52 protein-coding genes, 1 rRNA gene, 2 riboswitches and 1 other annotated feature (1 of these 56 running past the window's edge) are annotated in these 57,671 nt (G+C 38.4%); of the genes, 37 read left to right on the forward strand and 16 right to left on the reverse strand.

Going from position 1 to position 57,671, the window contains the following annotated elements:
• Positions 1-262 precede the first annotated feature (262 nt).
• The 15 genes from rrf to KVT27_RS17205 all read left to right on the forward strand — a co-directional run bounded on the left by rrf (position 263) and on the right by KVT27_RS17205 (position 15,272).
• Positions 263-378 (forward strand): 5S ribosomal RNA (gene rrf, locus KVT27_RS17135).
• Positions 379-1,094: 716 nt separating this feature from the next.
• On the forward strand, positions 1,095-1,712 hold the full coding sequence (locus KVT27_RS17140) for a TetR/AcrR family transcriptional regulator (protein WP_036122802.1): 618 nt from the start codon (positions 1,095-1,097) through the stop codon (positions 1,710-1,712).
• A gap of 120 nt (positions 1,713-1,832) precedes the next feature.
• Positions 1,833-2,975, forward strand: a complete 1,143-nt coding sequence (locus KVT27_RS17145; RefSeq protein WP_036122805.1) for an acyl-CoA dehydrogenase — start codon at positions 1,833-1,835, stop codon at positions 2,973-2,975.
• 147 nt (positions 2,976-3,122) lie between these two features.
• Positions 3,123-4,757, forward strand: a complete 1,635-nt coding sequence (locus KVT27_RS17150) for an AMP-binding protein (protein ID WP_217581662.1) — start codon at positions 3,123-3,125, stop codon at positions 4,755-4,757.
• A 15-nt stretch (positions 4,758-4,772) separates the two neighbouring features.
• On the forward strand, positions 4,773-6,131 hold the full coding sequence (locus KVT27_RS17155) for an acetyl-CoA carboxylase biotin carboxylase subunit (protein ID WP_036222443.1): 1,359 nt from the start codon (positions 4,773-4,775) through the stop codon (positions 6,129-6,131).
• Between the two features lie 71 nt (positions 6,132-6,202).
• A complete protein-coding gene (locus KVT27_RS17160) occupies positions 6,203-6,415 on the forward strand; it encodes an acetyl-CoA carboxylase biotin carboxyl carrier protein subunit (protein ID WP_031418413.1) in 213 nt (70 codons plus the stop codon).
• A gap of 14 nt (positions 6,416-6,429) precedes the next feature.
• Entirely contained in the window at positions 6,430-7,347 is a 918-nt protein-coding gene (locus KVT27_RS17165) for a hydroxymethylglutaryl-CoA lyase (RefSeq protein ID WP_217581663.1), read from the forward strand.
• Positions 7,344-8,126 carry an enoyl-CoA hydratase gene (locus tag KVT27_RS17170; RefSeq protein ID WP_036145176.1) on the forward strand — a complete coding sequence of 261 codons (783 nt, stop codon included), beginning with the start codon at positions 7,344-7,346 and terminating at the stop codon, positions 8,124-8,126. The genes KVT27_RS17165 and KVT27_RS17170 overlap by 4 nt, the downstream gene beginning before the upstream one ends.
• 141 nt (positions 8,127-8,267) lie before the next feature.
• Complete coding sequence (locus KVT27_RS17175) at positions 8,268-9,806, forward strand: acyl-CoA carboxylase subunit beta (RefSeq protein WP_217581664.1); 1,539 nt, start codon at positions 8,268-8,270, stop codon at positions 9,804-9,806.
• 130 nt (positions 9,807-9,936) lie between these two features.
• Positions 9,937-10,503, forward strand: coding sequence for a VanZ family protein (locus tag KVT27_RS17180; RefSeq protein ID WP_233301819.1), 567 nt, complete (start codon positions 9,937-9,939; stop codon positions 10,501-10,503).
• 324 nt (positions 10,504-10,827) lie between these two features.
• Positions 10,828-11,553, forward strand: coding sequence for a hypothetical protein (locus KVT27_RS17185; protein WP_036122821.1), 726 nt, complete (start codon positions 10,828-10,830; stop codon positions 11,551-11,553).
• Positions 11,554-11,577: 24 nt separating this feature from the next.
• The gene (gene ybaK, locus KVT27_RS17190) at positions 11,578-12,069 is read left to right on the forward strand and encodes a Cys-tRNA(Pro) deacylase (protein WP_036145180.1); all 492 of its coding nucleotides are present in this window, start codon (positions 11,578-11,580) and stop codon (positions 12,067-12,069) included.
• Positions 12,070-12,200: 131 nt separating this feature from the next.
• Positions 12,201-12,836, forward strand: coding sequence for a YczE/YyaS/YitT family protein (locus KVT27_RS17195; RefSeq protein WP_036122828.1), 636 nt, complete (start codon positions 12,201-12,203; stop codon positions 12,834-12,836).
• A gap of 101 nt (positions 12,837-12,937) precedes the next feature.
• Positions 12,938-14,014, forward strand: coding sequence for a nucleotide kinase (locus KVT27_RS17200; protein ID WP_036122830.1), 1,077 nt, complete (start codon positions 12,938-12,940; stop codon positions 14,012-14,014).
• 58 nt (positions 14,015-14,072) lie between these two features.
• Complete coding sequence (locus tag KVT27_RS17205) at positions 14,073-15,272, forward strand: glycine C-acetyltransferase (RefSeq protein WP_217581665.1); 1,200 nt, start codon at positions 14,073-14,075, stop codon at positions 15,270-15,272.
• A gap of 158 nt (positions 15,273-15,430) precedes the next feature.
• Here KVT27_RS17205 and KVT27_RS17210 read toward each other — a convergent pair whose 3' ends face one another.
• From KVT27_RS17210 to KVT27_RS17235, 6 genes are all read right to left on the reverse strand, one after another.
• Positions 15,431-16,627: a CaiB/BaiF CoA transferase family protein gene (locus KVT27_RS17210; RefSeq protein WP_036122836.1), complete on the reverse strand. Its 1,197-nt coding sequence runs from the start codon at positions 16,625-16,627 to the stop codon at positions 15,431-15,433.
• Complete coding sequence (locus KVT27_RS17215) at positions 16,624-17,784, reverse strand: alpha-hydroxy acid oxidase (protein WP_036145183.1); 1,161 nt, start codon at positions 17,782-17,784, stop codon at positions 16,624-16,626. The genes KVT27_RS17210 and KVT27_RS17215 overlap by 4 nt, the downstream gene beginning before the upstream one ends.
• A 14-nt stretch (positions 17,785-17,798) precedes the next feature.
• Positions 17,799-18,578, reverse strand: coding sequence for an enoyl-CoA hydratase/isomerase family protein (locus KVT27_RS17220; RefSeq protein ID WP_036122842.1), 780 nt, complete (start codon positions 18,576-18,578; stop codon positions 17,799-17,801).
• Positions 18,579-18,591: 13 nt separating this feature from the next.
• The gene (locus tag KVT27_RS17225) at positions 18,592-19,254 is read right to left on the reverse strand and encodes a methionine ABC transporter permease (RefSeq protein WP_036122845.1); all 663 of its coding nucleotides are present in this window, start codon (positions 19,252-19,254) and stop codon (positions 18,592-18,594) included.
• Positions 19,247-20,272, reverse strand: coding sequence for a methionine ABC transporter ATP-binding protein (locus tag KVT27_RS17230; protein ID WP_036122847.1), 1,026 nt, complete (start codon positions 20,270-20,272; stop codon positions 19,247-19,249). The genes KVT27_RS17225 and KVT27_RS17230 overlap by 8 nt, the downstream gene beginning before the upstream one ends.
• Positions 20,273-20,366: 94 nt before the next feature.
• Positions 20,367-21,197 carry a MetQ/NlpA family ABC transporter substrate-binding protein gene (locus KVT27_RS17235; protein ID WP_217581666.1) on the reverse strand — a complete coding sequence of 277 codons (831 nt, stop codon included), beginning with the start codon at positions 21,195-21,197 and terminating at the stop codon, positions 20,367-20,369.
• Between the two features lie 88 nt (positions 21,198-21,285).
• Positions 21,286-21,391: riboswitch (SAM riboswitch) on the reverse strand.
• 122 nt (positions 21,392-21,513) lie between these two features.
• Between KVT27_RS17235 and KVT27_RS17240 the strand changes: the two genes are divergently transcribed.
• Complete coding sequence (locus tag KVT27_RS17240) at positions 21,514-22,017, forward strand: PPC domain-containing DNA-binding protein (protein ID WP_217581667.1); 504 nt, start codon at positions 21,514-21,516, stop codon at positions 22,015-22,017.
• A 47-nt stretch (positions 22,018-22,064) separates the two neighbouring features.
• Here the strand turns inward: KVT27_RS17240 and KVT27_RS17245 are convergent, their stop codons facing one another.
• Entirely contained in the window at positions 22,065-23,228 is a 1,164-nt protein-coding gene (locus KVT27_RS17245) for a pyridoxal phosphate-dependent aminotransferase (RefSeq protein WP_217581668.1), read from the reverse strand.
• Between the two features lie 96 nt (positions 23,229-23,324).
• Between KVT27_RS17245 and KVT27_RS17250 the strand changes: the two genes are divergently transcribed.
• The gene (locus tag KVT27_RS17250; RefSeq protein WP_217581669.1) at positions 23,325-24,119 is read left to right on the forward strand and encodes a carbon-nitrogen family hydrolase; all 795 of its coding nucleotides are present in this window, start codon (positions 23,325-23,327) and stop codon (positions 24,117-24,119) included.
• Between the two features lie 46 nt (positions 24,120-24,165).
• Here the strand turns inward: KVT27_RS17250 and KVT27_RS17255 are convergent, their stop codons facing one another.
• Positions 24,166-25,734, reverse strand: coding sequence for a PucR family transcriptional regulator (locus KVT27_RS17255; protein WP_217581670.1), 1,569 nt, complete (start codon positions 25,732-25,734; stop codon positions 24,166-24,168).
• 233 nt (positions 25,735-25,967) lie between these two features.
• On the opposite strand from KVT27_RS17255, the gene KVT27_RS17260 reads away from it, so the two are divergent.
• From KVT27_RS17260 to KVT27_RS17325, 14 genes are all read left to right on the forward strand, one after another.
• Entirely contained in the window at positions 25,968-27,380 is a 1,413-nt protein-coding gene (locus KVT27_RS17260) for an amino acid permease (protein WP_217581671.1), read from the forward strand.
• Between the two features lie 24 nt (positions 27,381-27,404).
• Positions 27,405-28,934, forward strand: a complete 1,530-nt coding sequence (locus tag KVT27_RS17265) for a CoA-acylating methylmalonate-semialdehyde dehydrogenase (protein ID WP_217581672.1) — start codon at positions 27,405-27,407, stop codon at positions 28,932-28,934.
• A 33-nt stretch (positions 28,935-28,967) separates the two neighbouring features.
• Positions 28,968-30,320 (forward strand): aspartate aminotransferase family protein, encoded by a 1,353-nt coding sequence (locus tag KVT27_RS17270; RefSeq protein WP_217581673.1) that lies wholly within the window; start codon positions 28,968-28,970, stop codon positions 30,318-30,320.
• 464 nt (positions 30,321-30,784) lie between these two features.
• A complete protein-coding gene (locus tag KVT27_RS17275; protein ID WP_217581674.1) occupies positions 30,785-32,368 on the forward strand; it encodes a glutathione ABC transporter substrate-binding protein in 1,584 nt (527 codons plus the stop codon).
• A gap of 68 nt (positions 32,369-32,436) precedes the next feature.
• On the forward strand, positions 32,437-33,360 hold the full coding sequence (gene nikB, locus KVT27_RS17280; RefSeq protein ID WP_036145195.1) for a nickel ABC transporter permease: 924 nt from the start codon (positions 32,437-32,439) through the stop codon (positions 33,358-33,360).
• A 13-nt stretch (positions 33,361-33,373) separates the two neighbouring features.
• Positions 33,374-34,270, forward strand: coding sequence for an ABC transporter permease (locus KVT27_RS17285; RefSeq protein ID WP_008176071.1), 897 nt, complete (start codon positions 33,374-33,376; stop codon positions 34,268-34,270).
• Positions 34,271-34,281: 11 nt separating this feature from the next.
• Positions 34,282-35,274: an ABC transporter ATP-binding protein gene (locus KVT27_RS17290; RefSeq protein WP_036145197.1), complete on the forward strand. Its 993-nt coding sequence runs from the start codon at positions 34,282-34,284 to the stop codon at positions 35,272-35,274.
• Positions 35,267-36,232 (forward strand): ABC transporter ATP-binding protein, encoded by a 966-nt coding sequence (locus tag KVT27_RS17295; protein WP_217581675.1) that lies wholly within the window; start codon positions 35,267-35,269, stop codon positions 36,230-36,232. The genes KVT27_RS17290 and KVT27_RS17295 overlap by 8 nt, the downstream gene beginning before the upstream one ends.
• Before the next feature lie 18 nt (positions 36,233-36,250).
• Positions 36,251-37,129 (forward strand): sugar phosphate isomerase/epimerase family protein, encoded by an 879-nt coding sequence (locus tag KVT27_RS17300; RefSeq protein WP_036122882.1) that lies wholly within the window; start codon positions 36,251-36,253, stop codon positions 37,127-37,129.
• A gap of 12 nt (positions 37,130-37,141) precedes the next feature.
• On the forward strand, positions 37,142-38,200 hold the full coding sequence (locus tag KVT27_RS17305; protein ID WP_036145200.1) for a Gfo/Idh/MocA family protein: 1,059 nt from the start codon (positions 37,142-37,144) through the stop codon (positions 38,198-38,200).
• Position 38,201: 1 nt separating this feature from the next.
• Complete coding sequence (locus KVT27_RS17310; RefSeq protein WP_036145202.1) at positions 38,202-39,083, forward strand: sugar phosphate isomerase/epimerase family protein; 882 nt, start codon at positions 38,202-38,204, stop codon at positions 39,081-39,083.
• A gap of 14 nt (positions 39,084-39,097) precedes the next feature.
• The gene (locus KVT27_RS17315) at positions 39,098-40,249 is read left to right on the forward strand and encodes an ROK family transcriptional regulator (RefSeq protein ID WP_036145204.1); all 1,152 of its coding nucleotides are present in this window, start codon (positions 39,098-39,100) and stop codon (positions 40,247-40,249) included.
• Positions 40,250-40,267: 18 nt separating this feature from the next.
• Positions 40,268-41,269 carry an asparaginase gene (locus KVT27_RS17320; protein ID WP_217581676.1) on the forward strand — a complete coding sequence of 334 codons (1,002 nt, stop codon included), beginning with the start codon at positions 40,268-40,270 and terminating at the stop codon, positions 41,267-41,269.
• A gap of 12 nt (positions 41,270-41,281) precedes the next feature.
• On the forward strand, positions 41,282-42,259 hold the full coding sequence (locus tag KVT27_RS17325; RefSeq protein WP_217581677.1) for an N-acetylglucosamine kinase: 978 nt from the start codon (positions 41,282-41,284) through the stop codon (positions 42,257-42,259).
• A gap of 48 nt (positions 42,260-42,307) precedes the next feature.
• On the opposite strand, the gene KVT27_RS17330 is transcribed toward KVT27_RS17325, so the two are convergent.
• Positions 42,308-43,474 (reverse strand): FtsW/RodA/SpoVE family cell cycle protein, encoded by a 1,167-nt coding sequence (locus tag KVT27_RS17330; RefSeq protein WP_036122900.1) that lies wholly within the window; start codon positions 43,472-43,474, stop codon positions 42,308-42,310.
• Positions 43,475-43,718: 244 nt separating this feature from the next.
• Here KVT27_RS17330 and KVT27_RS17335 point away from each other — a divergent pair, with 244 nt between their 5' ends.
• Together KVT27_RS17335 and KVT27_RS17340 are read left to right on the forward strand one after the other, a co-directional pair.
• Positions 43,719-45,389, forward strand: coding sequence for a HAMP domain-containing methyl-accepting chemotaxis protein (locus tag KVT27_RS17335; protein ID WP_217581678.1), 1,671 nt, complete (start codon positions 43,719-43,721; stop codon positions 45,387-45,389).
• Positions 45,390-45,737: 348 nt separating this feature from the next.
• A complete protein-coding gene (locus KVT27_RS17340; RefSeq protein WP_217581679.1) occupies positions 45,738-46,691 on the forward strand; it encodes an L-threonine 3-dehydrogenase in 954 nt (317 codons plus the stop codon).
• 181 nt (positions 46,692-46,872) lie between these two features.
• On the opposite strand, the gene trpB is transcribed toward KVT27_RS17340, so the two are convergent.
• Together trpB and KVT27_RS17350 are read right to left on the reverse strand one after the other, a co-directional pair.
• Positions 46,873-48,036, reverse strand: coding sequence for a tryptophan synthase subunit beta (trpB, locus tag KVT27_RS17345; RefSeq protein WP_036122907.1), 1,164 nt, complete (start codon positions 48,034-48,036; stop codon positions 46,873-46,875).
• A gap of 58 nt (positions 48,037-48,094) precedes the next feature.
• Positions 48,095-48,295 (reverse strand) — a binding site (T-box leader).
• A gap of 66 nt (positions 48,296-48,361) precedes the next feature.
• On the reverse strand, positions 48,362-48,847 hold the full coding sequence (locus KVT27_RS17350) for a QueT transporter family protein (protein WP_025115449.1): 486 nt from the start codon (positions 48,845-48,847) through the stop codon (positions 48,362-48,364).
• 6 nt (positions 48,848-48,853) lie between these two features.
• Positions 48,854-48,898: riboswitch (PreQ1 riboswitch) on the reverse strand.
• A gap of 321 nt (positions 48,899-49,219) precedes the next feature.
• On the opposite strand from KVT27_RS17350, the gene KVT27_RS17355 reads away from it, so the two are divergent.
• From KVT27_RS17355 to KVT27_RS17365, 3 genes are all read left to right on the forward strand, one after another.
• A complete protein-coding gene (locus tag KVT27_RS17355; RefSeq protein ID WP_036222663.1) occupies positions 49,220-50,242 on the forward strand; it encodes an ABC transporter substrate-binding protein in 1,023 nt (340 codons plus the stop codon).
• An 82-nt stretch (positions 50,243-50,324) separates the two neighbouring features.
• Positions 50,325-51,353: an ABC transporter permease gene (locus tag KVT27_RS17360; RefSeq protein WP_036122914.1), complete on the forward strand. Its 1,029-nt coding sequence runs from the start codon at positions 50,325-50,327 to the stop codon at positions 51,351-51,353.
• The gene (locus KVT27_RS17365) at positions 51,346-52,140 is read left to right on the forward strand and encodes an ABC transporter ATP-binding protein (protein WP_008176041.1); all 795 of its coding nucleotides are present in this window, start codon (positions 51,346-51,348) and stop codon (positions 52,138-52,140) included. The genes KVT27_RS17360 and KVT27_RS17365 overlap by 8 nt, the downstream gene beginning before the upstream one ends.
• Before the next feature lie 216 nt (positions 52,141-52,356).
• On the opposite strand, the gene ilvA is transcribed toward KVT27_RS17365, so the two are convergent.
• Complete coding sequence (gene ilvA / locus KVT27_RS17370) at positions 52,357-53,619, reverse strand: threonine ammonia-lyase IlvA (protein ID WP_217581680.1); 1,263 nt, start codon at positions 53,617-53,619, stop codon at positions 52,357-52,359.
• A 347-nt stretch (positions 53,620-53,966) separates the two neighbouring features.
• Here ilvA and KVT27_RS17375 point away from each other — a divergent pair, with 347 nt between their 5' ends.
• Positions 53,967-54,710, forward strand: coding sequence for a TerC family protein (locus tag KVT27_RS17375; protein WP_025115444.1), 744 nt, complete (start codon positions 53,967-53,969; stop codon positions 54,708-54,710).
• A gap of 47 nt (positions 54,711-54,757) precedes the next feature.
• Here the strand turns inward: KVT27_RS17375 and bshB2 are convergent, their stop codons facing one another.
• The 4 genes from bshB2 to thiD form a co-directional block, all read right to left on the reverse strand.
• Positions 54,758-55,447, reverse strand: coding sequence for a bacillithiol biosynthesis deacetylase BshB2 (gene bshB2 / locus KVT27_RS17380; protein ID WP_008176035.1), 690 nt, complete (start codon positions 55,445-55,447; stop codon positions 54,758-54,760).
• A gap of 13 nt (positions 55,448-55,460) precedes the next feature.
• Positions 55,461-55,811: a YojF family protein gene (locus KVT27_RS17385; protein WP_008176033.1), complete on the reverse strand. Its 351-nt coding sequence runs from the start codon at positions 55,809-55,811 to the stop codon at positions 55,461-55,463.
• A gap of 625 nt (positions 55,812-56,436) precedes the next feature.
• A complete protein-coding gene (locus KVT27_RS17390) occupies positions 56,437-56,718 on the reverse strand; it encodes a hypothetical protein (protein ID WP_036122919.1) in 282 nt (93 codons plus the stop codon).
• A 365-nt stretch (positions 56,719-57,083) separates the two neighbouring features.
• Positions 57,084-57,671, reverse strand: the 3' portion of a protein-coding gene (gene thiD, locus KVT27_RS17395) for a bifunctional hydroxymethylpyrimidine kinase/phosphomethylpyrimidine kinase (RefSeq protein WP_217581681.1). It continues 243 nt past the right edge of the window; only the last 588 of its 831 coding nucleotides appear in the window; its start codon lies off the right edge, out of view; the stop codon is at positions 57,084-57,086.

The raw sequence follows: 57,671 nt of genomic DNA on the forward strand, positions 1-57,671 counted from the left end.
AGGTAGATAGGTTCGAGGTGGAAGTGTGGTGACACATGGAGCTGACGAATACTAATCGATCGAGGACTTAACCAAAAATGTTTGGAACCTTCAATGAACCGTTTATCCAGTTTTGAAAGAATAATTTCTTTTATAAAGGGTTTCAAGATACGAGTAGTTCGAGAAAGCAATGGAGAGAGGGAAGGAGCGTACTCAAGTACGTGACTGACTGAACGACAGAAGCTGACGAAGAAATGCGATGTATATTGGAAACCAAAAATAGTCTAGTGATGATGGCAAAGAGGTCACACCCGTTCCCATACCGAACACGGAAGTTAAGCTCTTTAGCGCCGATGGTAGTTGGGGGCTTCCCCCTGTGAGAGTAGGACGTCGCTAGGCAACAAAAACAGTCAGCTGTGTGCTGACTGTTTTTTTATTGCAACTATTAGTAAGGAAACACCCAAACATAGAAACTTTTTCTATGTATAGGTCCTATCATTCAGATTCTTTTTAGCACAATTAAGGAGGCGGGGACTAGTAAAGGTTATTTCGGGTAGTTAAAATTTGCTTCTGAATCCATCCTTCTGGATTTGTAACAATGATTTTATAAAAAATCCAATTGAGTGTATTCTTTTCCTTACAATACTTCTTGTCCTTTTTTTAAAACGATAGGGTTAGGGTAATTAAAATGTGTTCGTTAATTACAGTGTATCTTTGCAAATTTAAATCTCTTCTTTCGTATAATTTAAGAATAAACAGTAAGTTAAGGGTATTGCCATTTAATTTGAGATTATAAGTGGTTTCTTGAACAGCAGTGAAAAATGGTTTGATGATGTAAAGAGAAAAGCAAAGTTTAAAAAATGTCATGAAGACGAGTGGCATAACATAAGGTATGTATGTGTTTGTGATTCTTTAAATTCTGTTTAATGTTATTTTTATGCTCGTATTAAAAGGAAAAATCTATTTGTTGCTAGACACCAAATTTTGAGAATGCTATATTTATATTGTCATAGTATTTTTATAATTAGGAAAAAATAGAATGCTTTTATAAAAGAAGTTTTTCCTGATTATAAGGAGTGATGGAGTATAGAGCTAGATGAAGGATGATAGGGCCTATGGTAAAGAAAACATTAAAGCAAAGAATTGTAGACGCTTCAGTTGAGCTGTTTCAGCAGGATGGTTATCACAATGTAACTGTTGATCGTATCGTTGAATATATAGGGGCATCAAAGGGTGGATTTTATCATAATTTTAAATCAAAAGATGAATTGCTGTATGAAATTCATGATGTCTTTATTTCGTATGTTATTCAACAATCACAGGATGCATATGACAAATACGACACGCCCATTCCACGGTTATGTGCGATGCTACAAACGCTGACACAAGTATTTGATATGTATCAAGCACATATTACAATTTTTTATGAAGAAAGTCGTTCACTCTCAGAGGAGTATAGTGAAATCATTCATAAAAAACGAGATCATTATCGGGACATCTTACAAAAAGTGATAGCAGAAGGCCAAGAAACGAAGGTTTTTCGTACAGAATTGCCTTGTACCATTGTTACGATGGCGATTGTGGGGATGATTAACTGGACATATAAATGGTTTAAGCAATCTGGGCCATTAACAATGGAGCAAATTACAGATGTTTTTACCGACATGGTATTGCGTGCGATTGTGACAGAACAAGCAATGGATGAAGCAAAGCAATTTATGATAAAGGGGTAGCCAGTAGAAAACACTGGTTTTATTATTTGCTTTTACAAACCGACTAGTCGGTATTTACTTGAAGTAAATTATCTTTGAGCTAAATCTACTATGGCAAATTTGACATTAGGGGGATTAGAGATGAATTTTGAATTAACAAAAGAGCAAGTGATGATTCGAGACATGGTACGTGATTTTGCTGAGAAAGAGATTAAACCGTATGCTCGTGAGGTTGATGAGACATCGACGATGAGAATAGAGAGCTTTAAAAAGATGGCAGAACTAGGCTTGTTGGGTATCCCATTTCCTGAAGAATATGGTGGGTCAGGTGGTGATACGGTGTCCTACGCTTTAGCTGTAGAGGAAATTGGCCGTGCATGTGGGGGCACAGGCTTAAGTTATGCAGCTGCTGTTAGCTTAGGAGCTTCGCCAATTTACAACTTTGGTACGGAGGAGCAAAAGCAAGAATTTCTTGTTCCATTGGCAAAGGGTGAGACATTAGGATCATTCGGTTTAACAGAGCCTAATGCAGGTTCAGATGCAGGCGGTACACGCACTACGGCAGTCATTGATGGAGATGATTACGTTATTAATGGAGAAAAATGCTGGATTACCAATGCAGGATACGCTCGACAAATTATTGTAACTGCTGTAACGGGTAAACGTGAGGATGGTAAAAAGATTATTTCTTCTATTATTGTGCCAACGAATACTCCAGGTGTAACGATTAATTGTAACTATGACAAAATGGGTGTCCGAGGTTCTAATACATGTGAGATTGTTTTACAAAATGTTCGCGTTCCTCGATCCAATCTATTAGGCGATGAAAAGCGAGGCTTTAGCCAGTTTTTAAACACTTTAGATGGCGGTCGTATTTCAATTGCAGCTCTTTCTGTCGGTATTGCACAGGCCGCTTATGAGAAGGCACTGAAGTTCGCAAAAGAACGCGAGCAATTTGGTGCACCTATTTCGAAGCTACAGGCGATCCAATTTAAATTAGCAGATATGGCGATGGAAATAGAGCTTGCTCGTACGCTTGTACATAAAGCAGCATGGCTAAAAGATCAAAAGAAACCATTTGGTAAAGAAGCGGCAATGGCTAAATTATTTGCTTCTGAAATGGGCTTCCGTACATGTAATCAAGCCATTCAAATTCATGGAGGTTCTGGATATATGAAAGAATACGATGTAGAACGTCATTTACGTGATATTAAATTAATGGAAATTGGTGAAGGAACATCTGAAATTCAGCGTCTTGTTATTTCTCGTTTAATTGGCTGTTAATGATTTTCAACACATTGTGTCCGGGAGCAGCTTTGTGCTGTATAGAGCACTTCTTTCTGATACCGAGACACCTGCTGAAAAGTAGCTTAAATCCGCATTCATCTCATTGCTGAAAGAAGTTTAATAGCATAAACAAGGGGGATCTTCATGGCAGAACTTGTGTATCAAACAATTGGTCAATTGCTAGATGAACAATCTAAAAAGTACCCGCAGAACGAGGCTTTGGTCTATGCTGATAGAAATTTACGAATGACTTATGAGCAACTAAATTGTCAAGCGCGATTGGTAGCAAGGGGCTTAATGGCTTTAGGAATTGAAAAAGGAGACCATATTGCTGTATGGACGACCAATGTTCCTGAGTGGGTACAGCTTCAATTTGGTACAGGGAAAATGGGAGCTCCAATCGTTACGGTAAACACTAATTATCGAGCTAGTGAATTGGAGTATCTATTAAAGCAGTCTGATGCCAAAACGATATTTTTAATTGAAAATTATCGAGACCATTCTTTTATCCATACACTTCAAGAGTTATGTCCGGAGCTTGAACATTGTGAACCAGGTAATTTGCAATCAAAGCGACTACCTTTATTAAAAAATGTTATTTTAATCGGCGAGACTAAGTATCCCGGTGTATTAAATTGGTCCGATGTAGTAGCAGCGTCTGATCAGGTGACCGAGGAACAATTAGAACAAAGAGAGCAATCTCTTCATTATGATGATGTGATTAATATTCAATATACGTCTGGTACAACAGGTTTTCCTAAAGGTGTGATGCTTACACATTTTAACTTAGTGAACAATGCGGTCAACATTGCAGAGTGTATGCGGTTAACAGCAGAGGATCGCCTCTGCATACCTGTTCCATTTTTCCATTGTTTTGGCTGTGTTATCGGAACATTAGCAATTACAACTAGTGGTGGAACGATGGTGCCAGTACAAGAATTTTCACCTGAAGAGGTGCTAAGGACGGTTCAGCAAGAAAAGTGCACAGCATTACATGGCGTACCAACGATGTTCATTAGTGAACTTAATTTACCGAATTTTGAGTCTTTCAATCTTTCAACTCTACGGACAGGAGTCATGGCGGGCTCTAATTGTCCGATAGAGGTAATGAAAGCAGTCATTGAGAAAATGGGTATGACAGATATTACGATTTGCTATGGTCAAACAGAATCATCCCCAGTTATTACGCAAACGAGAACTGATGACCCGTTAGCGTTAAAGGTGGAGACGGTTGGCCGTGCCTTACCAAACTTAGAGGCGAAAATTGTAGTTCCTGGGACAAACGAGGAAGCACCTACAAATGAACAAGGCGAGCTATGTACAAGAGGCTACCATGTAATGAAAGGCTACTATAAAAACCAAGAAGAAACCGATCTTGCCATTGATCAAGATGGCTGGCTGCATACGGGTGATTTGGCAACGATGGATGAAGCGGGCTATGTCCGTGTAACGGGTCGTTTAAAAGATATGATTATTCGCGGTGGTGAAAATTTATATCCTCGTGAAATGGAAGAGTTTCTTTATACACATCCGAAGATATCAGATGTTCAGGTTGCTGGGGTTCCTGATCCTGTGTATGGGGAGGAAGCGGCAGCTTGGATTATATTAAGAGAAGGTGAGCAGGCAACAGAAGAGGAGATTCGAGAATATTGTCGGGATAAAATCTCTAGACATAAAATCCCAAAACATATTTTCTTTATCGATCATTATCCAATGACTGCTTCAGGGAAGGTTCAAAAATATAAATTACGAGAAGATTTTGTCATGACCGTCAGATAAGGAGGGGCAGTAAATATGTTCAATAAAGTATTAATTGCAAATCGTGGGGAGATTGCTAGACGTATTATCAGAACATGCAGGCGCCTAAATATTCATACGGTTGCTATTTATTCTGAGGCAGATGCTGAAAGCTTACATGTGAAGGATGCAGATGAGGCGTATTGTGTAGGGAAACCACCTGTAGCACAAAGCTATTTAAATATAGAACGTATTCTAGAAATTGCACTAGAAAATGGCGTCGAGGCTGTTCATCCTGGCTATGGACTACTATCAGAACATGCAGAGTTTGCAAAGCGCTGTGAAGAGGAAGGTTTAATTTTTATTGGACCAAGTGCTGATGTTATTGCATCAATGGGAAGTAAATTAGAGGCACGTAAAACAATGAAAGCTGCAGGTGTTCCCATTGTAGAGGGTGTAGAGACACCTGTAAAGGATGCAGAAGAAGCTACTGAAATCGCTGAACGTTTAGGCTATCCAATTATGTTAAAGGCATCGGCAGGCGGTGGCGGTATCGGTATGCAACTTGTTGAAAATGCAGAGGAACTAGCAAAAGCATTTGAGGGAAATCAAAAACGTGCACAGTCATTTTTCGGGGATGGCACGATGTACATGGAGAGATTTATTGCTAACCCTCACCATGTTGAAGTACAAATTATTGCCGATCATCAAGGCAATGTGGTTCCGTTATTTGAACGTGAATGTTCGATCCAACGAAGAAATCAAAAAGTAGTAGAAGAAGCACCATCACCATTCATTTCACAGGAGACAAGAGATAAGATGCTAGAAGCGTCAGTGAAAGCGGCGAAGCATATTGGCTATATCAATGCTGGAACGATTGAGTATTTGGTAGATGAGGATCAAAACTTTTATTTCTTAGAAATGAATACAAGATTACAAGTAGAGCATCCTGTGACAGAGGAAATTACGAAACTTGATTTAGTAGAGGAGCAATTAAAAATCGCTGCACAGCAACCCCTTTCATTTACAAAAGAAAGTATTACGAAACAGGGTCATGCGATTGAAGTGCGTATATACGCTGAAAACCCTTCTACATTTTTCCCGTCTCCTGGTACGATAACAGCTCTAGAATTACCAACAGGCGAAGGAGTTCGACATGAGTGTGGTGTAGAGGCAGGTTCAGCAGTTACACCATTTTATGATCCAATGATCAGTAAATTAGTAGTGTGGGGAGAAACAAGGGACATTGCCTGTGAAAGATTAATCCAAGCACTGAAAGCATATAAAGTGGAGGGTATTCAAACGAATATTCCGATGCTGCTAAAAACTGTTACACATGAACAGTTTTTAAAAGGCTATACGACTACAAAATTTGTCGAACAATTTTATTTACCACAATTGGCAGAGTCAAAGTAAGTATTGAAGAGCATTCGCGCTTCATAGAGAGGGCGAATGCATAATTAATTTAAAAGTAGGAGTGACTGATTATGGCAACAGTAAAAGCAAGCATGGCAGGTACAGTATGGAAAATCGTCGTAGCAGAAGGTGAGAAAGTAACGGCAGGTCAAGATGTAGCTATTTTAGAATCAATGAAAATGGAAATTCCGATTGCAGCAGAGGAAGATGGTGTGGTAACAAAAATTATCGCCAATGAAGGAGATTTCATTAACGTTGATGATGATATTTTAGAAATTGAATAAGAGGAGGCCTCTTAATGCAGCTACCTAAGCATGTCGTAATGAAAGAAGTCGGTCCCCGTGATGGTTTACAAAATGAAAAAACACATATTACAACAGCAGATAAAATACAATTAGTGAATTTGTTAAGCCAAACTGGATTAAATTACATCGAGGTGACTTCATTTGTACATCCGAAATGGATTCCACAGTTGGCGGATGCGGTTGAGGTTCTTCAAGCCATTAAAAGGAACAAGGATATTACTTATGCAGCACTTGTACCTAATATGCGTGGCCTAGAAAGGGCGTTACAGGCTGGAGTAGATGAAGTAAGTATATTTATGTCTGCTAGTGAAAGTCATAACCAAAGTAATATTAACAAAACCATAGACGAAACATTTCCTATTTTAGAGGAAGTAGTATTAGGAGCTAAGGCGTCAAAGAAAAAGGTTCGAGGCTATATCTCCACAGTTCTTGGCTGTCCCTATGAAGGATATATACATCCTGATAAAGTACTGGGTGTTACAGATAAATTATTGGAAATAGGTGTAACAGAGATCTCACTTGGTGACACGATTGGCGTGGGTGTACCAACTCAAGTTGAGCTTCTTTTAGAGGAACTATTAAAAAGATATTCCGCAAATAATTTTGCTATGCATTTCCATGATACACGTGGCACGGCGCTGGCTAACATTATGAAATCTTTAGAGATGGGTTTAACCAAATTTGATAGTGCGCTTGGTGGTTTAGGGGGCTGTCCATATGCTAAAGGGGCTTCAGGTAATGTAGCTACCGAAGATTTATTATATTTATTTGATGAAATGGGCATTCAAACTGGTGTAGATCGACAAAAAATAGTAGAGGCTGCACTCTTTATTGAACAGAAATTAGGCAAAGCTGTAGCTTCAAAACAAATGGCGATTGTCCGTAATGAAAGGAGTGCGAATCCATTATGACTCAACTTGTTCGCTTTGAATTACTAGAGGGAAGTATTGGACTTATTACCCTTTTAAGACCAGAGGCTGCGAACGCGATGTCTGTACAGTTACTGCGAGAGTTATCTGATACGCTGGATCAAATCAACGGAGATCCGACAGTGCGAGTAGTCTTACTAACAGGTGCTGGAGAAAAAGCATTCTGTGCTGGTGCTGATTTAAAAGAACGTAAAGGTATGTCCGATCGACAAGTGAAGCAAATCGTGCAGTTGATTGGTGCCACAGTGGCAAAAGTGGAGACACTCGCTCAACCTGTCATTGCTGTGCTAAATGGAGTAGCCTTTGGTGGCGGTCTAGAATTAGCTTTAGCTTGCGATTTACGTGTCGCAGCAGCACATGTTAAGTTAGGTCTCACTGAAACCTCTCTCGGCATTATTCCAGGGGCAGGAGGAACGCAACGACTTCCGCGACTAATTGGTCTTGGGAAGGCAAAGGAATTAATTTATACAGCGCGTCGCTTAAATGCTGAGGAGGCTAAAAATTATGGCATCGTTGAATATATTCATGAGACACATGAGGTAATGGAAAGGGCACAGCAGCTTGCTCTAGAAATGGCAAAAAATGCACCATTATCGTTAGTACAGGCTAAAGTGGCTATGAATCAGGGTGTTGAGGTAGATTTAGCTACCGGTTTAAAAATTGAATCACTTGCATATAGTGCACTGATCCCTACAGAGGACCGATTAGAGGGACTACTAGCCTTCCAAGAGAAGCGAGCACCACATTATTCAGGAAAATAAAGAAGAGAATCCAATCAGATTAATCACACTGACGGAAATCTAAGCGCATTCTCATTGATTTTTTGGCGCATTGGCAAAGGGGAATAGGGGCGCTAAAAAAATAATTTGGCGTAATTGAATGGGCAAAGGGAGGAATAAAACATGAGCAATATTTCAACAGAAAACACGCCACCTACAATGAAAGATAAAATTCTTTCTGGTGGTTTACCAAAATATCATGACAAAAATGCACAGCAAGGGAAGCTATTTGTACGTGAACGTCTTGAATTATTATTAGATGATGGTCTTCAATCAGAGGATGGCCTTTATGCAAACTGTTTGGCAGGCGATTTACCTGCTGATGGTGTTGTTACAGGGATTGGTAAAATTCATGGTCGTACCGTTTGTGTTTTAGCGAATGACTCAACGATTAAAGCAGGGTCATGGGGAAAACGTACGGTTGAAAAGATGATTCGTATTCAAGAAACTGCAGAAAAACTTAACTGTCCGTTACTATATTTAGTTGATTCAGCAGGTGCACGTATTACAGATCAGCTAGAAATGTTCCCAGGTAGAAGAGGAGCGGGTCGCATTTTCTACAATCAAGTCAAGTTATCAGGTAAAGTACCACAAATTTGTCTACTATTCGGACCGTCTGCGGCAGGTGGTGCCTACATCCCTGCATTTTGTGATATCGTTGTCATGGTTGAAGGGAACGCATCTATGTATTTAGGATCTCCTCGTATGGCTGAAATGGTTATTGGAGAGAAAGTAGATTTAGAAACAATGGGTGGCGCAAAAATGCACTGTTCAGTTTCCGGCTGTGGAGATGTGCTAGCCAAAACAGAACAAGAGGCCATTGCCTATGCTCGTAAATATTTAGGCTATTTCCCTAATAACTATGCAGAACGTAGCAAAGTAGAGGCACCTAAACCACCAGCTACATTCGATAAATCGATTGAGGAATTGATACCACAAAACCAAAACGTTCCTTTTGATATGTATAAGTTAATTGAACGTATTATTGATGAAGATTCGTTTTGTGAAGTGAAGAAATTATTTGCACCGGAATTAATTACTGGTCTTGTACGTATTAAGGGGCAATCAGTAGGGATTATCGCGAATCAACCGCGCGTTAAGGGAGGCGTATTATTCCACGATTCTGCAGATAAAGCGGCCAAGTTCATCTCTCTTTGTGATGCTTTCAATATACCGCTTCTATTCTTGGCGGACGTCCCAGGCTTTATGATCGGCACACAGGTCGAAAAAGCTGGTATTATCCGTCATGGCGCAAAAATGATCTTTGCTATGAGTGAAGCAACTGTTCCAAAGCTAACGGTTATTGTTCGTAAAGCATATGGTGCTGGCTTATATGCCATGGCTGGTCCTGCCTTTGAGCCAGACTGCTGTATCGCATTATCAAATGCTCAAATTGCAGTAATGGGTCCAGAAGCTGCAGTCAATGCAGTTTATGCAAATAAAATTGCCGAGCTTCCGAAAGAGGAGCAAGCAAGCTTTATAGCTGAAAAACGAAAAGAGTACCAAGAAGAGATTGATGTGTATCGATTAGCATCAGAATTAATTATAGATGATGTCATTGAGCCAAATGATTTACGGAAGGTGCTTGAAAATCGTTTAGAGCTTTACATGTCAAAATACTTACTTTTCTCACAACGTAAGCATGGGGTAAATCCAGTATAAATACTTATGGGAAGGCTGTCTCTCTGTCAGGAGGCAGTCTTTTTAGTCGATAAATAGTTAACAGCTACTTGCATGGTCTTAAGGAGCATATTAAAATATGGGAAGGAATAAAGGGAAGCGGGTGTTTAGCATGTCAAAAAACAACATAACGGATGTTCAAGGTAATGCCAAGCTCCCATTACCATACCGAGATGTTATTGATACATATTATTTACCAATAAAAATAGTGGGTTGGACGTTATTTAGCATCTATTCTTGCTTGGCTTTTTATAAATTGGTCATCGATCGTTTAGTTAATGTAGTCGTTGTGTTATGGGAAGGTGATTATTCCGTCGGTGACTTAGGGCTGTTTGATTACAGTAGTTGGCGATTAACTACTAATTTTATCCCCTTTGAAACGATTTTCCGTTATATAAACTACTCTCAATATTTTAATTGGGATACGATAATTATTAACTTACTTGGTAATTTATTAATTTTCACCCCTATGGGCTTTTTACTGCCATTACTATCGAAGAAATTCCGCAAAGCAGGCGTTATACTTTGCTTAGGCTTTTTTGCCAGCCTTAGTGTGGAAACGATCCAATTTATTTTTACAGTAGGATCTGCGGATATTGATGATTTAATTTTAAATACTATTGGTGCATGGCTCGGTTATTTAGCTTATAAGTGCCTATTGATTACACCGAAAAAATAAGAAAGCAGCCGGTTTATATAGAGGCTGTTTTTTTATTTATTAACACTATTTATTTCGTGCGAATGGTAGTAATTTTTATTGAAATCGAAATGAAAGTACTAAAGGACTGAGGCATATATTCTTTGGGATTAGGTATTTATATCTAAAAATGATATTAATCTCTACCCCTTTAGGTGGTTAGTAGTCATTTATGCTTGAATTTAATAATGAAAATTCCGATAATAAGAGTACAGAAGCTGTTTCGAAGGAATAGATATAGTGATAAAAAATGTTCATATCTAGTAACAAAATAGCATATGAACATAGAAGGATGAGGTGAAAACTATGAAAATATATAATTCAATGGAGCAAGAGAGATTATCATCACCATTTAATCGAAAAAAGTTCTTGCAGCGTAAAGAAGCGGGAGATGCATATCGAAAAAATGCAATGTATTTTCAACCAAAAAAAAATCCTTTATTGCTTGAGCTTGAAAATCTACTATTAGGACGCACAGATCAAGATTTATATGAGCAACAACAGGAAGATGCGGAAGTAGTAACACCCCAACAGCAGGCCATTATGGAAGATTTACAGCAAACTTCAAAGAATGTTCATGCACATGAGCAAGCTTATAAATGGGCAAGTGGTCATCATGACGGATCACCTGTTGTAAATAATCCAGATATGAATGACACATTACAGGTTTTAGAGCAGGTGCGAAATGCAGCATTATCACCGTCAAAGCCTTCTGCTCAAGATATACGTTTAGCAGAAAACGTGGATGCTCAAATTCAGCATATTTTACATGAAGCCAACTCTACCGTTGAGGCAATAGATGAGCAGAACCAACCTTTTGACAATGAGGTGACTACAGTAAAGGTTCCTGAACGTTTCTCGAAGGAATTGAAATTGGACCCATTTGCAGATACAATTTTCGGTAAGAGCCATGATGCTGCTTTCAAATTGAGAGCCTTCAAACAGGCAACTGAAAAGTATGCAGCACATGTTCAAATGACGAAAAATGGCTATCATCCAGGTAATGATTCTATGTTCTCTTTGATAGCCTAATGTTGTAGATAGGAGATTACGGTTATGGCGAAGGCAAAGCATGCCAAAACAAATGCGATAAGATTATTAGAGCAGCAAAAAATCCAATTCGATGTGATTGAGTATGAAATTGGCGACGGTCAAGTGGATGGTGTGTCTGTTGCCGAAAAAATTGGTCAGCCGGTTGCTCGTGTTTTTAAAACATTAGTAGCAAAGGCAAGTGCCCAAAAGCTCTTTGTATTTGTTATTCCAGTGGCTGAGGAGCTGGATTTAAAGGCTGCCGCAAAGGTAGTTGGAGAAAAGAAGATTGATATGCTACCTGTAAAAGATTTACTTAGTTATACAGGATATGTCCGTGGTGGATGCTCGCCAGTAGGCATGAAAAAATTATATCCTACGGTCATCGATGAAACTGCTCAAGAACAAGGCAGTATTATTGTAAGTGCAGGGAAAATAGGCATGCAAATTCATGTTCAACTTAATGATTTGAAGAATATTACAAAGGCCCAGCTTGCGCCAATTACAACTACCCATTAGTAAAATCGGGTAGTTTTTTATTTTCACAGAATACGGTCATTTATCATTCCATTCATAAGCACGTTTTCACGTTATTTGCAGAAAATATGATACAGTAAGAGCATTATCAAACATAAAGAGAGGGATAGGGAATGCGCAAAATAATGGGGTGGCGCTGGACATTTTTTATTGGTGGCTTGATTGTGATGTCACTGGGTATTACGATGTCCATTAAAGGGAAAATAGTTGGAACAAGTCCTTGGGATGTCTTGCATGTAGGATTATTTCAAAACTTCGGATTAACGATTGGTACATGGTCTATATTAACAGGTCTTTTTATTGTCGCATCAACATCGATTGTTTTACAAACATGGCCCAAAATTGGTACATGGCTGAACATGCTACTAATCGGTTCATTCATCGATGTATTTAACTGGTTATTGCCTTCAACAGATGTATATGGTCTACAAATTACATATTTTATTATTGGTTTATTTGTTTTAAGCTTTGGCTGTGGTATGTATATTGCTCCAAATATGGGAGCAGGCCCTCGTGATACATTAATGATGATACTCGTCGAAAAATTTGGCGGATCTATTAAAACTGCCAGAATGGGTATTGAAGTTCTAGTGACCATTGTAGGGTGGCTACTAGGTGGGCCAGTTGGAGTGGGAACAGTATTAATTGCATTAACTTCAGGATATATTGTGCAATATTCATTACCTTATTGCCGCAAAGTATTAATGAAATGTATTGGCCATATAGAAGACATGAAGCCTTTTTATTAAACTATAAAGCTACTTTTATCTGTTAAGGATAGGGGTAGCTTTTCATCTTTTTTAGTGTTCCTTCATATAATGCAAGGCAGAAACAAAAGGAGGAACGACATTTGAACGGAAATGTGACGTATTATTTTGGACACGCATTGACTGGGCAAGGTGTGAAACATTTATATAAAGAAATGATGGAGGAAGCGGAGTTAGTTTATTTTTTACAAGGTGCCTCTACATCTAAAGGATCAGAGCTGTTGAAGGAGCTGGGTTATTTTTATGTTAAACAAGGCTTTGCTGTCGAATGGTTTAAGCACGCATTATTAGAGGAAGTAGTCGAGGCTGTTTATGTAAAGGGTTGTAATAGACTGTATGTCTGGGCATCAGAATGGGATATTGAGCCAACATTGCTTGGGACGAAACATCGTGTTATGTCTTTTTATGATTGCTTGGAGGATGCCCAGCTTGAGAAAATTGGAGAGCAACTGGCAAATGCAGTACAGGAACGTACAGCTTGGCGTGATAAATGTATTGCCAAGCTAAATCATGCTATCAAACTCCACGATGATTGGGAGGTTGTGACGCAAAGCTGCATGAATTGGCAGGCATTAAATGAACAGGTGGAAAATTTAAAATTGGAAGTCTTCCAATCTATAGTTTTAAATAAAACGGGTGAACGAACACATCGTTTACTTGGAACGTTAACGCCTAGAGGGGCAGAAAATACAGTTGAAAGCATCACAAAAAATATATCGACAAGATTAATGATTAAAGGCAAACCGGGTACGGGCAAATCCTCCTTGATGAAAGGCTTAGCAGATGAGGCGAATGCAAGAGGATTGGATGCCCAAATTGTATGGTGTGGCTTAGATGCAGGATCTGTCGATATGGTCATTATCCCAGAACTAAATTTCTGTATTTTTGATAGTACGGAACCTCATATTTTTGATCCACAGGATGGTCGATTAGGCGATAAGATATTTGATATTGGGCAACATTGTGCGCTTACGGAAGAGGCGGAATTAGCAATAGCGGAAGTACGAGCGCGCTATAAAGAAGCCATGCAAGATGCGATGGGCTATTCAAAGCGTTATGCAGAAGCAGAATATACAGTGCGACGTTTATTGGATCATTGCCTATCCGCCTCTTTATGGCGAGAAAAAACAGCGTCATTATTCGAAAGATTAACAAAATAATTTAGCTAAAGGCTTGCTTGTGCTAAACTAGGAGCTAGAACTGTTTTCCTAGGAAAGGATGATACGCTTGTCAAAAGTATTGAATACATTTTTAGACGAAAACCTACAAGCCTTACATGAACAAGGCTTATACAATGAAATTGATCCAGTAGAGGGTGCAAATGGCCCGATTATTCAGGTACGTGGCAAAAATCTTGTTAACTTATCTTCTAACAATTATCTAGGCCTAGCAACTAATGAAGAATTAAAGCGTATTGCCAAAGAAACGATTGAAAAATACGGTGTTGGAGCAGGTGCTGTTCGTACTATTAACGGGACGCTTGACTTACACGTTAAATTAGAGGAAAAGCTTGCTGAATTTAAAGGAACAGAAGCAGCTATTTCTTATCAATCTGGCTTTAATTGTAATATGGCAGCTATTTCTGCTGTTATGGATAAAAACGATGCAATTCTTTCGGATCAATTAAACCATGCCTCTATTATTGACGGTTGTCGTTTATCAAAGGCGAAAATCATTCCGTTTAATCACTCAGATATGGATGATTTACGTGCTAAGGCAAAAGCGGCAAAAGAATCTGGATTATACAATAAAGTGATGGTTATTACGGATGGTGTATTCTCAATGGATGGCGATATCGCCAAATTGCCAGAAATTGTAGAAATTGCCAAAGAGTTTGATTTAATTACTTATGTTGATGATGCACATGGTTCAGGTGTAACAGGTAAAGGTAAAGGAACTGTGAAGCACTTCGGACTAGAAAAAGAGATTGACTTCCAAATTGGTACACTATCCAAAGCAATTGGTGTCGTGGGTGGCTATGTAGCTGGGAAGAAGAACTTAATTGATTGGTTAAAAGTTCGCTCACGTCCATTCTTGTTCTCAACAGCTCTACCACCAGGTGATGTGGCCGCCATTACAGCTGCTGTACAAATGCTAATTGATTCTACAGAGCTTCACGATAAGCTGTGGGATAATGGTAACTATTTAAAAGCGGGACTAGAGAAGCTTGGCTTTAATATTGGTGAATCAGAAACACCAATTACTCCATGTATTATTGGAGATGAAAAGCTGACACAAGAATTTTCAAAACGCTTATTTGAAGAAGGCGTTTATGCAAAATCAATCGTATTCCCAACCGTTCCTAAAGGTACAGGTCGCGTTCGTAATATGCCAACAGCAGCTCATACAAAAGAAATGCTTGATGATGCGTTAGGTATTTACGAGAAAGTTGGTCGTGAATTAGGTGTAATTCAATAATACGAAAAGGCTATCTTCGTTGTGGAGGTAGCCTTTTCGATTACAATGAAAACGGGCGCTTCATTCCAATCAAATTCTATGAAGTGACTGATAGCCTGAGGAAAGTGACGGACAGCCCGCCAAAAAGTAATCGATAGCTTGTCAAAATAAAGGGCTTCTTATTTTGAGCGTATTACATTTGCTTTTTTTAGCTGCTGAACTTCATGATCAGTGATGTTTAATGCCTGCAAAATTTCTTCATTATGCTGTCCTAAAGTTGGCGCTGCACTTGTTAATTGACCCGGCGTTCCTGAGAATTTTGCTGGGAAACCTAGTGTTCTCATGGGACCAGCAGTTGGATGGTCATAGGACAAGACCATACCACGCTCTAAAATATGGGGATCATTTAAGGTTTGGTCATAGGAATAGATAGGGCTGGATGGTACGCCGTGTTCATCTAAAAGCTCCAGCCAGTAGGTTGCTGGATGTTTCTCTAATTCACTTTCAATTTCTGCCTCTAACGCCTTTACATGCTGAGCACGTGAATAGTTAGTAATAAAGAGGGGATTGTCTAACCAATCAGGTCGTTCGACAACCTTTGTCGCAAAAATTTCCCATAACTTTTGATTGCCAGCACCGATTAAAATATAGTCATCCTGTGTTTTAAAGCCTTGATAGGGTGCGGAAACTCGATGGGCAGTTCCTGTTCGCTCGGGTAATTCGCCTTGACCAAAGTAGGCAGCGGCCTCCCAAACAGTCCAAGCAAGCCCAGACTCTACTAAAGAAACATCGATATATTGCCCCTCACCACTTCGCAGCTTATAAATATAGGCCATTAAAATAGATTGTAAGGCCGTTTGGGCAGCGGCAATATCATTGACAGCAAAGCCAACTTTTACAGGTCGGCCCTGTGGTTCACCAGTCATATGCATTAAGCCACTTAGACCTTGTGCCATAATATCATAGCCACCTTTTTGGCTATAAGGACCGGTTTGTCCATAGCCAGAAATAGAGCAGTAAATGAGTCCTGGATTAAGGGCTTTTAAAGTATCATAATCAATCCCTAGCTTTTTCGTAATACCTGGTCGATAGTTTTCCACAAGGACATCAACAGATTGGATAAGCTCTTTGAATAAAGCCAAGCCCTCTGGCGTTTTTAAATTTAGACATACACCTTTTTTATTGCGATTAACCATCATATACATATGACTTTCTTCATGAACGAACGGGCCCATTGCTCGGGTGTCGTCTCCATTTGGATATTTCTCAATTTTAATAACTTCTGCGCCCATATCAGCTAAGACCATTGTGCAATAAGGTCCCGCTAATACTTGTGATAAATCAACAACTTTTAATCCCTCTAATGCCTGTTTCATTTAACCTCAGTCCCATCATTTTTGACTAATGTAATCGTACGTAACCCTTCGATGGAGGTTGTGCCTGCTAATGCAATGGAAACCTTTAATTCATCATAGATATTTGTCATCACTTTTTCGGCACCTTGTTGTCCTTCAAGGGCTAAGCCATAGACGAAGGGACGCCCAATTGCTACGGCATCAGCTCCTAAAGCAAGTGCTTTTAAGGCATCCATCCCGCGATATACACCACTATCTAAAATTATAGGGATTTGTCCATTGACAGCACTCACGATGGCGGGGAGGGCATCAAGTGAACCAATAACACCATCTAATTGTCGGCCGCCATGGTTCGATACGATAATCCCGTCAATCCCATTTTCAAGGGCTAGCTTTGCATCTTCAGGATGTAAAATTCCCTTTAATAATATAGGAAGATTTGTACGTCGTTTTAATTCACGAACATGCTCCCAATTGAGTGTAGGGTGGAAGACATTTTGCAAGACGCCTTGTACATACGATTCAAATGAATCATTAGGCAAAGAAGCCATAAAGACAGGATCATTTATGTAATTTCCTTTTGCGTAGCCTAGCTTTAATGGTGAAAATTGATTGCGTACATCTTCTTCTCGCCATCCAAGCATTACTGTATCGACTGTTAAAACAATTGCTTCAAAGCCTGCTGACTCTGCTCGTGCGGCCATACTAAATGCAATTTCCTCATTTGTAGACCAATACAATTGGAACCATTTTGTTGCTGAAGGGGCAGCTTCGGCAACATCTTCGAGTGCATAGGTGGAGACTGTGCTTTGAATATATGGCATATTTAATTGCTGGGCAGCGCGTACAGCGGCAAGTTCACCTTCCTCGTGAACCATTCCGTTCATGCCGACAGGGGCAAAGAGCAATGGCGTTGGATATGTTTTCCCGAACAAATTAATGGATGTATGAACGTTTGAAACATCATTTAAGAAGCGGGGAACTATGGAGTATTTTTCAAAAGCTGAACGATTATTACGTAATGTTTGTTCACCGCCAGCACCTGAGCGAATGTAGCCGAATGGCCCAGCTGGAATTTTTTCCGCTACTGCTTTTTCTAAATCTGCAAAGCAAATGGGGAAGGGGGCTTGGGCAGTGATATTTTTTAAGAGTAGGTCACCATCAGTTGTATTAGTCATCGTTACTACCTCACTTATTTATTGAAAATAGGCTTTCTTTTATTTAAAAAAGCTTGAATACCTTCGTTATAATCATCAGAACTAAATGAATCGAGAATTAATTGAGCCAGTTCATCACTCTCTTCATTTTCTCCATCCACAATAGCCTGAATTATTTTTTTACTACCTGCATTGGCAATAGATGATTTATTTAAAAGATGCTCAGCAAATTGCATAGTACCATTTTCAATTTCCTGCGGCTCATGAAGGGCAGTAATCAAACCAATGCTTTTGCCTTCCTCTGCTGTAAAAATGTTTGCTGTGTATAAAATCTCTTTAGCCTTCGCGACACCAACAATATTAATAAGACGTTTAGTGCTTTCAAGATTATAGACAATCCCAATGTTCGCAGCGGTAATGCCAAGCTTACTCTTTGGTGTCGCCAATCTAAAGTCACAAGCATTGGCTAACTCTAAGCCGCCCCCAATCGCTAAACCCTGAATCATGGCAATCGTAGGATGCGGGAATTTATAGAGGGCATCAATGGCCTTTAAAGCTAGATCATTATAGGCTTTAGCATTATCCGCAGCATAACGAATATCTAAAAACTCACTAATATCAGCACCCGAGGAAAAGGCGACTTCATTGACACCACGCACAATTAATAGCTTGATAGACGTCTCTGTACGTAACTGTTCTAGCTCGTCTATGATGGCTTGGAACATTGCTCTCGATAAAGAATTTCGTTTGTCAGGACGGTTTAACACTAGCGTTGCGATATAGCCGTTTTTCTCTACATAAATCTCAGTTGACATGGATATCCTCCTCCTAGTCTTTCTTCAATTTGGCTGAAATGCGGTTACCTATGGATTGTATGCTTTGTACAAGGATGATTAAAATAAACACAGTTGCATACATGACATCTACCTCATAGCGTAAATGACCATAACGGTAAGCTAGGTCTCCTAAACCGCCAGCACCAACCATTCCCGCCATTGCAGTTGCACCAATCAATCCAATTGTAGCGATTGTTAAGCCTAAAATAATGGATGGGCGTGCTTCGCGTAATAATACATGCCAAATGATATGCCGACGTTTAATACCCATAGCTGTGTAGGCTTCGACAACGCCCGAATCAACTTCTAAAAGCGCTGACTCCATCAGTCGTGCAATATAAGGAGCCGTATAAACTACAAGCGGAACAATAACGCCTTTAACGCCAATCGTTGTACCGACGATAACCTTTGTAAAAGGTAAAATGAAGAATAGTAAGATGATGAATGGCACTGAGCGGATTATATTAATGACTAGATTAAAAAATTGATAGAAAAATTTATTTTCGAAGGATTGACCAGGTCGTGTTAAAACTATTAAAAGCCCTAAAGGTATACCAATTAGAATGGAAAAGAATAATGAAATTCCGACCATTTGAAATGTTTCGATAATTGCTTTGCCAATAACCTCTGACCAATCATTAAAGAAATTACTCATGGATCTCTCCTCCTAACTCTTCCACAGTAACGCCATTCTCTGCAAAATAGGTTAGCGCCTTTTGAACAATGTTGGGCTCTCCGTTTAAATGCACCACAATATTACCAACAATGCCATTTTTTAATTCAATAATATTGGCTGTTAAAATGTTTGGTTGTACATCATATACTTTGGTGACTTCAGCCAATAATGGCTTACCAGTACTTTCTCCAAGAAATGTTAAACGAATGACGCTACCAGAAACATTTAACTGCTCAATAAGAGAAGGAGTTAAGTTACGTTGTGAAATGGTACTTAAGAACTTTCTTGTAGTAGGGTGTTGTGGTTTTGCAAAGAGCTCGATAGCCGTACCAAATTCAACTACTTTCCCTGCTTCTAGAACAGATACCTCATCACAAATTTTCTGAATGACATTCATTTCATGTGTAATCAGTAGGATTGTAATTCCTAATTCACGATTAATTTTTAACAATAGTTCAAGAATAGCCTCTGTAGTCTCAGGATCAAGCGCACTTGTTGCTTCATCACTAAGTAAAATTTCTGGCTCTTGCGCTAGAGCGCGTGCAATAGCGACACGTTGCTTTTGTCCACCTGAAAGCTGATTAGGGTAGCTATCTAGCTTTTCTGTTAAACCTACAATTTCCGCATATTTAGCTACACGATTTTTGACTTCTGTTTCGTTATAACCAAGTAGCTTTAAGGGAACTGCAATATTGTTATAAACGGTTGCTGTCTTTAAGAGATTAAAATGTTGAAAAATCATACCAATCTTTTGTCGTGTTTGACGTAAGTCATGAAGTGAAAGGGTAGTAATATCCACATTGTCTATCAAGACTTTGCCTGCTGAAGGACGCTCTAGTAAATTAACACAACGAATCAGCGTACTTTTACCGGCACCACTATACCCAATTACACCATGAATTTGCCCTTTTTTTACATGAAGATTGATTCCATCCACAGCTTTAATACTGCCTTTTTTTGTCTTATATTCTTTTGAAATATTTTGTAATTGAATCATCAGATTGATTGCTCCTTTCTTAACTTCTAAAAAGCAAGAATCTGCACGGTTTCCATAGTGGAAATATGGCAGATTCTTTAGCTTATCACACGTATTACCAGCTAGGGATTACAGAACCTTTGAATTCCTCTTCAATGAATTGGCGCACTTCATCAGATTGATAAACCTCAATGAACTTTTTAATCGTTGGGTCGTTTTCATTTTCTGCACGAACGACAATGTAGTTCACATATGGAGAGTCAGTAGATTCTAAAAGAATAGAGTCCTCTTGCGGATTAATGCCAGCTTCCAGCGCAAAGTTAGTATTAATAGCAGCTACATCTACTTCACTAAGCTGCTTAGGAATTTGTGCAGCTTCTAATTCTATGAATTTTAAATTCTTTTTGTTTTCTTCCACGTCACGAACAGATGCTGTTAAGTCCGCTCCATCTTTTAATTTAATATAGCCTGCCTCTTGTAAAACAAAGAGAGCACGGGCTCCATTTGTTGGGTCATTCGGTAAGCCAAATGTTGCGCCTTCAGGAACGTCATCCAATGATTTATATTTTTCAGAGTAAATACCCATTGGATTTAAAATTGTTTTGCCAACCGGTACTAAATCTGTATCGTGATCTTTATTAAATGTATCGAGGAAAGGTTTATGCTGATAGCTGTTTGCGTCAAGATCTCCTTCTGCTAAGGATGTGTTTGGTAAAACATAATCAGAAAATGATTTTAGTTCTACTTCTAGACCTTTTTCCTTTGCAACTTTAGCAGCTACCTCTGCAATTTGCTCATGAGGTCCTGAAGTGACACCCACAACAATTTTATTTTCATCGATAGCTTCGCCTTTTCCTTTGCTATCTTCTTTAGAGCCACAGCCCGCTAGTGCTGCTACTAATGTAAGACTTGCTAAACCTACTAAAAATTTATTTTTCTTCTTCATGAAAACTACCTCCAAAAATTGTTTTATCGGTTTTTGAAAATAAAAAAAACTCTCTTACAAATTAAGAGAGGCTCATGAAAAAAGTCCTCTCTTATCTATCAAACGAATTTCGTTTGCAGGATTTAGCACCTTCCTTCATAAAAGGAGGTTGCCGAGCTTCATAGGGCCAGTCCCTCAGCTACTCTTGATAAGAGATTCATATTATATTTTTGTATTTCCGATAGAACTAATATAATTTATAGGGTATAGTAAGTCAATAAATATTATTAAAATTTTTTATATTGTTATAATATTTTGTCGCGAAGGAGGGAGAAGATTGTCCGTAAGAGTTAATTATGGCATAGGTTCATTTGGTAAGGTGATTAGTGCTCGTCTTCTCATGGGGACAGACATCATTGAAGGAATTGAGGCACTTTGTGAAGAGAATAAAATTGAATCAGCAACCATTATTAGTTGTATTGGTAGTTTTCAAAAAAGTAGCTTTGTTTATTTAGTACCTGATGAAACTTCTCACATTAAAGTTCAATTTAGTGATGTGGTCGAGAAAGAGGGGCCACTCGAGTTTATCCAAGGTTCAGGAGTTGTTTGTAAGCGTGATGCACAATATGAAACGCATTTCCATGGTTCCATGAGTGATCAATGGGGAGTGGTTTCAGGCGGTCATTTTATAAAGGGCGGAAATATCGTCATAACAGCAGATATAGTGCTGGCAGAAGTTCAAGGCATTCAGCATATCCGTCAGTTGGATGATGAAACAGGTCACGTACAATTTTATCCATTAGAACAGGAGTTAGATCTTCCAAGGAAAATTGAAAAATAGTAAGTCCTGTAGCTAGTGAAAGCTACAGGACTCCATTTTGTTCCATGTTAAAATAATTTTAATTGCTCAATTCTATGCATGGCTTCTCGTAAACGTTCCTCGCTTACAAGTAAGCCAATACGCACATAGCCTTCTCCATATTGACCAAAGCCATTTCCTGCGGCTACCGCAATATCAGCTTTGTCGAGCAAAATATCGGCAAATTGTTCGCTAGTGAAACCTAATGGGACAGGGAGCCAGGCAAAGAAGGAGCCCCTTGGTGCCGTTATTTGCCAGCCAATTCTATGAGCTTCTTCGATTAGAACATTTCGACGACGCTCATAGGTAGCTCTTAGCTCATCTGCACATTCCTGCGAAGAGGTCAGTGCAATAGCTGCTGCGTGTTGAATAGCAGGGAATTGACTACAAAACAAATGATCTTGAATAAGATTAATCGCGGCAATCAAATCAGCATTACCTACAGCAAAGCCTATGCGCCAACCTGCCATATTATAAGTCTTTGATAATGTGTACATTTCGATTCCAACTTCTTTTGCACCATTTGCCTGTAAGAAACTAATAGGTTTATTGCCATCAAATCCGATTGCACCATAAGCAAAATCATGTGATACGATAATATTATGCTCCTTAGCAAAACGAATGGTTTCTTCAAAAAATTCAAGTGTAGCGGTACCACCCGTAGGATTATTTGGGTAATTTAAGTAAAGTAACTTGGCTTTTTCTTTAACTTCTTTAGGTAGGGCCTCATAATCAGGTAAGAAATTATTCTCAGCAAATAGTGGCATCACTTCAAAATTAACATCACCTAATACAACACCAGATAAGTAGTCTGGATAGCCCGGGTCGGGTAATAGCATCGTATCGCCTGGATTTAACACAGCCAAAGGTAGCTCAACAAGACCAATTTTTGTGCCACCAAGAATCGCTACTTCAGTATCAGGATCAATCTCCACATCATATTCTCGTTTATAAAAGTCGGCAGCCGCTTGACGTAATTCGGCGATACCACGAAAAGGCGAATATTTGTGGTTTTGAGGATTTTCAGCTGCTTCCTGCAATGCTTGAATGATATGAGTGGGCGTAGGTTGGTCGGGATTTCCTTGCCCGAGATTAATCACATCACGACCTTCTTCCAAGGCATTGTTTACTTTTTGGACAAGCGCCGCAAAAAATTGAGTGGGTAATTGCTGTAGTTTTTTAGAGAATTCCATGCATGATCACCTTTTTCAGAATATAATAATTATTATTGAAGAATATGAAGCAAATAGTAGTACTTTTTTTGTTAATTGTCTAGAGGAGGAATGAATATGAAAATCGGTTGTATTCAGTTAAACGTTGGCTTCGGCAAAGTAGAAGAAAATTTTACACGGGCAGAGGACAAGATTCGTGAAGCCGCAAAACTGGGGGCAGAAATTATTGTGCTTCCGGAAATGTGGAATACGGGCTACGCACTAGAGAAGCTACCAGAATTGGCGGATGTTAACGGTGAGCGTACAAAGGCATTTTTAGCTAACTTAGCGAAGGAACTTAGTGTACATATTGTCGGTGGCTCCGTTTCAATAAAAAAGAACGACAAGTTTTACAATACGATGTATACATTTGATAATAATGGATTACTTGTTGGGGAATATAGCAAAGCCCATCTTTTCCGTTTAATGGACGAGCATCTTTACTTAGAAGCGGGAGATGATATGAATCGATTCGCGCTAGGACCTATTGAGGCGGCTGGTGTCATTTGCTATGATATTCGTTTCCCTGAGTGGTTACGTGCACATGCCCTCCAAGGAGCAAAGGTGCTGTTTGTACCAGCTCAATGGCCGACACCTAGAATTGATCATTGGAAAACATTGCTGCAAGCGCGAGCGATTGAAAACCAATGCTTTGTTATAGCAGTTAACCGTATTTCGAGAAAAGTAGAAAATTTTAATGGGCAATCGATGATTATTCAGCCATGGGGTGAGGTGCTTTGGGTTGGTGCTGAAGACGAGGAAGTAGCAGTAATTGATGTGGATTTCTCCATAGTTGATGAAGTACGTGGAAGAATTCCTGTATACGATGATCGTCGACCAGGACTTTATCAAGATGTTGTGGTGAAAGGATAATGAGATGGCACGTTGAAGGGCGAGAGCTCTTGAACGTGCCTATTTTTTAACTCTTGTCATCAATTAAGGAGTTTGCAAGGAGCATAAATTCCAGTGTAATACGATTATGACCCTTCATGAAATTTTCCCCGAGTAAACTTTCAAGCTTTTTTAAGCGGTGATACAGTGTTTGACGAACGATAAACAATTGGTTAGCCGTTTGCTGCTTGGAGCCATTTGATTGTAAATAGACTTGTAATGTTTCAAGAAGTTTGCTGTTATATTTTTCATCATACTCAATAACTGGCTGTAAATAGTCGTTTATAACTTCCTTTAAATTCACCTGCATTTGTAATTTATAGATTAAATGATACAAATGCAAATCATCATAAAAGAACGAGGAAGTTTGCACTTTGCGGCAAATATATAATGTTTCTAATGCAGTTTGATAGCTTTTGGAGATTTCTTGTACATCAGCTACAACTTTACCAACCGCTATTTGAAACCCTTGAGTTTGCTGTTTTTTATAAAATTCAGTTTTGGGCAGTGAGGTAAAGATGCTATTTAGTATTTCACGAATCGCTCGACCATCTTTTGTATGAAGTAAAATAAAAATGACATAGCTTTTTCTTTCGAATAAAAATGGGATAAAGCCATGCTGTTCAAAGAGATTACGATAATAAAGTTTACTATAGACAATATCCTCCTGCGCTTTCATTACTGTATTGGGGGTGGCCAAAACAAAGACAGCCCCACTAGATTGTGAATAGTTAGTATAGTGAGAAACGATAAATTTATAGATTTCCTCCCTGTTCAGCTTTTGGTCGATCCAATCAGCTAAAATCGAAGCGTCCTCAATATTCTTTTTCTCCTCAATATAGAACTCTCGCATTAATAATTGCGCTAATGCTGTTGCTGTACGGTCTAAAATTAATAATTCAAACTCTGAGAATAGTCCATCTTCACGAAAAATCGTTAAATCTGCATAATGTTGATCAAAAATAAAGATGGGCTCATGTTTAAATTGCTGAGCATATTTATTCAAAGCTAATAATTGCTGACGGTTACTTTTTGTCATGTTGGGAAAAAAGATAGGTTCCCGTCCCTTAATGGAAAACATAATTTGTGTTTTCAATTCGTTATACATATTTTGTAAAATATCATCCGTGTTTTGTCCTAAGACCGTATTTTTATTTAAAGTTTGTGAGTAGGATTCTAGTGTCGAAATCATTAAATATTGCTGATTAATAATTTGACTATGTAAATCCTGTGTAATGCGAACAAAAGGTACGGCTTCATGAAAAACAATAATCGGGAACTGATGACGATTTGCAATGGCAAGTATTGCTTCTGGAACGACTTGAATAGAAGAGCCATACTCAATACAAAGAGCAGCACAATTTTTATCGATTAAAGATTCAATAAACGTCATAAAATCTTCGATGCCATGTTGAAGACTGATCCCCGTTGTTAACACCAGCTCTTCTCCAACTAAAAAATTATCTACATGGACTATTTCAAGAACATGTGCCCACTTAACGATTCTTAATAGCCCCTCATGACCTGCAACTACCTCTGCATTCTGAAAGTATTTATTTTCTAACACATGAAGTACTTTAAGTTGGAATTGGCTCAATATAGCTCCTCCTTTTGAAACATCTTCTCCGTTTTGTATATCTATTATTTCTCTTTCGTGTCATTAAAAAGCTGTAAATTCAGGTAAATTAATATTTTAAGAATATTTAGTCTATTTTACATTATGTTTAAAACAATTGTATAGAAATTTACAGTTTGTCTATTACTTCAATGATATGAAACATGTAAGATTTTTGTAAGCGATAATCCAATCTAATAAAAGAGGTGACAGATATGGAGCAACAAACGCATTTACAACGAGGATTAAAGAAACGGCATATGACGATGATCGCGATAGCGGGTGTAATTGGGGCTGGCTTATTTATGGGCAGTGGCTCAGTCATTAACCTGGCGGGTCCAGGAGCAATATTATCGTATATATTTGCAGGAATTATTGTCATTTTAGTGATGCGTATGTTAGGTGAGATGGCGGCTGTCAATCCAACGAGTGGGTCGTTTGCACATTATGCCCATGAAGCTATTGGTCCATGGGCAGGATTTATGATTGGCTGGCTGTATTGGTTTTTCTGGGTCATAGCTATTGCATTAGAGGCGACGGCAGCAGCGGCCATTATTCAATATTGGTATGACGGAATTCCTTTATGGCTCTTAAGTTTACTTTTAACCGTAGCACTTACTTTAACAAATGTTCTTTCTGTAAAAGCCTTTGGTGAATTTGAATATTGGTTCTCTCTTATTAAGGTTGCAAGTATAGTAGTTTTTTTAGGTTTAGGCGCATTCATTATTTTTGGTATAGCCCCAAACTTTAACGCTGTCGGTTTGACAAATCTAGTTGAGCAGGGTGGATTTTTACCAAACGGCTTTGGCGCTGTACTAATGGGTGTTGTCATTGTTATTTTTTCCTTTATGGGGACAGAGATTGTCGCTATCGCTGCTGGTGAGTCAGACGAACCGTTAGCAGCTGTAACAAAAGCTACCAATTCGATTACTTGGCGCATTTTAATTTTCTATGTGGGCTCAATAACTGTTGTTGTGACGCTATTGCCCTGGCACTCCTCTGATATTTTAACAAGTCCTTATGTAGCAGTGTTAGATTATATTGGTATTCCTGCCGCCGCACAAATCATGAATTTTGTTGTTTTAACAGCTGTGTTATCGTGTCTAAATTCTGCACTTTATGCAACATCACGAATGGTATTTTCTTTAGCAGAGAAGGGGGAGGCACCAAAAGCCTTTTTGAAATTAAATAAAAATGGTGCACCTGTGAATGCTATTTTAGCCGCAACATTTTTCTCTTATATTGCCGTTATTATGAATTATGTTTCACCAGATAAAGTATTTATGTTTTTACTAAGCTCTTGTAGTGCTATTACTTTAATTCTTTATTTAATTATCGCCTTTTCACAATTGAGAATGCGTAGAAAGATTGAACGCGAAAATCCTGAGCTATTAAAGGTGAAGATGTGGCTATTCCCGTATCTAACGTATTTCACAATAGTAGCTACAACTGCCTTATTAATAGCCATGTTCTTTATTGAGTCTATGCGCTCACAAATTCTATTTACATGTGTTGTCGTTGCCGTGGTCATGATTTTTTATTTACTTACGCAAAAGAATAAGGTGATAAAACAGGTCGATGAATCAAGCTCTATTTTTAACAAAGAAGAATTTGATTTTGAACAATAATCCCATGTAAGGAGAGGTTAAATGATGACAGTACAACAAAAAATGAAAACGCTAACACATTTTATCAAAGGGGAAGAGGTAGCTGGTACTAGTGGAAGGTTTTCAGATGTGTATAATCCAACAACAGGTGAAACGATAGCGAGAGTCCCACTTGCTTCAAAAGACGAAGTACAGCAGGCCATTCAACATGCTAAGGAAGCCTTTCCTGCATGGAAAAAGGTGTCCATTGGGAAGAGGGTTGAGGTTTTACATCGATTCCGTCAATTGTTAGTAACAAAACAGGAAGAACTTATTGAAGTGATTTGTCAGGAAAGCGGGAAAACTAAAGAGGATGCGAAGGGCGAAATTATTCGAGGGATTGAATCGGTAGATATGGCGATTAGTGCCCCACAATTGCTAAAAGGGGAGTATTCAGTCAATGTAGGTGGCAATATTAATGCTTTTTCTGCTAAATCACCACTCGGTGTAGTGGCAATGATTGCGCCTTTTAATTTCCCTGTTATGGTCCCTTTAGCTATTACAAGTATGGCTGTGGCAGTAGGGAATGCTGTTATTTTAAAGCCATCTGAACGCGTTCCTCATTCTGCATTATTTTTAAGTCATCTATGGAAAGAGGCGGGACTTCCGGATGGTATTTGGACAGTAGTGAATGGCGATAAAGAAGCGGTCAATGAGCTTCTAGAAAACAAAGAGATTCAAGCCATTTCCTTTGTAGGCTCTACGCCAGTAGCCGAGTATATTTATCAAACGGGAACCAAGCATAATAAACGTGTGGCTGCTTTTGGTGGAGGTAAGAACTTTATGATTGTTATGCCAGATGCCAACTTGGAGCAAACAGCGAACGCCTTTTTAGGTGCGGCGTACGGGGCAGCATCACAACGCTGTATGGCGATTTCTGGAGCGCTTGTTGTTGGTCAAGATACAGAGCAACGTTTTACAGACATATTGAAGCAGAAGATTTCACAGCTAAAGGTAGGTCCTTATACAGAAGAAGATGTCGATTTCGGCCCAGTTATTACCCAACAATCGAAAGAAACGATTATCAGCTATATTGATGGGGCTGTTACTGAAGGGGCAAATCTTGTTATTGACGGACGAAATCCTAAAGTATGTGAAACATCTAATGGTTTTTATGTTGGGCCAACACTCCTCAATAATATTACGCCTGATATGACCATCTTTAAAGAGGAGGTCTTTGGTCCAGCACGTATAGTAGTGCGCGTGGAGACATTACAAGAGGCCATTGATTTAATTAATGACCATGAACTTGGTAATGGAGTAACGATGTTTACAAGCAGTGGTGCAGCTGCTCGTAAATTCCAAGAAGAAATTGAAGTGGGCATGGTAGGGGTTAACGTACCAATTCCAATTCCTGTCGGCTACCATAATTTCGGCGGGTGGAAGCGTTCTAAGTTTGGTGAAGGGCATATGTTCGGTCCAGATCAAGCGAGATTCTTTACAAAGGCGAAAACAATCTCAGAGCGTTGGCCGGATGAAACGGAAGATGCAACAAGCTCCTTTGCCTTCCCAAGTAATAACGATGCAAAAAGCTAATCGACTAAAAAATAAGTGAGAGGGTGTTCGGCAATGACACAGACCAATCTTAAAAGTGATGTTTTAGCAAAGGATGAGCAATATGTATGGCATTCAATGAAACCCTACAATCCACAAGCAACATATGTAGTGGAAAAATCAGATGGTGCAAGAATAATAGATACGGATGGCATCGAATATATTGATGCCATGGCAGGGCTATGGTGTGTAAATGTCGGTTATGGACGTAAGGAACTGGCAGATGCCGCACATGAGCAAATGATGAAAAATGCCTATGCACCATTATCGCAGGGACATTTACCAGCCGTACAGCTAGCTGAAAAGCTAAATGACTTGCTTGGTGGGGAGTACGTTATTTTCTTCTCTAATAGCGGATCAGAAGCGAATGAAACAGCTTTTAAAATAGCGCGACAATATCACCAGCAAAAAGGGCAAAGCTCCCGCTATAAGATTGTCTCTCGCTACCGAGCCTACCATGGAAATTCCTTTGGGGCATTAGCAGCAACCGGGCAAGCGGAACGGAAATATAAATACGAGCCATTGTCTCCAGGCTTTATCCATGTCGCACCGCCTGATCAATACCGTGAACATGAAGATGATACTGTTGCACCATTAGATTTAGCGAGCGTAAGGGCTGTCGATAAAACGATGACATGGGAATTGAGCGATACGATTGCAGCCATGATTTTAGAGCCAATTATTACAGGTGGCGGTGTCATCATGCCTCCCGAAAACTATTTAAAAGGCATAGAGGAAGTGTGCAAAAAGCATGGAGCTTTAATGATAGTGGATGAAGTTATTTGTGGCTTTGGTCGAACAGGTAAGCCATTTGGATTTATGAATTATGGTGTGAAACCAGATATTATTACAATGGCTAAAGGGATTACGAGCGCATACTTACCATTATCAGCAACTGCCGTAAAACGTGAAATTTATGAGGCTTTCACTGGCACAGATGCCTATGGCTATTTCCGCCATGTCAATACTTTTGGGGGCTCTCCAGTGGCATGTGCAGTTGCATTAAAAAATATTGAAATTCTAGAGCAAGAAGAGTTGTTCGACCGCTCCAAGGAGACGGGGAAGGCCACATTACAAACATTGCAAGAAAATTTACAGGATCATCCGAATGTAGGAGATGTGCGGGGCAGAGGTTTTTTAATTGGGATTGAGTTAGTAGTAGATAAAGTCTCAAAAGAACCTTTACCAGTGGAGAAGGTAAATGCTGTTATTGCTGCATGCAAAGAACAAGGGGTGATCATTGGGAAAAATGGGGCAACAGTAGCGGGCTTTAATAATGTTCTGACACTATCACCACCACTTAATATTATTCAAGAGGATCTTCAGCGTATACTTGATGTGGTCGTTGAGAGTATAAGAAAGCTATAATAAATGATGTTGGTTCTAAAGGCCTGGAAGTAAGGGCTTTTAGAACCTTTTTAAACAACTAGAAATGAATGCTCGGTAAAAATAATTATTAAATTTATAAAAATAATGCTGGAAAAAAAGTGAACTGTAGTTTATAGTTGTTAAAAAATAATAAATTTTCTGATAATTATACATCGAAAGTGTCCTTGATCCTGGAAGGGGATATTTTTTTAATCACTTATTTTCAGCAGTGGAATAAATAAATCTTGTCGGTTGAACTATAGTTTCTGATGAAAAGCAATTGTGAAGTTGAGAAAGAAGCAATGTCTTCCTCTAATTGAATTGTCTTATCGTAATGAAGTATAGTTTATTTTTTTGCCTATTTATTTTCATCAGTGGAGAAAATAAATAATTTTAGTAATTATATTTCTTAATGAAGCCATTAGGAGGTATTATTATATATTTTTACAAAGGGAGTAGATGAGATGAATCATGTTAAAAAATTGGTTTTTGTAATTCTATGTACGTTGCTTTTAGCAGCATGCGCAGAGAAAGACAATTCTAACGCATCAAACACTGGGGAAAAATCTACTACAGATTCAGGTAAAGCTAGTTCAAAAAATGAATTGGTCATCGCTGTAAATGAAAACTTTATTTCTATGGATCCACATAACACAGGAGATACCAATTCGGGGTCAGTTCAGGAGACGATGTTAGAGGGGTTACTGGGCTTCGATGCGGATGGACAAATAATTAAGGTGCTAGCAGAAGATTATACAATCAGTGAAGACGCACTGGAGTATACATTTAAGCTGCAAGAAGGGGTCACTTTCCATGACGGGGAGCAGTTTAATGCAGAAGCTGTAAAAGCCAATATTGAACGAATTATGAATGATGAAAGCTTACGCCTTTATTCACGTGGTTTTAGCTTAATCAGTCATGTTGAAATATTAGGAGACTATGACATTAAAGTGACTTTAAAAGAACCATATGGACCGATGATTACACGATTCGGAGTGGCTAAAATGATAAGTCCCAAAATGATTAAAGAAAGTGTAGCAGATATTCCTAAGCAGCCTGTAGGTACAGGTCCTTATCAATTTGTTGAATGGGTACAAGGAGATCATTTAACCATTGAAAAATTTGATGGCTATTGGGGTGGCGGTGACCGTGTATCTAAAATTACGTATAAACCAGTCCCAGAAAACGGATCTCGGGTGGCGATGTTAAAAGCTGGGGATGCACAGGTTATCTATCCTGTACCTGCTCAAAATATCGATGAGCTTTCTAACCATAAAGATGTAGAAGTTAATAAAGTTCCTTCAACAATCGCTCATTATGTTTCCTTAAATACGTATAAAAAACCGTTGAATGATAGTAAGGTTCGACAAGCATTTAATTATGCGGTGGACAAAGAAGCATATTTAAAGGTTGTTAATGCAGGTCTAGGCTTACCGCTAGACTCCATTATTCCTTCCAAAACCGTTTATTATAAACAGCAAAAAATGTATGAGCACAATATAGAAAAAGCAAAGACCTTGTTGGCTGAGGCTGGATATCCTGATGGCTTCGATATTGAAATCTGGGGAAATACGAACTCGGATACGATGAAGGGAATGCAGTTTATCCAACAGCAGTTAGGACAAATCGGTGTCAAAGTTGCGATTAAATCTATGGAAGAAGGTACTTTGTCAGATGAGATTTACGGGGCTCAAACACCGGATGATGCAAAATTACAAATGTGGTATGTGAGCTGGTCAGCTTATGCTTCTGATATAACAAATGCGACAAAACCACTTTTCCATAGTGTATCATTCCCGCCAAATGGTGCGAACACAGCCTATTATCATAACACTGAGGCAGATCAAATAATGGATGAGGCTAACTCCATTTCAGATGTAGACCGCCAAGCTGAGCTCTATGAAAAATTACAGGAAATCGTTTACCAAGATACACCTTGGATTTTCTTAGGGGTAGACGAGGTTGTATATGGTGTACGTTCAAATGTCAGCGGTGTATTAGTGAATCCAACAGGTGGGCTCGATGTGAAGAATGCAAAAGTTGAGTAATGCTACGCAATAAAAGGAATTGATGTAGGTCAATTCCTTTTCTACAAAATAGAAAGGAGGAGATCGTCATGTGGAAATATACAGCAAGAAGAATTGTTGAAATGATACCGATTTTAATTGTTATTTCAATATTAACGTTTTTATTTATTCATTTCATACCAGGAGATCCTGCGCGATTAGTAGCGGGTAAGGATGCCACGATCGAGGATGTTGAAAACGTACGTCATGAATTGGGTCTTGATAAGCCTATTTTAAAACAGTATGTAGACTATATGAAAAATCTAATGACGGGTGAACTTGGCACGTCCTTAACAACAGGTCTACCCGTGATTGATATGTTTAAAACAAGGTTTATGCCCTCTCTTCAGCTTACCTTTCTCTCGATGTTTTGGGCTACATTAATAGGTTTAATGATTGGCGTTTTTTCTGCCATCAATAAAAATAAATGGCCTGATTATTTCGGAATGGTAACAGCGGTTTCTGGCATTTCGATTCCTGGATTTTGGTTGGGACTATTATTAATTCAATTATTTTCAGTACAGCTAGGGCTATTCCCAACAGGAGGGTTAGATGGTTTCTCTAGTTATATTTTGCCTTCCCTAACTTTAGGGGCAGGTATTATGTCAATGATTGCACGATTTACTCGATCTTCTATGCTCGAAACGTTACAGGCTGATTTTATAAGAACTGGGAGAGCAAAAGGTCTGAAGGAACACTCTGTCATAGTGACCCATGCTTTACGAAACTCTTTAATTTCTGTAGTGACGGTCGCCGGCCTACAATTTGGTTTTCTACTAGGGGGTTCAGTGGTAGTCGAGACCGTTTTTAGCTTTCCGGGGATGGGGCGTCTTCTAATCGACTCGATTGCATTCCGAGACTATCCTGTTATTCAGTCAGCTCTATTATTATTTGCGTTTGAATTTATTTTAGTAAATTTAATCGTAGATGTGCTTTATACAGTGTTAAATCCTAAAATTCAATTAGATTCATAAGGGAGGGAACAGGATGACTTCACCAACTACGGTGCAAAATAGCCAAGTGCAAAAAACACAAAGGAAATACTCTCCTCTTAAGGAATTTTGGAAGTCTTTTAAAAAGCAAAAGGCTGCATTGTTAGCAAGCATCTTTATAGGGTTGCTAATTGTAATTGCTATCATTGGTCCTTATATTGCACCCTATGATCCGTTTGAACCAAACTATGATGCCTTATTAGAAGGACCGAGTGCCAGTCATTTAGCGGGAACAGACGAATATGGTCGGGATATTTTTAGTCGTTTAATTGTAGGGGCAAAAATCTCCTTAATGGTAAGCTTTAGCGCGGTATTTTTAGGCTTAATACTAGGGACTATTTTAGGCTTAATTAGCGGTTACTTTGGTGGTTGGATAGACAAAGTTATTATGCGTAGCTGTGATGTATTGTTTTCATTTCCTGATTTATTGCTAGCCATTGCCATTGTCGCATTACTTGGTCCTGGGATTAACAATGTGATCATCGCTGTCATGATTTTTAGTGTGCCATCCTTTGCACGCTTAGTACGTGGTGCTACATTGAATGCGAAAGAAAATGTATATGTAGAAGCCGCACAATCAATGGGGGCCTCTCATGTAAGAGTGCTGTGGAAGCATATTTTCCCTGAAACGATTAGTGAACTAATTATTTTTGTCACAATGCGTATAGGAACAGCTATTTTAGCAGCTTCTGGCTTAAGTTTTTTAGGCTTAGGAGCGAGTCCTGAAATGCCCGAGTGGGGAGTAATGTTAAGTAGTGGACGCGACTACTTAGGAACATCTTCTCATGTAGTCATCATGCCAGGTATAGCTATATTTTTAACCGTACTAGCATTTAACTTAATAGGCGATGGATTACGAGATGTATTAGATCCGAAAATTAAAAATAATTAAGGAGAATGCCTATGACAGAACATGTATTACGAGTAACAGATTTAGAAACGTCCTTTATGCGTGATAAAACAGAGATCAAGATATTAAGAGGTGTCAATTTCTCGATTCGTAAAGGCGAAATATTGGGCTTAGTTGGAGAATCAGGCAGTGGGAAAAGCTTAACGTCCTTATCTATTATGCAATTATTTCATGGAACTACAGGCAAAATTGTCAATGGCTCTATTCATTTTAATGGGGAAGATTTGACCAACATGTCTGAATCCGATATTCGGAAAATTCGTGGAAAACAAATGGCGATGATCTTTCAAGAGCCTATGACCTCTTTAAATCCCGTTTTAAAAATTGGTAAGCAGTTAATGGAAGCAATTGAGATGCATTTGAAGCTGCCAAAAGGTGAAAGTAAACATCATGCCATTCAAATGTTAAAGAGTGTAGGAATAGGAAGAGCCGAAGAAATCATTCATGAATATCCACATCAGCTATCAGGGGGAATGCGGCAGAGAGTGATGATTGCTATGGCGATGGCCTGCCACCCCAATCTACTTATTGCTGACGAACCAACTACTGCACTAGATGTTACGATACAAGCGCAAATTTTAGAGTTAATGAAAAAGTTAAAGGAAGAAAATGAAACAGCTATTTTATTAATCACACATGATTTAGGCGTTGTGGCCGAAATGTGCGATAAAGTGGTCGTGATGTACGCAGGGCAGGTTGTAGAGGAAGCAGATGTCTTTGAATTATTTGCAAGTCCTAAGCATCCTTATACGAAAGGCTTAATTGCATCTGTGCCAAAAATTGGTGAGAAAAAGGAAGTATTAGATTCTATCAGTGGTCATGTACCATCTCCACAACATATGCCGGTAGGTTGTAAATTTGCTCCGCGCTGTCATCAAGTGATGTCTATATGTCATCAGGAATGTCCACCGACAGTGGAAATTTCAGCTACTCGCCAATGTAGCTGCTGGCTATATGTGAAAAAGGATGTGGAAATCAATGCCTAACAGTATTTTAAAAGTGGAGAATTTAAAAAAGAGCTTTCAAATTGCGGGTGGGTTATTTCAAAAAAGACAACATGTTAATGCTGTAATAGATGTTTCCTTTGAAATAGAAGAAGGGACAACATTTAGTTTAGTTGGAGAGAGTGGTTGCGGGAAATCAACAACTGGCAGGCTAATCACTAGATTAATAGAGCCGTCAAGTGGAAGTATCGTTGTCGATGGAAAAGAAGTGGCTACTGCCAAGCAATCTGAGTTAAAGCACCTAAGACAAACTGTACAAATGATTTTTCAAGATCCTTATGCCTCTTTAAATCCAAGAATGAAAGTAAAAGAATTAGTTGGTGAACCGCTAGAAATTCATACAAAGCTATCAAAAGCCGAGCGTGAAAAGCTAGTACTCGAAATGCTTGAAGTAGTTGGCTTGAATGCTGATCATGCTGATCGTTATGCACATGAGTTTAGTGGTGGACAAAGACAGCGTTTAGGGATTGCACGTGCTTTAATTACAAAACCTAAAATCATTATTGCTGATGAGCCTGTGTCAGCATTGGATGTTTCTATACAATCACAAATTTTGAATCTATTAAAGCAATTGCAGCAAGAATATAAAATATCCTATCTTTTTATTTCACATGATTTAAGTGTTGTAGAGCATATTAGTCATTATATTGGTGTTATGTATTTAGGAACAATCGTAGAAATCGGAAAAAAAGAAGCGATTTTTAATGATCCTAAGCATCCGTATACACAAGCGCTTATTGCCTCTGTACCGATTGCAGACCCAATGTTAAGAAAGAAAAAGAAAGTGTTGATAGGTGATATTCCAAATCCTAAAAATCCGCCAAGCGGTTGTACCTTCCATACAAGATGTCCCTTTGCAGCAGATATATGTAAGCAGACGATTCCGGAAATGAAAAAAATTAACGAAGAGCAAAGTGTTGCTTGTCATTTTGTCAATTGAAAAGGAGAGATGTTTTAAATGAAAGTAGGCTTAAGCACATACAGTATGGTCAAAAAAATGAAGCAGGGGGAAATGAGTGTTCTGGATGTTTTGCAATGGGTAGCGGACAATGGTGGTCAGCATGTTGAGTTAGTGCCCTATGAGTTCACAATAGTAGATAATGATGAGCTCGCCACTCAAATAAAAGAGAAAGCTGCGGAGCTAGGATTGGAGTTATCTGCCTACTCATTACCCGCAAACTTTATTCATGAGACTGAGGAAGCCTTTTTTGAAGAAGTGGAGCGCTTAAAGAAACACGTAGATGTTGTACATCGTATGGGTATCAAAATTATGCGCCATGACGTTACACTTTTTACTTTACCAAAGGAGCAAACAACCATCCATTATTATAATGAGCATTTTGATGAAATGGTAAGGGGCTGTCAATTGATTGCAGATTATGCGAAACAATTCAATATCACCACAACTATTGAAAATCATGGCTTTAATGTTCAAACAAGTGATCGTGTACAACAATTAATTCAAGCCGTTAACAGAGATAATTTTAAAACTACATTAGATATCGGGAATTTTTTATGTATAGATGAAGAGCCTCTTATTGGTGTTATGAAAAATATATCCTATGCCGCTACCGTGCATTTTAAAGATTTTTATATTCGCCCTTATTTTGAAAATCCCGGTGATGGTGAATGGTTCCGTACAGTTCATAACAATTACATCCGAGGAGCAATTGTCGGACATGGTGATATTAATATTCGAGAAATTATTAAGCTTGTCAAAGGCTATGGATACGATGGTTATATTACGGTGGAGTTTGAAGGTATGGAGGATTGTCAGGTTGGTTCAAAAATAGGGATGGATAATGTTCGTCGTTTATGGGATGAATGTAAGCTTTAAGGAGGGAAGAACATGGACAAATTAAAAGTTTGTGTAATCGGAACAGGCTCTATTTCGGATTATCATTTAGGCTCTTATATGAAAAATCCATCAGTTGAGTTATATGGTGTGTATGATACTTCTATTGAGAGGGGGAAAGCAAAAGCTGCTCAATTTGGAGCCACTCATGTTTTCTCTTCTAAAGAGGCATTATTTGCAGATAAAAATGTAGAAGCTGTCAGTATTTGTACATGGAATAATACACATGCAGACCTAGCCATTCTCGCTTTAGAAAATGATTTACATGTACTTATTGAAAAACCCTTATCTATGACTTATGCGGAGGCATTAAACATCCAAAAGGTTGCCGAAAAACATCGTAAAGTATTTCAGGTCGGCTATGTAAGACGTTTTGCAACGAACACAAAGGTGCTGAAACAGTTCATAGATGATAATAAATTAGGCGATATTTATTATGCGAAAGCTTCTTGCTTAAGAAGATTAGGTAATCCAGGAGGTTGGTTTGCAGAAATCGATAAATCTGGTGGTGGCCCATTAATAGATTTAGGTGTCCATGTTATTGATATATGCTGGTACTTAATGGGAAGACCGAAAGTGAAGCGTGTAACAGGTCACACCTATAATCAATTAGGAAATAGAAATCATATTGAACATTTATCTTTTTATAAAGCGGCAGACTATGATGCTACTAAAAATACAGTTGAGGACTTAGCGAACGCCCTTATAACATTTGAGAACGGGGCTTCATTAATGGTGGATGTTTCCTATACGCTACATGCCATAAAAGATGAAATGAGCATTAAATTATATGGCACAAATGGGGGTGCAGAACTAGAGCCTGAGCTGAAAATTGTAAGCGAGGAGCATAACACCATTTTAAATATTCATCCTCAAATTAACGATCTATCTTTTGATTTTGTAACAGCCTTTCAGAATGAAATCAATACGTTTGTTGATTGCTGTCTTCACCAATATGATTCAGTGGCACCTGTTGAGGATGGGGTAGAAATTATGAAGATTTTAGAGGGGATTTATATTTCTGCAAGACAAGGAAAGGAAGTCGTATATTAAAATGGTGAAATTAAACAATAGAATTGGTGTGATTGTAGATAGCTTTAGATTGCCTATACGTGAAGGATTGCTAAAAGCGAAGGAGGTCGGTGCACAAGGTGTCCAAATGTACGCTGTTTCAGGTGAGCTAGATCCGGATCATTTAGATGCTGCACAAAGAGCAGAATTGAAGCAATATATTGTAGATTTAGGGCTTGAAATTTCAGCATTATGTGGAGATTTGGGAGGACATGGCTTTCAAGATAAACACGAAAATGAATGGAAAATAAAAAAATCGAAGGATATTATGCAATTGGCAAAAGATCTTGGTACATCGATTGTTACGACCCATATTGGGATCATTCCTGAAGATGAGAATGATCCAATCTATCAAACTATGCTAGAAGCATGTGAAGAATTAGGGCAATTTGCTACATCATTAGATGCTTATTTTGCAATTGAAACAGGACCAGAGACGAGTCAAACATTAAAGAGATTTTTAGATAAACTATCAACAGATGGTGTATCAGTTAATTTTGATCCTGCCAATATGGTAATGGTAACCAAGGATGATCCTGTGGCGGGAGTGAAGCTTTTAAGAAATTATATTGTACATACACATGTGAAGGATGGCATTCAATTACAACAAACGAATCCAAAAGACGTGTATGGGTACTTAGGATACGATTCTGGAACATCTCATGATAAGATAGAAGAAATGGTGGAAAATGGGGATTTCTTTAGAGAGCTTCCACTAGGTCAGGGAGATGTCAATTTCGAGCTTTATTTTTCAGCTTTACATGAAATCGGATACAATGGCTATTTAACTATTGAACGAGAAGTGAGATCAAATCCCGAAAAAGACATCAGAGAGGCTGTACAATTCATAGAAATGTTTAAATAGGGGATGAATCTAATTTGAAAAAGCAAGATCAAGTACAAATGAGAAGACAAAATAAGTATATTGTGCTTGACGCAATTAGGCAGATGGCACCGATTTCAAGAATTCAATTATCAAAGTATACAAAAATGAGTCCTACGACTATTACTCGTATTGTGCAGGAGCTAGAAGCGGAAGGCTTTATACTTGAAGGGGTTTCAGAGGAAACCGCCATTGGTAGACGGCCAACATTAATTCATATGCGTGAAGATGCTTTATATACTATAGGAATCGAGATAGATTGCTTTACAATTCGACTTGGTATATTAGATTTTCTAGGAAAACTGATCGCTTTTCAGGAAATCAAATGCAGCATCAAGCATCGGTATGAGGAAGCAATCCATCTATTAAAACGCTCCATAGCTACTATTATGTCAGAATATCAGATTGCTCAGGAGAAATTATTAGGCATTGGAATAGGGGTACCCGGTGTCATTAATAACGAAGAAGGGATTATAGTTTCTTCTGAGCAATTAAAGTGGGAAAACTGTCGTATAGGAGAGGACCTAAATGGTGTTTTTGATTGTGAAGTCATCGTAGATAATGAATTGAAAATGCAAATCATTGCAGAAATTGGTGATATCTATACGCCTCTTTATTCAAATTGTATTTTAGTAGGGATGGGAACGGGCGTCGGAGCATCCATATTACTAAACGGAGAAGTGTATCGTGGCATTCAAAACAAAGCGGGGGAAATAAGTCATATAACGATTAATCCCTTTGGTGAAATGTGTCACTGTGGAAAACGAGGGTGCTTGTCGATGTATATTTCAGAAATGACCTTACTCAATAGAACACCTAAAAATCTTAATATTCAATCAATCGAAGAGATTTTACAGTGTGTGGATCAAGGCGAACAATGGGCAGTGGATATTCAACAAGATGTAGCTACATATCTAGCCATTGCTATCAATAATTTGGTGTGTTTATATGAACCGGAAGCCGTTATTGTTAGCGGTGAAATTATCGAGCACAATGTAACATTTCAAAAACTTCTTAGTGAAAAATGCAAACAATATATATGGAAAGAACTACAACCTCATTTTGTTTTACAGTTTTCAAACCAATTAAAAGAGGGCGTAGTCAAAGGAGCAGCATTACAGGCACAAAAGCAGCTGCTGTCTGTTTAAAGAAAGGTTGGTTGATTCGTGGCTTACTCAGAATTTTTGAAAGAGTACCGTTCAGGATTAATGGAAAATGTGCATTATGGACAAATGAGTGCTGTGAATCTAGCGAAGGAAGAATTCGTTTCAGTTGGTCAAGATTATGAGCCTGTGTATTTTCGTTCTGCAGCAAAACCATTCCAAGCCATTCCAATTTTCATGACTGATTTTATAGAAAAGTATGAGATAACTTCAACGGAAAGTGCATTATTTTTGGCATCGCAAAGAGGTGAAATTTACCATCAAGAGGCATTGACCTCTTTGCTGGAGAAAATTCCTGTTTGTGAAAATGATTTAATTTGCGCAGCGTCATATCCGCTTAACGAAGAACCAAAAACACTATATATTCAACAGGGATTCCAAAAAAGGAAGCTACTTCATAATTGTGCAGGTAAGCATTTAGGGTTTTTAACTGCTTGTCTGGCGAATGGCTATAATTTTGAACAGTATTGTCATCCAGATCATCCATTACAGCAAATGATAAAAAAATACATTGCTTATTTAAGTGACTATGATGAGGGGAAAATTCGCACGGGAATAGATGGTTGTGGTGCACCTGTTTTTGCGATTCCACTAAAAAATATGGCGATAGCCTATTTAAAGCTAGCACGGCCAGAATTGATTGATGATGATCAAGTTCGTGAGGCAGTAAAAAAGCTCACGACAGTTATGAATCAAGAAAATCAAATTATCGCAGCTCAAAATTTTATTTGTACAGCATTATTAAAAGATCCTAATATTGTAGCAAAGGGTGGAGCGCAGGGCGTATATTGTTTCGCTCTACGAAACGAAGGGGTAAGCTTTGCCCTGAAAATTATGAATGGCTCAGAAAGTCCATGGCCAAATGTAATTGCTTCTGTGTTAGAACAAATTCAGTATTCAAATGTTGAAACAATTGAGCGAATAAAAGCATTATCGCCTTCCTTTGTGCGAAATGACGCAGGGCATGAGGTAGGAGAAATCGTTTCCACAATTAAAATCGTATAGAGGTGAAGGCACTTGTATGTTTTGGCAATTGACGGTGGTGGAACGAAGACAATTGCTACCATCTCTACATTCAGTGGGCAAGTAATAGCCCTCGCAAAAACGGGTAAAAGTAACCCTACATCCATGAACATTGAGCAATTTACGCAGACGATAACAGAACTTATTAATCAATTGAAGAATCAACAACCGCTCCATTTTCATCAACTAACAAAATGCCATGCAGGACTTTCTGGTGTGACAGAAAATAATAATGATGACATTACACAGACATTATTAATGTCGCTTTTACCAGAAGGCTGTCAATTAACTTTATCAAATGATGGATTGAATGCACTGTATGCAGGAACATTAGGTCAACCTGGCATTGTTCAAATATCGGGTACAGGTGCGATTACATTAAGTATAGATTCAACTGGAAGAATTGAGCGGACAGCAGGATGGGGTTATATATTTGATGATGAGGGCAGTGGCTATGATATAGGTATTCGCACATTAAAGGCGGTTTTTAAAGAATTTGATAAAAGAGGTCCAGAAACGATATTAACTGGCGCTGTATTAGCCTATTTTCAAGTGCAATCTGTGCCACAAATTATTGAAATTGTATATGGTGAAGGGCATCCACGAGATATAATTGCGCCTTTAAGTAAAGTAGCGATAGAGTGCACAAAACGTGGAGATATAGTAGCAAATACGATTATAGATGAAGTGTGCCATATTTTTTATCAAAGTATCGATGCTTGTTACAAAAAAAATCCATTCTTCGCTGAACGTGTAAAAGTCGTGTTAGCAGGTGGAGTTTTTAAGGAATTGCCATTATTTATTAAAAAACTAGCTGTGCTGGATAAAAAGTATTGCAATCAATATGACTTTATGGGTGCTTCCAGCTTACCGGTAGGTGGTGCCGCGTTAGCCGCACTAAAATTACCTAGTAAGGAGGCTGAAATATTTATAAATCAATATAATGAAAGTATTCATGAGTTTTTAATTTAAGATGAATCCCTCAGCAAGTAGAGAATATCCTTCTCTACTTGCATTTAGTTAATCTCCTCTTTTAAACATATATCCCTTATAGGATTTATGAATAATCATGACAATTCCCATTAGCATGAAATTTGACAATAGTGAACTACCCCCATAGCTTAAAAAAGGTAAAGTAACTCCAGTGACTGGTAAAAGTCCAAGGGTCATGCCAATATTTTGAGTAATTTGGAAGGCTAATAAGCTTGATATCCCTGCGCCCATTAATGTCATAAAAGGGTCTTTTGCTTCAACAGAAATAAGAACAATCCTGTAGATGACAAAAAACAGTAAAGCAATGACAAATGCCCCGCCAGCAAACCCTAATTCCTCGGCAATTGCAGAAAAAATAAAATCAGTATGCTTCTCTGGCACATAAACATTATTATTCAGATAGCCCTTCCCGAAAAATTCCCCCGACCCGATGGCTAAAAAACCTTGGCGAACCTGAAACGAAGAATCTATGTAATCATAAGGTTGTAGCCAGCCATAAATACGAGATACTTGATGTCCTGATAGGGCACCTAAAATTTTTTCTGTAAAAAAATCATTAAATCTAACATAAAGTACTACAATTGTACTGATTAAAACTAGAGGTATGGCCGTAAATACAATCAGTAATTTCCTATGTATACCTGAAAAAAATAACATGGGTAGAATCATTGCCATGTATAACATAACCATGCCTGTGTCGGGTTGTTTATAAACAAGGAGCGAAGGAGGAAGGACAATAAGTCCAATTTTCACAAATAGCCATAAATCAGCTAGATAGGAAGGGCGTGCATTTTTCTCTTGATGAGAGATAATGATTTTACTCACAACAATTAAAAAGGCAAATTTTAAAAACTCCGATGGCTGAAGAGAACCTAGAAAGGGTATTTGATACCAAGATTTAGCCTCGTTTATCGTCCGTGCAATACTCTCTGGTGCTACTATGAGTCCAGCAGTTAACGCTACTGCTAATCCATAAAATGGCCATCCAATCTTTTTTAATTGTTCAATATCAAGTAAAGAAATCCCAAACATGATGATAAATCCAATAAGATAAAAGATAAATTGCTTAACAATGAAGGAACTGGCATATTGTCCGAAATTGACACTGCTAGAATGGACAAAAAGGCAGCTAAAACCTCCAAGTAAAAAGAGGCTCACAACTAAACTTCCATCCAATTTCTTAAGCTGCGACAAATGTAACACCTTCTTTCTATAGTTACTACTATAAACGCTGGTAATGTGTGGAAGGTTGCAACTATTTACATGATGTAGATAAGGGATAATGGTCTGAATCAATTTGTGCGGTAAATTACCTACTTGGGGATAGTGAGTGGGCATAATTTCTTAATTCTTCGTCTAATCTTTACAAAAACATAACACTGGCTTTATATCTTCATACTATCATTATTGGTAAGAGTTGGAGGAGGAGCCAGAGATCATGCATTTTTTTCGTTTCATAAAGGTGAAGGACAAGTTACTTGTACTTATGATTGTTTGTGTATTATCGAATGTATTGCTAGGTGTATTTAGTGTGGATTATTTAAGGAAAATGTCGTGGCATGCAAGTGAGAGTTACAAACAGGGGCTTGTTCCAATTGGGTGGCTAAATGAGCTGGAAGAATCGCAACGTCAATTAGATTTTATCGTCGATTCTGATGGCAATTATACAGGAATGGCTTCCATTTTAAAAGACGTGGATAAGCCGTTAGACCATTTAAAAAGCCAAGAAATTGATAAAAAAATGAGTCATCAAATTAATAAGTATAAGTCCTTGCTAGGGAAGCAGAGAGAATTGATTGAGGGCTACCAGCAATTGACCCAAAGTGAACAAGAGAAATTTTATTCTCAGACGTTTCTACCAATAAGTCAGGAAATTCATACATTATTAGAAGAAACACAAAACTACCTCGTTCAACGAGCAAAAGACCAACAACAGTCCTATCAAGAAGATGTACAATTTGGTTATTGGTTGCTTGGTGGTGTGTGTTTAACAGTTGTGATGCTAGTTATTATTATAGGGTTTATAGCAACAAAGGCGGTCAATGTCCCTACACGGCAATTAAAATCATTACTAAAACAGGCTGAACAGGGTGATTTCACTGCCAATGCAAGTTATGTGGCCCATGATGAGCTTGGTGAGGTGGTGCTGTCTTACAATCAAATGATCACGGAAGTGAAAAGTTTACTCCATACAGTTACGGACAGTGCCTACGAAGTGGAGGAAATGACCGGGAAATTACAGGAGTCCTCAGAGGAATCTTCAACAACGACATTGAAAATAGCAAAAGATGTACAGTCTATATCAGATTCAACGGTAGCGTCTTCTAATAAATTGGCTTCCAATACATCATCATTAGAAGAAGTTTTAAACGATGTACAAGTCATATTAGAAAAAATTCACATTGTAGAAAATTTCGCTCATAAAACTGCTCGAGATGCGGAAAGCGGAACTGAGATTGTGCAAGCCAATTTAGCACAAATGCAGACAATTAAGCAAGCTGTCGAGAAATCCAATACAGCCATCTTTAATTTAGTCGAACGAGCATCATCAATCGATCAAATGATTGAGGTCATTGAAAAAATAACGGCACAAACAAATCTATTAGCGTTAAATGCATCTATTGAAGCGGCAAGAGCGGGCGAGCATGGCAAGGGATTTGCGATAGTAGCGAACGAGGTACGCAAGCTTGCAGAGCAAACCGTTCATTCAACGCAAACTATTACGTCCATTGTACAAAACATTCATCTAGATTCAAGCTATGCAGTACAAATGATGGAGGGTGTGCTAATGGCAACCGAAAAAGGCGTTGCTGTAACTGGTCAAACAGCATTAAGTTTTGATCAGATTTTAGAAAAAGTACATACAATCAAGCCTTATATTATGGAAGTCTCTTCTACAGTTCAAGAAATTGCTAATCATACAAAAACGGTTAGTGATGATGCGGTTATGCTGACATCTTTATCTGATACGAATACTGAATCAACGAAGCATGTTGCTACTTTAACAGCCGATCAATTAACAGCACAGCAACAATTCCACAATTATATTAAAGAATTACGAAAGGTATCAAAAGTGCTACAAATAGCGGTTAAACGTTTTTCAATATAATTTAGTCCTTCATAAATTAATGGGCTATAGAATCTTCTTTGCAAAGCTAGCAAAGAGGATTCTTTTTATTTGTTCTAATAACTTGTTGGATGGGAGTTTTAAAAACTGTTCTTTCTGAATGTACAAATGTATTTAATATATTTTTGTAGCACAATAATTTAAAATGTTCATATACTGAGAAGTAAGGGATAGTATGTTTCTTTTATGAATATTTTTAATATAATTGTTGTATTTTCAAAACGAACACATTATAATGAATTTCATTGAAAGTGTTATTAAATCAATGTTTATTAATATATTATTGTGCTTTCCAGAAGTACAATTGTTCACATGTGGAGGTTTTGAGAAATGAAAAAAATTATGGTTACCGGAGCACTTGGTCAAATTGGTTCTGAGCTTGTAGAAAAACTTCGTAGTATTTATGGGGAGGACAACATACTTGCTACTGACATTAGAAAGCTTGACCATACTGAGGGCCCGTTTGAGATATTGGACGTTACAGATGGACAAAGAATGCACGATTTAGCAAAGGACTTTGGTGCTGATACAATGATGCATTTAGCAGCATTATTATCAGCTACAGCTGAAAGAAATCCTTTGTTGGCTTGGAATTTAAATATGGGTGGATTAATGAATGCTTTGGAAGTTTCACGTGAGTTAAATATGCAATTCTTCACACCAAGTTCGATAGGGGCTTTTGGGCCATCTACACCGAAGGAAGATACACCTCAGGATACATTGCAACGCCCGACAACTATGTATGGTGTTAATAAGGTGGCGGGGGAATTATTATGTGATTATTACTTTAGCCGTTTTGGAGTAGACACACGTGGGGTCCGTTTCCCAGGGTTAATTTCTTATATAACGCCCCCAGGTGGTGGAACGACTGATTATGCGGTAGAAATTTTCTACGAAGCGATTGAACAAGGCAAGTATACATCTTATATTCAAGAAGGTACGTATATGGATATGATGTACATGCCAGATGCTTTACAGGCAATTGTTGATTTAATGGAAGCGGATGGTAGTAAGCTTGTTCACCGTAATGCTTTTAATATAACAGCAATGAGTTTTGAACCATCGCAAATTGCAGCTGAAATTAAGAAACATTTACCAAACTTTACCATGAACTATCAGGTTGACCCAGTTCGTCAGGCAATAGCAGATAGCTGGCCAAATTCAATAAATATTGAAGCGGCACAAAAAGAGTGGGGCTTTAAGGCAGAGTACGATTTGTCAAAAATGACGGTAGATATGTTAGAAAAGCTAAAAATTAAACTGCATAAAAAGGCAATTTCATAATAGCGACTGAACGGATGAAGGAATAGACTTCATCCGTTTTTTTTATGAAATAAATGGGGGATATATATTCTTATTGGAATAGGCTCGTTTATACTTGTATTCTAAGATCAGCAAACATTACTTCATTAGTGTAAGTTTAAGAGCGATTTCCAATTTAAGAAATCGCTCTTTCATGTGTGAATTATTTATTTAACATATGAAAAACTTGCTCAACGTCCTTATCGCCACGACCTGAGATATTTATTATAATAATTTCATCAGCTGTAAGAGTGGGCGCCAGTTTTAGTGCATGGGCAACTGCATGAGAACTTTCAAGCGCAGGAATAATACCTTCTACCTTCGAGAGCACCTGAAATGCCTCTAATACTTCTTCATTTGTTACAGTAACATACTCTGCACGACCAATTGTTTTTAAGTGACTGTGTTCAGGTCCTGCACCTGGGTAATCTAAACCTGCGGCAATTGAGTATGTTGGTAGAGGATTTCCCTCTGCATCCTGAAGCACTAAACATTTGAAGCCATGTAGCTCTCCAGGAGTTCCCTCGTTAAGTGTAGCAGCTTGATCTGGCTCTATTCCGATAAGACGAACATTTTCATCAGCAATAAACTCTGCGAATGCCCCTATAGCATTACTTCCACCACCGACACAAGCTAAGACAGCTGTTGGTAGTTTTCCTTCTTTCTCCAAAACTTGTTCACGGCTTTCGCGGCTAATAACAGATTGGAAATGTTTAACCATTGAGGGGAATGGGTGTGGCCCAACAGCAGAGCCCAATAAATAAAATGTCGTTTCATAGTTTTCCACCAAATCCGCAAATGCTTCATCAACGGCATCCTTTAAACGTCCTTGCCCCTTATCAACAGCTACAACCTTCGCTCCAAGAAGCTCCATACGAAATACATTCAATGCCTGACGTTTAGTATCCTCTAACCCCATATAAATAGTACAATCCATTCCGAACATGGCACATGCAGTAGCGGTTGCCACACCGTGTTGACCTGCACCAGTTTCAGCAATAACGCGATTTGCGCCCATACGTTTTGCCAATAAAATTTGGCCCAATACATTATTGATTTTATGTGAGCCTGTATGGTTAAGATCCTCACGTTTTAAATAAATCTTTGCACCAGCCAATTGCTTCGTTAAATTTTCTGCAAAATAAAGAGGGGATTTGCGACCGACATACTCATGGAAATAATAATTCAATTCTGTATTAAAGTCTTCATCCTCTTTGAATTTTTGGAAATTTTCATCCAAAATAGTTAATACATGCTGAAGCTCCTCTGGAACGAAGCTACCACCAAATTCTCCAAAATATCCTTTGTTCTCTACTACTATACTCATCTTTCCTCGACTCCTCTACGCTCATTTTTTCATAAAAAAAGGCACTCCATTCCTTCGTGAAAAGGACGAGTAACCGTGGTGCCACCTTTATTCGCAATATATGCGCGCTTTCTAACTCCGATAACGGGGAGTAAATCGGCCTTACATTGGATAAGGCTGCTCTGAAGTCCATTCACAAGCACGTACTACTGGTTTACACCGACCACCAGCTCTCTTTAGAGTAACTATGCTTGCTACTATTCTTCTTCTCCGCATTTATTAGAAAGAATTGTAGAATGTTTTCAGAATATTGTCAAGAAAAAAAGACGAGTCTCGTAAGACTCGTCTATTCAATCATCTCTTTAAAGTGAAGGCGTTTATTTAGTATATACATAATAGGTGCACCAACCGCTAAGACAACGAATTCACCTGCCGCCACCGTGAGCCAAGTCCAAAAGAATGGTAGCTCTAAGGCTAAATTCAATTCAAAGGCGATTATAAACATAGTGCATGTAAATAAAAATGTATTGATGATTAAACGTGCCCAAATATTTTTAACAAATTTACAGATCAAAATGAACAAACCCAATGTAATCATAGAATGTCCAACACCAAATACTAAGTCGTAGATACCGAGTGGTGAAAAGATATTAGAAATAAATACCCCTATTATGATACCAACGGCAAAGCGTGGATTAAAGGCCACTAAATGGTTGAAAATTTCAGATACACGGAACTGCACCTCTGTAAAACCAAATGGTGCAACAAGCATCGTCACAGCAATATAAAGAGCTGCAATAATACCACTTGCTGCTAAAAATTTTATCTTCATATTCATTTCTCCTTAGTTTTTTTTCGTGGGATGGTTACGAACCACGGTGCTTTCACACAAGTCAATATTTTATTATACATATCTAGCAGAAGTCAAATGTCAGACTTTTTGTCAATATGACTAAATTCGCAAAATTGTCATAAATATTTTTTACTATTTTTAAAAAAGGAATCCAATAACGTAAATAGCGTAGTTTAGCGGTTTAAAGCGCCAAATTAAATGAAATGTTAAATTTTTTTGCGAAATACAAAAGTCAGAACATTCATAATGTTGTTGACGAAGCTCAATAATCACGATAATATAGCGATACATTCACACTTTGTTTGGATAAAGTGTGATAGATATTCGAGAACTTAATCGGGGGGATTAATGGTGAAGAGCAATGTCAAAAAGCTTTCATTCCTACTCTTTGGATTAGTATTACTACTTGCTGCTTGTGGTAGTGGTGGAACTAGTTCAACAGAATCAAAGGGGAACGAAACGAATAACGCCAGTGACAGCGGAAACGCAGATGATAAAACATATAAAATCGGAATTACGCAAATTGTAGAGCATCCGTCGTTAAATGCAGCGACGGAAGGCTTTAAAAAGGCGATTGAAGATGCAGGTTTAAAAGTTGAGTATGATCCACAAATCGCACAAGGTGATAATAGTCTTAACACAACGATTGCTAACAACCTAGTAAGTGCGAACGTAGATTTAATATTTGCTAACTCTACACCTTCTGCACAGGCCGCGGCAACAGCAACAAGTGATATTCCAATTATCTTTACATCTGTAACAGATGCTGTAGGTGCTCAGCTCATAGAATCAATGGAGAAGCCAGGGAAAAATGTTACAGGTACTATCGATTTACATCCTGAAACGATTTCTAAAACAGTAGCATTTTTAAAAGAGCTAGGTGCTAAAAACGTTGGTATGGTCTACAACGCTGGTGAGCAAAACTCCGTAGCACAGGTGAAAGAAGTAAAAAAAGTAATGGCTGAGCAAGGTCTTGAGGTTAAAGAGGCATCAGCTGCAACTTCTGCAGAGGTAAAACAAGCAACTGAATCTTTAATCGGTAAAGTCGATGCATTCTATATTATTACGGACAATACAGTAGTCTCTGCTTTAGAGTCTGTCATTGATGTAGCAAATGCCAATAAATTGCCTTTAATAGTAGGAGAGCTTGACTCTGTGGCGCGAGGCGGTTTGGCTGCATATGGTTTTGAATATTCCGATATTGGGTATGAGGCTGGGCAAATGGCAGTGAAAATTTTAAAAGGTGAAGCAACACCTGCTGAAACGCCAGCGCAATATCCACAAAATCTAAAGCTATTAATTAATAAAAAAGTAGCAGATGATTTAGGAATTGAAATTAAAGATTCTTGGGGTGCAGAACTTCTAGAAAAATAACTCGAAGCGGGGGAACCATCCCCGCTTTATCTTCATTTACCAGCAGTAGCATAATAAATTAGATTTAGGAGATGATTCAACGATGTTTTTAGCATTATTTGGCGCAGTGGAGCAAGGAATCATCTATGCAATTATGGCACTTGGTGTATATTTAACATTTCGAGTGTTAGATTTTCCGGATTTAACGGTTGATGGAAGCTTTGTAACAGGGGCGGCAACAGCAGCAACAATGGTTTTGCTTGGCTACCACCCAATCTTAGCGACTTTAGTGGCAATTGTTGCTGGATTTATTGCTGGATGTATGACAGGAATCCTTCACACAAAAGGGAAGATAAACCCACTATTATCAGGGATTTTAATGATGATTGCCTTATATTCGATTAACCTACGGATCATGGGGTTAACTGCAGAAAATACGATAGGTCGTCCAAATATTCCATTACTAAACTCTGAAACGATATTTTCAAAGTTTCAAGCGTTTTGGAGTAATTTAGGGATAGATGATGCTCTCAACAGCCTATTAAAGGGTATGGGGATTCAGCAAGTACCAGGTACTTGGAGTGTACTAATTGTCATTGTAATTATTACAATTTTAATTAAATTAGTGGCAGATTGGTTCTTAAAAACAGAGGTTGGGCTGGCTATTCGTGCTACTGGTGATAATAAACGAATGATTCGCAGCTTCTCAGCCAATACAGATACACTCATTATTTTAGGGCTAGGACTTTCCAACGCACTTGTCGCATTTTCTGGAGCTTTAATCGCACAATATTCGAAGTTCGCTGATGTAAGTATGGGAATTGGTATGATTGTAATCGGACTTGCATCTGTCATTATCGGGGAAGCTATTTTTGGTACAAAGACCATTATTCGTACCACTTTTGCAGTCATCGCTGGAGCTATTATTTATCGTATTATTTTAGCGTTAGCTTTACGTGTAGACTTCCTGGATTCAGGAGATATGAAATTAATTACAGCTATCATCGTCATTTTGGCGTTGATCTTACCTCAATTTATTAACAAGCGTAAGGAACGTAAGCGTAAGGCTAAACGGGCTGCAGAACTTACGCAAATTAAACCAGTAGAGCAAGGAGGAAAAGGCCTTGCTTAAATTACACGGTATAAATAAGGTGTTCAATGAAGGGACACCGGATGAAAAGATCGCTCTAGCAGAAATTAACCTACATTTAAAGCCTGGTGATTTTGTTACTATTATTGGGAGTAATGGGGCAGGTAAATCAACGATGATGAATATGATTTCTGGCGCCTTAACACCAGATTTCGGCACAGTTTCGATTGATGGCAACAATGTTACTCATTTGCCTGAGTATAAACGCTCGCAATTTATAGGTCGTGTTTTCCAGGATCCAATGGCGGGAACAGCACCTGCTATGACGATTGAGGAAAATTTGGCACTAGCCTATTCCCGTAATAAGAGTAGAGGATTGCGAAGAGGTGTAGACAAAAAACGTCGTGAGTTTTTTATTGAATCGTTAGAGATGCTTGGATTAAATTTAGAAAACCGCCTTTCTGCAAAGGTTGGCTTACTTTCCGGAGGGGAACGTCAAGCTTTGTCTCTGTTAATGGCCACTTTTACAAAACCATCTATATTATTGTTAGATGAGCATACGGCCGCGCTTGATCCATCACGTGCTGAATTGATCACCCGTATTACAAAGTATTTAGTAGAAAAAGATCAGTTAACGACATTGATGGTTACACATAATATGCAACAAGCTTTAGATTTAGGAAATCGCCTAATTATGATGGATAAAGGTCAAATTATTTTAGAAGTTGGGGAAGATCGTAAACATGAATTAACGATACCTGATTTAATGGCTGAGTTTGAACGCATTCGTGGAGAAAAAATGAATTCGGACCGTGCTTTATTAGGATAAAGGTATATCGTTCATACATTCGTATGAGTATCAGACTGTAGGCAAACTCAATGACATTTGGGTTTGCCTATAGTTTTTCATTTACAATGATGTGAGGGTGGTGCTCTCCCTCGCTCCGTTCATCTATATTAATGGTTGAGAAAGAAGCTGTTGAGGTGACTCTCAAATATTTAAACATAGAAAAAGCCTCACCTGATAAAAGTGAGACTCTTTCATTTAGACGAGTAGGCCAAATAGCTGAAGATCATTGTTAACTTCTTTATAGTTGAAGCCAAACTCGTTCATTCTCGCTAGTAATCCCTCGTAATCTGATCGATCGCCTAGCTCGATGCCGACTAGAGCAGGACCGCTTTCCTTATTGTTTTTCTTAGTATATTCAAAGGTTGTAATATCATCATTAGGTCCAAGCACGCTAGTAAGGAATTGACGAAGAGCGCCTGCCCGTTGAGGGAAGCTGACGATGAAGTAGTAAAGTAAGCCTTCATGAATAAGAGACTTTTCTTTAATTTCCTGCATACGTCCAATATCGTTATTCCCACCACTAATGATAACGACAACAGACTTTCCTTTGATTTCTTCTTTATAAAAATCAAGAGCTGCGACTGACAATGCACCAGCAGGCTCAGCAATAATCGCATGTTTATTGTACAAATCTAAAATGGTTGTACATACTTTTCCCTCAGGTACAAGAATAATGTCGTCTAAATAACGGCAACAAACATCATAAGTATGATGACCGACACACTTTACGGCAGCTCCATCGACGAATTTGTCAATCCAATCAAGAGCAACTGTACCACCTTCAGCGAAAGCAGCCTTCATACTGCCAGCACCGGCAGGCTCTACACCTATAATTTTGCTAGATGGGGAAAGGTTTTTAATATAGGCAGAAACACCAGACATTAAGCCACCACCACCGATACTGCCAAATACGTAGTCGATTGGCTCTTCCATATCATTCATGATTTCTACCGCCACAGTTCCTTGCCCAGCAATAACATCGAAATCATCAAATGGGTGAATGAAGATTTTACCTTGTTCTTCACAGAAACTTAGTGCACTTTCAGCAGAGTCATCGAACGTGTCACCCGCTAAAATAATCTCCACATACTCACGACCAAACATACGCACTTGGTCTATTTTTTGCTTGGGTGTAGTTTGAGGCATAAAAATGCTAGCTTGGATTTTTAATTGGGCACAGGCATAAGCTACACCTTGTGCGTGGTTGCCTGCGCTGGCACAAACGACGCCAACATTGCGCGCTTCATCCTCGATTTTTTTAATTTTATAATAGGCGCCACGAAGCTTGAATGAGCGTACATGTTGTAAATCCTCACGTTTAAAATAAATATTTGCGCCATATTTTTCAGATAAATAGTCATTTCTTTGTAGAGGTGTATGCACAACTACGTCTTTTAAAAAATGGTGTGCAATGAGGACATTCTCCACTTGCACGGTTCTAGTATCAGCAACTTCCATAGTATTCATCCTCCGTTTTACGTTTAAAACATTTATCTATGATAGCACACTTTTTTTGCTTTTTGGACTTAATTTTTAGTAAATTCTAAATTTTCCGTGTCCATTTTATAATGTAAGCGTTTTATCTTTATTTACCTTACTTTTTGTATGGAAAATGAAGCGTTAAACATAGGTAAGTCCCACTTTTATGGACCATTTCCTCCACCGAATTAGGTGTAAAGGAAATCGTTTTTTAGAGGTCTAGACGCGATTATACGGAGGCACCATTGATCAAAAAAATACAACTTTCATATCAAAATTGGTCAAGCATATACTAGATTAGCTTAGGACAAGTGGGAGGGTAAGCAGTGGAAATCATTCAAGGAATTCTATCTACATATAGCCAGTTTTTCGATTGGGCAATGTGGCAGGAAGTATTAGTGGATCCTGTATCATGGGGACTAATATTTTCATTAATTATTATAGAAGGATTGTTGTCAGCAGATAATGCACTTGTATTAGCAGTACTTGTCAAACATTTGCCAGATAAGCAACGAAAACGAGCTTTAATGTATGGGATGCTAGGAGCCTATTTTTTCAGATTTTTATTTATTGGAATAGGAGTTTATCTTGTAGAATTTTGGTTTATTAAAGTGTTAGGTGCGTTGTATTTAGGATGGCTCTGTATCGCTCATTTCCTTCAAATCGGAAATGAGGATAGTGTGAAGGTGGTAAAAAAATCTGGCTTGATGGTTCGTTTCTTTGGGACCTTTTGGGCAACAGTTATTTCCGTAGAGCTGATGGATATTGCCTTTTCCATTGATTCAATATTTGCCGCCTTTGCTATTTCAGATCAAGTATGGGTGCTTCTAATTGGGGGTATGTTAGGAATCCTAATGATGAGAACAATAGCGGGTGTATTTTTAATTATGATCGAAAAAATTCCTGAGCTAGAAGCGACTGCTTTCATCATTATTGGCGTTATAGGGTTAAAAATGTTAGTAAGTGTTGTTAATATTCATATACCTCATTATTTTTTCTTCCTGTTTTTATTAATTGCCTTTTCGATCACGTTTATCGTGCATAAACTAAATAAAGTAAAATCTACCTAATTAAAAGAGGCTCTGTTCTCCAATCATGAGAGGACAGAACCTTTTATTTATTTTACATATTTATCAGGATCAACAATGTAAAATCTTTCGACATTTAGCCAGCTTTCGCTCATCGGTTCTCCATCATCAATGCGTTTTTCTGTTTCTTGCATCATCCAACCAGTTTGTGATGCGTGTGCCTGTAATGCTTGTAATTTATCCATTCGCATTTCGCGAATATCATAGACCACATGAGGCTCGCCATTTTTTTCAATAGTATCGTTTGCGAAGGCACAGCCAAATACTTGTGGACGTGCAGCCTTAGGCATACGACGTACAGCCTCAACGACAGCACGCGCGGTTGCTTCATGGTCTGGATGTACCGCAAAACCAGGTAGGAACGTAATAATTAATGAAGGCATTAGCTCTTCAATTAAACCTTCTACCAGCTTTACCATCTTCTCATCGTCTTCAAATTCGATTGTTTTATCACGAAGACCCATCATACGTAAATCTTGAATACCCATTGCTTCTGCGGCTGCAATTAATTCTTTACGACGTATTTCTGGTAATGATTCGCGTGTAGCAAATGGGGGATTACCTAAATTACGGCCCATTTCACCTAATGTTAAGCAGGCATATGTAACAGGTGTATTCATTTTTTTTGTATAATAGGCAGTCGTGCCAGCAACTGAAAAAGCCTCATCATCTGGGTGAGGGTACACAATTAAAATATGACGTTGTGGTTGTAAATTCAAAGAGTCGTCCCCCTTAGTAAGTAAATGGCGTTTCACTTATTTCAAGCGCAATCGCCAATTTTCCAGAGTAATCTAAACCAGCCATTAATAAACGGCCTAAATCATCTAATTCATAATGAGTAATGCCTTGTGCATAAACCCAGCCATGAGGTAATTTTAACCCAACACGATGAGGTGTCTTGTCTACAACTTTAGCAAGTTCATAATTAATTTTTGCGTTGCGTATAAAGGCACCTGCATTAAAGAACTTTTCATCATAGTGTGCTGCATAAGATCCGTTTGTCGTCTCAAGATGAATATAAACGTCTTTGTTGGCGAAAGAATTTAGTAATTCTTGCAACGTCTCTACTTGTACTTCTTGCATCTTAACACTCCTCTCGATCATTTCTCCTTTAAGTATAGTAAAAAAAATTAGCAAAGGGAAATTCATTGCTTCATACGTATAAATAAATGATTTGTAAAACTTATACCTTCACATCATGTCACCAAGATTTTTAAGAGCTTCATCGCCACGACTACTCAAAATCTGTGTCTTCTGACAGAGGCTTATCTAGATTCATCCACTACCTTCTAGAGTAGGAAATCTTCTACTAAATCGGGGAAGGATGAATCATTAACTATTAATCTATGACGACTTTCCAAGCAATATTCTTGAAAAAATTATTGTAATGTATCAATATAAGGGGTGTGAAAATATATGTACAAAATGTGTCGTTTTGTATACGGTTTCACACCTGAAAAGATATTGTAACCATAGCTTCTTCCAAAATCGTGTGTAGACAGCACCAAATGCTGAAGGATGGTAAAACTAGGCGAAAACGAATTCTATCTTGGTACAATAGATGACGTTCCTCCAGCATCTTACATCGTGCTGTGTGTAAAAGGGAGAAGAATGAAGCTCATTATCATAGTATAATAAAAAACCGCGTTTCTCTTTATGACGGAGAAGCGCGGTTTTTTATTGAGATTATGGATAGGCTATGTATTTGTTAGTATCGATTAAGCTTTCTTTCGATTGTTTCTAAACGATTATTGACACTTTGCAATTGTTTAAACATTTGTCTCATATAAAGATTTTGATCTTCATTTTTGGTCTTTTTTTCTTGTGCTAGTTCCTCTTCCTCCTGGAGTGCCATTATTGTGGCGAGGGTGGACAATGAGTAGCCGAGTGTTAAGACAATGGAAGCGAGTACTTCTACTTTTGAAGCGGTTAATTCTCCAGCTAATAAACCTGATTCCTCTGTTAAGTCCTCTGCCTTTTGTTTTTTCATCTTTTCCCCTCCCATCTAAAGCTAATATATGGGTGATGAAGTCCTAACGTATCTTGTCCATTTTTTTATCTTTATTCAGCGGGATTTCTAGAATTTAACGCATTATTTGTTTGTAATATTTAGATATTAGAATCATTTTGACTCAGGATGGTAGGGATCATTTTGAGGGAGCATGAATATGAACATAATTGAGGTGACTACGATAGTAACCTTCGTAGCATGTAATGAAAACAAGAAACCTTCATTGATTCCCCCTTGTGCAGAAATAGGGAGTGGCTCTAGGGAAACTTATTTTCATGACTGATCCATTGGAGGATATGTAAAAGAGGGATGTCTTCATAATCTTAGAGACATCCCTTTCAATGTTAAATTTCAGTGACTGTTATTTGTGGAGCACCAAAGCGGGACTTTGCTCCATGCATGACGGGACCAACATATTCGTTAAGAGCCCAACCATGTGCAATGGCTGCGGATACAAACTCTTTTGCTTCAATAACAGAATCCATAATAGATAATCCATTTGCGAGATTTGCAGTGATAGAGGCTGCAAAAGTACAGCCTGCACCGTGGTTATTAGTGGAAGCAACTTTTTCGGATTCTAATAAGTAAAATGCTATTCCATCGAAGAATAGGTCTGTTGCTTTTTCTGTAGCTAATGCTTTTCCACCTTTAATGACTACAGCTTTAGCTCCAAGCTCGTGGATTTTTCGTGCGGCTGTTTTCATCTCATCAATCGTTTTGGGCGTACCTGTCCCAGCCAATTGGCCAGCTTCAAAAAGATTAGGTGTTGTGACTGCTGCTAATGGTAAAAGATGTTGTACCATAGCATCTGTGTTGCCAGGATTTAGGACTTCATCGTCCCCTTTACAAACCATCACAGGATCAATGACAACATTTGTCGTCCCTGATTTTGCAATAGCCTCTCCAGCAAGACGAATAATTTCTTCCGTAGA

Origin of the sequence: Lysinibacillus sp. GbtcB16 (assembly GCF_019091145.1) — a bacterium.
GTDB lineage: Bacteria > Bacillota > Bacilli > Bacillales_A > Planococcaceae > Lysinibacillus > Lysinibacillus fusiformis.

What these genes read in the sequence shown, in the direction of transcription:
- trpB (WP_036122907.1), bottom strand. Translation starts at nt 48,036, where the DNA reads ATGAGTATAGTAGTAGAGAACAAAGGATATTTTGGAGAATTTGGTGGT.
- KVT27_RS17275 (WP_217581674.1), top strand. Translation starts at nt 30,785, where the DNA reads ATGAATCATGTTAAAAAATTGGTTTTTGTAATTCTATGTACGTTGCTT.
- KVT27_RS17215 (WP_036145183.1), bottom strand. Translation starts at nt 17,784, where the DNA reads ATGACTAATACAACTGATGGTGACCTACTCTTAAAAAATATCACTGCC.
- KVT27_RS17185 (WP_036122821.1), top strand. Translation starts at nt 10,828, where the DNA reads ATGAAAATATATAATTCAATGGAGCAAGAGAGATTATCATCACCATTT.
- KVT27_RS17235 (WP_217581666.1), bottom strand. Translation starts at nt 21,197, where the DNA reads ATGAAGAAGAAAAATAAATTTTTAGTAGGTTTAGCAAGTCTTACATTA.
- KVT27_RS17195 (WP_036122828.1), top strand. Translation starts at nt 12,201, where the DNA reads ATGCGCAAAATAATGGGGTGGCGCTGGACATTTTTTATTGGTGGCTTG.
- KVT27_RS17270 (WP_217581673.1), top strand. Translation starts at nt 28,968, where the DNA reads ATGACACAGACCAATCTTAAAAGTGATGTTTTAGCAAAGGATGAGCAA.
- KVT27_RS17350 (WP_025115449.1), bottom strand. Translation starts at nt 48,847, where the DNA reads ATGAAGATAAAATTTTTAGCAGCAAGTGGTATTATTGCAGCTCTTTAT.
- KVT27_RS17305 (WP_036145200.1), top strand. Translation starts at nt 37,142, where the DNA reads ATGGACAAATTAAAAGTTTGTGTAATCGGAACAGGCTCTATTTCGGAT.
- KVT27_RS17175 (WP_217581664.1), top strand. Translation starts at nt 8,268, where the DNA reads ATGAGCAATATTTCAACAGAAAACACGCCACCTACAATGAAAGATAAA.
- KVT27_RS17205 (WP_217581665.1), top strand. Translation starts at nt 14,073, where the DNA reads ATGATACGCTTGTCAAAAGTATTGAATACATTTTTAGACGAAAACCTA.
- KVT27_RS17155 (WP_036222443.1), top strand. Translation starts at nt 4,773, where the DNA reads ATGTTCAATAAAGTATTAATTGCAAATCGTGGGGAGATTGCTAGACGT.
- KVT27_RS17260 (WP_217581671.1), top strand. Translation starts at nt 25,968, where the DNA reads ATGGAGCAACAAACGCATTTACAACGAGGATTAAAGAAACGGCATATG.
- KVT27_RS17230 (WP_036122847.1), bottom strand. Translation starts at nt 20,272, where the DNA reads ATGATTCAATTACAAAATATTTCAAAAGAATATAAGACAAAAAAAGGC.
- KVT27_RS17160 (WP_031418413.1), top strand. Translation starts at nt 6,203, where the DNA reads ATGGCAACAGTAAAAGCAAGCATGGCAGGTACAGTATGGAAAATCGTC.
- KVT27_RS17310 (WP_036145202.1), top strand. Translation starts at nt 38,202, where the DNA reads ATGGTGAAATTAAACAATAGAATTGGTGTGATTGTAGATAGCTTTAGA.
- KVT27_RS17250 (WP_217581669.1), top strand. Translation starts at nt 23,325, where the DNA reads ATGAAAATCGGTTGTATTCAGTTAAACGTTGGCTTCGGCAAAGTAGAA.
- KVT27_RS17390 (WP_036122919.1), bottom strand. Translation starts at nt 56,718, where the DNA reads ATGAAAAAACAAAAGGCAGAGGACTTAACAGAGGAATCAGGTTTATTA.
- KVT27_RS17285 (WP_008176071.1), top strand. Translation starts at nt 33,374, where the DNA reads ATGACTTCACCAACTACGGTGCAAAATAGCCAAGTGCAAAAAACACAA.
- KVT27_RS17220 (WP_036122842.1), bottom strand. Translation starts at nt 18,578, where the DNA reads ATGTCAACTGAGATTTATGTAGAGAAAAACGGCTATATCGCAACGCTA.
- KVT27_RS17210 (WP_036122836.1), bottom strand. Translation starts at nt 16,627, where the DNA reads ATGAAACAGGCATTAGAGGGATTAAAAGTTGTTGATTTATCACAAGTA.
- KVT27_RS17225 (WP_036122845.1), bottom strand. Translation starts at nt 19,254, where the DNA reads ATGAGTAATTTCTTTAATGATTGGTCAGAGGTTATTGGCAAAGCAATT.
- KVT27_RS17170 (WP_036145176.1), top strand. Translation starts at nt 7,344, where the DNA reads ATGACTCAACTTGTTCGCTTTGAATTACTAGAGGGAAGTATTGGACTT.
- KVT27_RS17300 (WP_036122882.1), top strand. Translation starts at nt 36,251, where the DNA reads ATGAAAGTAGGCTTAAGCACATACAGTATGGTCAAAAAAATGAAGCAG.
- nikB (WP_036145195.1), top strand. Translation starts at nt 32,437, where the DNA reads ATGTGGAAATATACAGCAAGAAGAATTGTTGAAATGATACCGATTTTA.
- KVT27_RS17145 (WP_036122805.1), top strand. Translation starts at nt 1,833, where the DNA reads ATGAATTTTGAATTAACAAAAGAGCAAGTGATGATTCGAGACATGGTA.
- KVT27_RS17360 (WP_036122914.1), top strand. Translation starts at nt 50,325, where the DNA reads ATGTTTTTAGCATTATTTGGCGCAGTGGAGCAAGGAATCATCTATGCA.
- KVT27_RS17180 (WP_233301819.1), top strand. Translation starts at nt 9,937, where the DNA reads ATGTCAAAAAACAACATAACGGATGTTCAAGGTAATGCCAAGCTCCCA.
- KVT27_RS17165 (WP_217581663.1), top strand. Translation starts at nt 6,430, where the DNA reads ATGCAGCTACCTAAGCATGTCGTAATGAAAGAAGTCGGTCCCCGTGAT.
- KVT27_RS17150 (WP_217581662.1), top strand. Translation starts at nt 3,123, where the DNA reads ATGGCAGAACTTGTGTATCAAACAATTGGTCAATTGCTAGATGAACAA.
- ybaK (WP_036145180.1), top strand. Translation starts at nt 11,578, where the DNA reads ATGGCGAAGGCAAAGCATGCCAAAACAAATGCGATAAGATTATTAGAG.
- KVT27_RS17290 (WP_036145197.1), top strand. Translation starts at nt 34,282, where the DNA reads ATGACAGAACATGTATTACGAGTAACAGATTTAGAAACGTCCTTTATG.
- KVT27_RS17245 (WP_217581668.1), bottom strand. Translation starts at nt 23,228, where the DNA reads ATGGAATTCTCTAAAAAACTACAGCAATTACCCACTCAATTTTTTGCG.
- KVT27_RS17385 (WP_008176033.1), bottom strand. Translation starts at nt 55,811, where the DNA reads ATGCAAGAAGTACAAGTAGAGACGTTGCAAGAATTACTAAATTCTTTC.
- KVT27_RS17140 (WP_036122802.1), top strand. Translation starts at nt 1,095, where the DNA reads ATGGTAAAGAAAACATTAAAGCAAAGAATTGTAGACGCTTCAGTTGAG.
- KVT27_RS17295 (WP_217581675.1), top strand. Translation starts at nt 35,267, where the DNA reads ATGCCTAACAGTATTTTAAAAGTGGAGAATTTAAAAAAGAGCTTTCAA.
- KVT27_RS17265 (WP_217581672.1), top strand. Translation starts at nt 27,405, where the DNA reads ATGACAGTACAACAAAAAATGAAAACGCTAACACATTTTATCAAAGGG.
- KVT27_RS17340 (WP_217581679.1), top strand. Translation starts at nt 45,738, where the DNA reads ATGAAAAAAATTATGGTTACCGGAGCACTTGGTCAAATTGGTTCTGAG.
- KVT27_RS17335 (WP_217581678.1), top strand. Translation starts at nt 43,719, where the DNA reads ATGCATTTTTTTCGTTTCATAAAGGTGAAGGACAAGTTACTTGTACTT.
- ilvA (WP_217581680.1), bottom strand. Translation starts at nt 53,619, where the DNA reads ATGGAAGTTGCTGATACTAGAACCGTGCAAGTGGAGAATGTCCTCATT.